Here is a 57,671-nt window from a genome sequence, read left to right on the forward strand (position 1 = left end):
TTAATTTTAAATTCTTTTGTGTATTTTGGCATACAAAAACCCCTCCATCCGTATTCCGGATTTTGGGGTTCAGGTCAATTAAAGGCTGTTTTCTTTTTAAATAATAATAAGAAGAATATTCACTTTAAGTGAAATGTTAGATTTTATAAAAATTTACAATAATCGCTTCTGATATCGTTCATTTCTTCAGCGATTTCATCAACGTCAAGAACCATTTCCATCATACCAACTTGTTCATCATAAACGTCAGCATCAAATTGTTCTTTACATTCTTCTTCAACAACATGGTAAACTAACAATCCAAGTTCAACGCCTGCTAATGGGCCTGCGAATGTTGGGTCACCTGCTGTTACTGTTTCAGCTGCAAGACCTGCAGCTTCAGCTTCTGCGGCACCTAGAAGAACCACTACGTTTTCAGCTCCGTATTGTTCAGCGAAGTCTTTAACTCTCTTTTGGTTTTCTAAGTCCATAGCTCCTGCGCTAGTTCAGACAAAGCATTCAGTACTTGAGAAAATTACTTCTGTATTTTCTACTGTGTTTACACATGTTTCAATTGCAAGACCAGGAATTCCGTCACGGTCTCCAATGATTATAACTTTTTTATTTTCTAAAAAACCCATAATACATCCTTTCTTTATTTTAAAATATACTTTTCATTCTAATAAGAAGAATGAAATTACCACAATCGAACGCCTATCGTTCGTTGACATCATTATAATATCATAATAAAAAAAAATTGCAAATTTCACAGCGGAAATCTGCAATTCTTTTATAGAAAATCTCAATAAATGAAAATTAGAATTTATCTACGTATTTTTCAGCTTGAGTAGCAGCGATAGCGCCGTCTGCAGCAGCTGTAACTACTTGACGTAGAGTTTTTTGTCTAACATCACCAGCTACATAAACGCCTTCAACGTTAGTGTGCATTTCTTCGTCAGCTAAAACATATCCGTATTCATCTAATTCGATTTTACCTTTGAATACATCAGAGTAAGGAATTGTACCTACGAATACGAATACACCCATTGTTCCGTCATCTTCGTCACAGTGGTATTCTTCTTCGTTACCTGATTCTTTGTCAACCATAACGATTGATTCCAAGATTCCTTCACCTTTGATTTCTTTAATAGAAGTGTTGAATCTCATAGATAAGTTATCGCAAGCTTTTGCTTCGTCTTCAGCAGTTTTATCACATTTTAAGTGATCGCCTCTAACTAATAGAGTAACTTTTCTAGCAAATTTTGTTAAGTAAGTAGCTTCTTCAACTGCAGAGTTACCACTACCAACAACGAATACTTCTAAATCAGTAAAGAAATCTGCATCACAAGTTGCACAGTAAGATACACCTTTACCAGTGAATTCTTTTTCACCAGGGCATCCTAATTTTCTTGGAGCAGCACCAGTAGCTATAATAACTGCTTTAGCTTCTAATACATCTCCGTTTTTTAATGTAAGTTTTTTTACTTTGTCAGAAAAATCAACGTCAACAACATCTGCTCTTCTAATTTCAAGACCGAAGTTGTCGATTTGGTCAGCCATTTTTTTGATTAAGCTTGGACCAGATTCTCCAACAATTCCACCTGGATAGTTTTCAATAGAATCAGTAGTAGTGATTTGACCACCAGTTTTTTCTTTTTCAACTATCAATGTGTTCATTTTAGCACGTGCAGCGTATAAACCAGCTGATAAACCAGCAGGACCGGCACCAATAATAATTAAATCATACATGTAAATTCACTCCTTAAATTCTTTTAGAGTAAGAACTCTATAAATAATAATATCACAAAAGGTCAAAAAAATCACTATTAAGCGTTTAGTTAGAATTAAAAAAACAATTATAACAAAAATGTAACAATTAAGGTATTAGCGTAATATAGCATTTAGTTTACAATAAAACAATAAATATCTGTAAAATAATAAAAATTTTAGTAAAGTTATTGCATTTTACTAAAAACATAGTATAATAATAGTAAGAGATATGAAAAGATTTTCATAAGTGATTTGGTTAGAATTACTTAGTCAAGCATAAGCATTAATTTATTTTTTAATCCAGGGTATAAGAGGTTAAATGCTTGACAAAGGCAAATTTGAGAGAAGATTTGTTGTATCATAGTATAATCACAATAAAGGTTTTCAAGTATCTCAAAAAATTTAAGGAGGAAATTTTATGGATCAAAAAGCATTAAACGATACCATAGTGGCCATCAACAGTTTTCTAAGTAACAACATTTTATTGATTGCACTTTTAGGTTGCGGTATATTCTACACAATCTATTCAAAAGGCGTGCAATTTAGAAAATTAGGCGCAGCATTTAAACAAACTTTTGGAGGAGTTTTCTCAAAAGAAAAGAAATCTGAAGATGAAGGAGTATCTTCTTTCCAAGCTTTAGCAGTAGCAATTGCAGCTCAAGTAGGTACTGGAAACGTTGCAGGGGTTGCAACAGCTATCATGGCAGGTGGTCCAGGAGCAATATTCTGGATGTGGTTAGCAGCAATACTAGGTATGGCTACAATCTACGCCGAAGCAGTTTTAGCACAAAAATTTAGAGAAAAAGACGATGAAGGCAACTTCGTCGGAGGTCCTGCATACTATATTAAAAATGGTATTGGACCAAAACATCCTGGATTAGCAAAAGTAATGTCAACAGCATTTGCGATTTTAATCGTAATTGCATTAGGATTCGTAGGTAACATAGTTCAATCAAACTCAATTGCAACAAGTGTTGTAGCAGCTACTGGTGGTAAACTTAATCCTATTATTGTAGGTATTGTAGTTGCAGTATTAGCTGGTGGAGTATTCATTGGTGGTATTAAGAGAATTGCAAACTTTGCTCAATTAGTAGTTCCTTTCATGGCATTAGTTTATATAATAGCTGCAATTATAATGATGGTTAAATTCCATGACCAAATTGTACCAGCATTCAAACTTATATTTGAAGCAGCTTTCAATCCAGAAGCAGCTCTAGGTGGTGCATTAGGTATTACAATTAAAATGGCAGCATCTAAGGGTGTTGGTAGAGGATTGTTCTCTAATGAAGCTGGTATGGGTTCTACACCACACGCTCACGCTACAGCCCAAGTAGCTCACCCTGTATTGCAAGGTTATACAGCTATGGTTGGTGTATTTATCGATACTATAGTTATTTGTACAGTAACAGCTCTTATGATTTTAGTAACAGGCGCTTGGACTGACAAATCATTAAACGGACCATTAGTTACTCAAAAAGCATTTACATTAGCATTTGGTACAAAAGGAACTATTCTACTTGCTGTTGCATTAGGATTCTTCGCATTTACAACAATAGTTGGATGGTATTACTTCGGTGAAACAAACATCAGATTCTTATTCGGTCAAAAAGGTTTGTGGCCATACAGAATTTTAGTATTGTTATGTATCATTGCAGGTTCTTTACAAGAAGTAGACTTAGTATGGAATACAGCAGACTTAACAAACTCACTAATGGTTATACCAAACATTATTGCTATCATTATGCTTCATAAACACGTTAAGAATATGACTTTACATTATGAAACAAATGGTAAAGAAGGTTCATTATAAAATAAGTCAAGATTTATTTATAAGAGATAAAAAGCATCACGAAAGTGGTGCTTTTTATTTTCCTAAAATTCTATTGAAGAATAAATGTAGTTTGTTTTGTGTAAAATGATAAGAATTTGATCTGGAATATGAGAAAATAAATGGGAATTTAAAAGTAAGTAATAAAAACTTGAAAGTTAAACAAGAAAATTTAAAAGTGAATTATATTAAAAAAATGCAAAAAAAATTACCAGATAAATCTGGTAAATATGTAAGCACACCCGAGTCTGTTAGAAAAAGCGGAGGCGATTCTTAATAGTTAGCTCAAAATAGGCACCCTCACATCACACAGAAATAACTGCTTATGGCTGCTACCTTCCGATCCTGACCAGGTTCACAGGTTCCTGTTGCGTGAGACCCACTTCTCAACACCACTTTTTAAGTTCATACCAACACTTTTAATCCCGCGCTCGGGAATTCGATCCTGCTGTAGCGATTGCAGGTTACAGGGCATCGCTAATTCCCCATCTAGTGCATGGCGGAGAGTAAGGGATTTGAACCCTTGAAACACGTTAATGTTTACATGATTTCCAATCATGCTCCTTCGGCCAACTCGGACAACTCTCCAGATATCGTATTGTTAAATTATAATATGATAATTAACATTTGTCAAATTTTTACATAGTTAACAATAATACAAGAATTTTCAAATATCAAGCAGATAATTATAATAATTACCGTATTAAAGGAAACAAAAAAAGTAGTATGCCTTAGTTGACATACTACATAAAATTCAATTTATTTTCTCTTTTTAATAGCATTAATAATAGATAATAATATTACTGAACCTAAAATTGCAACTAGGATGCTGTAAATATTAAATCCATTTACTCCGCTTTTTCCGATAATACTCATTATCCAGCCACCAATTGTAGCTCCGACAATACCGCAAAGAATGTTAGCACCTGCTCCCATGCTTGCATCGTTACCAGTTATTTTAGATCCTATCCATCCTGCTAATGCTCCTACTATAATCCATGATAAAATTCCCATATATAATACCTCCTTATTGGTCATAATCTCTTACAGTTTAATTTATACCCTCGGTTTTGCAATTCTAAACATAGATTGTAAAAATAATTGGGAAAATTGTAAAATTAACGTAAACAATTTGATAATTTATTGTAAAACACTTAGAAAAACAGATAATATATAGTAAAATTAAATAAAGAGGTGTTATTAATGATTTATGCAGTCATAGATATAGGTTCAAATACAATAAGATTATCAGTATATAAGGTGATTAAAGATTCTGTCAAAAATCTTTTTAATGAAAAGTCCACAGCATCTTTAGCATCGTTCATTGAAAAAGGAGTCATGAATGAGCACGGCATTCAAAAACTAATCAATACATTAAATGAATTCAAGAATTTAATATCAAATTTCGAAGATATTTCAAAAACCTTTGCAATTGCTACGGCGTCAATTAGAAATTCTTCTAACAGACGTGAAATAATTGAAAGGGTAAGGACAGAGGTTGGAATTGATATTGAGTTGATTAGCGGAGAAGAAGAAGCAAAGTTGTCTTTTTTAGGTGCGGGAATTGATTCAAAAAGTGGAATTCTTACTGATATAGGAGGAGGAAGTAGCGAAATAGTAGTTTTCGAACAAGGAAAAGTTGTTAGAACTTCAAGTTTAAATATCGGATCGCTTGTAGCTTTCGATAATTTTTCAAAAAATTTGTTCATGACAAATGATGAGAAGAAACTGTTAGAAGATGATATCAAATTAATGCTTGCTTCTAATAATCTCAACAGAGTACAACACGATATCTTGTGTGCGGTCGGAGGAACTGCTCGTGCTTGTCTCAAATTATACAATGAAATTTATGACAAAGAGTCTGGTAATGTGATTATTACTATGGATGGACTAAAAAAATTGATTAATACACTCATGAGTATGCCTGATAGAGAAAAAATGAAACTTATTTTAAAGGTAAAGGCGGATAGGGTTCACACATTAATTCCAGGAATGATTATTTTGTATAGAATTTCTAAATATTTTTATGCCGATATTATTAGAATTAGCATGACTGGAGTTAGGGAAGGTTTTGTTTATAATAAAATTTTAGGAAGGGGATAAAATGTACGATATTTCGTTTACGCAAAATAGGGAACTATCGTGGTTGAAATTTAACGAAAGAGTTCTTGAAGAAGCATCAGAAAAGAACGTGGAATTATTTGAAAGATTGAAGTTTTTCTCAATATTTGATACTAACTTTGAAGAGTTTTTCATGGTTAGAGTGGGTAGTCTTACTGATATCAATGATATGAAAAAGAAGGTTATAGACAATAAATCATTGATGAATGCACAAGAGCAATTAGATTGTATTATGGATGAATCTAAAAAGTTATATGAGAAAAAAGATTCTGTTTATGAAGATTTAAAACAAGATTTACAAAAAGAAAATGTAAATATTTGTAAAATAGATGAACTCAATGATAGAGAAAAAAGGATATTGTATTATTATTTCAATTCTACGATTGCCCCTATTCTTAGCTTTCAAATAGTAGACAGGGTTCATCCATTCCCTCAAATTCCTAATTTGGCAATTGTAGTATTGTTTCAATTGACTTCTCAGTCTAAGAGTAAGAAACAATTTATGGGATTGATTCAAGTTCCAGATAAAATTAAAAGATATGTAAAATTATCTGACACAAGAGTTGTACTTATTGAAGATGTTATCAGAGAGTTTGGTCAAGAAATATTTGATAATTACGAATGTGAGTCAAAATACATTTTGTCTGTAACTAGAAATGCAGACATCGAATACGATGACGAGGATTTGGAATTTGATGATGATTACAGATCATATATGAAAAAGATGATAAAACTCAGAAAAAGATTGAGACCTGTAAGACTTGAAATTAACGAATTTCCAAATGATGAAACTAAAGAATTTTTGTTGAAAAACTTAAATTTGACAGAACATCGTATGTTTGTGACAAAAAGTCCGATGAGATGTGGATTTTTGTTTGATTTGGTATACGATATGCCAAAGGATGTAATTCAAAAATATACGTATGAAGAATTTTCTCCACAAGATTCTTCGATGATATCAAAAGAAAAATCGGTTATCGAGCAAGTTTACGATAAAGATTTGTTCCTTTCGTTTCCTTATGAATCCATCGATCCATTTATAAGACTTTTGAATGAAGCTGCTGAAGATGAGTCAGTAGTTTCAATTAAGATAACAATTTACAGATTGGCAAAAAATTCTGAAATCACTAAAGCTCTTATAAAAGCTGCCGAAAATGGCAAGGAAGTTGTGGTTCTTATGGAATTGAGAGCGAGATTTGATGAAGAAAATAATATTTTGTGGTCATCTAGATTAGAAAATGCTGGTTGTAGAATTATTTACGGATTTGACCATTACAAGTGTCATTCTAAGGTTTGTTTGATTACTAAAATTAAAGATGACAAGATTTCGTATATCACACAAATTGGTACAGGAAATTATAACGAAAAAACAGCGAAACTATACACGGATTTTTCGTATATGACAACTAGACATGAAATTGGTGCAGATGCTAAGGCGCTTTTCGATAATTTTTTGTTAGGGAATTTGAATGGTGAGTACAAACATTTGATGGTTAGCCCTCATTCTATGCAGGTTGGACTTGATAAATTAATCGATGAACAAATTGAAAAGGCTAAGTTTTCAGATGATGGTTATATTAGAATCAAAATGAATTCAATTTCAGACAGAAAATTAATAGACAAACTTTCCAAGGCTTCTTGCAAAGGAGTAAAGATTGATTTGATGGTGAGAGGGATTTGTTGTTTGGTTCCAGGTATAAAAGATAAAACTGAGAACATCAATGTTTATCAAGTAGTAGGAAGGTTTTTGGAACATCATAGAATTTATCAATTTGGTAAGGCTGAAAATTGCAAAGTATACATTTCATCAGCAGATTTTATGACTAGAAATATTAGAAAAAGAGTGGAAGTTGCAGTTCCAATTTACGATGATTTTATTAAGAGCAGAATATTGAATTTCATGGATATTATGTTTGCTGATGATACTAAAATCAGAAAATTAAATCCTGATAAATCATACTCAAAAGTTGAAAATACTGATAATAAAAATGCTCAAGAAGTATTGATAGAAATTGCAAAAGAAAATGCTGTAAAACAACAACCGGAAGTTAACGATGATAACAGAGTTATTAACTCAAAATCCAATAATACTATAAACCAAGATAATAATGATAATAAAAGAATGAATTTGTTCGACAAAATTAAGAATTTCTTCAAAAACTTGACACATTAATAAATTATGTGAGAATATTTAGGTATAATTTTTAATGGGGTGAAATTATGACAGAAAGAAAAGTTCCTAATTTTTTGATCGAATCAAATACAGGAAGTAATATAAAAAACATCGTCGGAATAGTAAGTGGTAAAGGTGGAGTAGGAAAAAGCCTTGTTACTTGTCTATTGGCAAACGAAATGGCAAAAAAAGGATATAAAGTTGGTATCATGGATGGTGATATTACAGGACCATCTATTCCGAAATATTTTGGATTAACTGAAAAGGCAACAGCTGACGCTGAGGGTCACATCAACCCAGTTACGACATCTAATGGAATCAAAGTTATCTCAATGAATTTGATGCTTCCAAAAGACGATGATGCAGTAATTTGGAGAGGACCTGTAATCGCGGGCGTTGTTAAACAATTTTATCAAGATGTAAATTGGGGAGATTTAGATTATTTGTTTGTGGATATGCCACCAGGAACTGGTGATGTTCCATTGACAGTATTTCAATCAATTCCGATCAAAGGAATTGTTGTAGCGATGTCTCCATCAGGACTTGTCGAAATAATTGTAAAAAAAGCATTGCACATGGCAAAAATGATGGGCAAAAAAGTCATAGGTGTAGTTGAAAATATGAGCTACTTGGAATGCCCTGATTGTGGAAAACACATCGAAGTTTTCGGAACAAGCACTGTTGATAAAATTGCACAAGAAGAAAATATCGATACAGTTTGCAAACTTCCAATTAATCCAGAGATTTCAAAATTAACAGAAACTGGAAAGATAAGTGAAGTTGAAATAAATTATTTGGAAAATATTACAGAAAAAATAGAAACTTTATAAAACTTATTAAACTAGCTCGTTTGGGGCTAGTTTTTTTTTCATAAATGAGAGAAATATCAAAAATGCAACCGGTGGTTGCGTAATTTCAAATCAAAGTTTGTAGCAATCAACTGCAAGATTTCATAAAATTAAATTAACAAAAATTCAAGGAGGTTTGAAATGATATTAAGTGACAAGATAATTCTTCTTAGAAAAAAGAATAATTTGACTCAAGAAGAGTTGGCAGAAAAGTTAGGCGTTAGCAGGCAATCTGTATCGAAATGGGAAATGGGAAACTCAATTCCAGATATCAATAAGATTATTCAATTGAGTGATGTTTTTGGAGTAAAAACAGACTACTTATTAAAGGATGAAATTGATGATATTGAATATTCGGATGATACTGTCGAAGAGTTGGAGGCTAAGAAGACAATTACTGTAGAAGATGCTAATGATTTTATGAGTGCATATGAAGAATATTCAAATAACGTTGCTGAGAGCATAAGCTTATTCATAATATCTCCTGTTGCAGTTTTGGTATCTCAAATCATAGCGTTAACAACAAATGTTAAGAGCGAAGATTTTTTCGTCATAGGAGGAATTGTTGTATTATTTCTTACAATTGCTTTTGGTGTATATAAATTGATCGTGAAGGCTAATTTGATTGAAAAATATGACTTTATTTCAATAGAATCATTTAATTTATCATATGGCGTAAAAGGAGTAGTTGAAAAGAAAAAGGAAGAAAGAGAACAAAAAGATAATAAAGCAATAGCCGCTTCTATAATAATGTATATATTATGTGTGATTCCTGTCATACTTGTATCTATATCAGAAAGCGAAGTATTGCAATTATCGTCTGTAATATTGTTGTTAATTATTGTATCAGTAGCTACTAATATTTTAATCAAAAAGCTTTCTGTGATATCAAGTTATAACATGTTACTTCAAGTAGAAGATTACACTATGAAAAATAAAAAATTGAGAGAAAAGATGAGCGGATATATTACAGCCTTCTGGTTAATAATCACAGCAGTATATCTTGCAGTTAGTTTGTATACGAACAGATGGGAAATCACTTGGGTGATTTTTGCAGCGGGAGCGGTTTTATTTGCGGCATTTTATTTCATCTTAAAATCTCATTTCAACAATAAAATGAAATAATAAATCAAAAAAACATTCTCTAATGTTGAGTAAACTCAAAATAGAGAATGTTTTTGTTTTTATAAATCGCTAACTGTAGTATCATCGACTTCTTCTTTTTTCACTGTGTTTTCATCTATTTCAGGTTTCTTTTCATCTTCAAGATTAAGAATTTCCATGAATTCTTCGCCTGTGATAGTTTCTTTTTCTAGCAAGAATTTTGAAATTTCGTGAAGTTTATCGATGTTTTCAGTTAAAATATTTCTAGCTTTTTCGTGAGCAGCTTTGATTATAGATTCTACTTTATTATCAATTTGACCTGCTTTATGATCGCTTGCAGCTAAAGTATTGCCACCGCCAAGATATTTTGAGTTTGTAGTTTCCAAACTCATCATGTCGAATTCGTCAGTCATACCGTACTGAGTGACCATCGCACGAGCAATTTTTGTAGCTTTTTCTATATCATTTGAAGCTCCAGTAGTTCTTGTGTTAAACACAACTTCTTCTGCACTTCTTCCTCCTGTTAATGTAACTATCATGTTAAATAGTTCTTCTTTGTTCATGAGGAATTTTTCTTCTTGATCTACTTGCATTGTGTAGCCCAACGCACCGCTTGTTCTAGGAATAATTGTAATCTTAGTAACTGGAGCGGAATGTGATTGCATTGCAGCAACTAATGCGTGTCCAACTTCGTGATAAGCTATAAGTTCTTTTTCTTTTGGAGTTATAACTGTGCCTTTTCTTTGTTGACCGGCTATTACAACTTCAACAGATTCTATCAAATCTTCTTGCGTTACGATATTTCTTCCCAGTCTAACAGCTCTTAGTGCAGCTTCATTTACTATATTTGCCAATTGAGCACCACTTGTACCTGCTGTCATCAAAGCGACTGCCTTGTAATCCAAATCTTTTTCGATTTTGATTTTACGTGCGTGAACTTTAAGAATATCGATACGTCCTTGTAAATCTGGAAGTTCAACAGGAATTTGTCTGTCAAATCTACCAGGTCTAGTAAGTGCTGGATCTAAAATTTCAGGTCTATTAGTAGCAGCTAGTATAACAACTCCTGAATTCCCACTGAAACCGTCCATTTCATTTAATAATTGGTTAAGAGTTTGTTCTCTTTCGTCGTTACCAGAAATTCCAGCAGTATCACGTCTCTTACCGATAGCATCTATTTCGTCGATGAATACAATACAAGGAGCTTTTTCTGCTGCTTGCTTGAACAAATCACGAACTTTACTAGCTCCTAATCCGACAAACATTTCAACGAATTCTGAACCACTCATTGAAAAGAATGGAACTTTTGCCTCACCAGCAACAGCTTGCGCAAGCAAAGTCTTACCGGTTCCAGGAGGGCCAACTAATAAAACACCCTTTGGCAACACTGCACCAATTTCGTTGTATCTTTTTGGATCGTGCAAGAAGTCGACAACTTCCAACAAAGCATCTTTAGCTTCTTCTTGACCAGCAACATCTGTAAATTTCTTGCCAGTTTGACTTTCAACGTAAATTTTTGCATTGCTCTTACCAAATTGTAATGCATTGCCTCCCATTTTTTTAGTAGCTTGGCTCATTGCTAATTGCAAGAAACCAAATATTATTATAAATGGCAAGACAAATTGTAAGAAAATTGATAAAAGTGGTGCATATTTACTAGGAATGTCGCTTGAAAATTGGACTTTGCTTTCCAATAAACGATCGACTAATTTTTCGTCTCTAATCAAACCCGCTTTGTAAATGACGTTGTTTTTATCTTTTGCTTTGAAATTGATATGAGTGTCTAATATTTTTACCTCTTTAACTTCTCCTTTATCGAGCATTTCGATAAATTTATTGTAAGGTACTTCTTCTTCTTTTGTTTTTGAAAAAGTAGGGAAAAGCAAGCCGGCAACCACAGCATAAAGAACTATAGCTATAAGATAATAAATTATTATCTTCTTCTTATTTTGCTTGTTTTCTTTCATATTGTGCCACTACATTAATTCAACATTTAATTTTTCGTTTAATAAATTCAAACTTTTGATAATACTATTGTATTCTTCGTTAGTTAATTTAATTTGTTTTTTGTATTTTTCAGAAATTTCTTCAACGATATTGTTGATGATTTTCTTACCTTTTTCTGTCAAGCGAACAGTAACAATTCTTTCATCTTTTTCAGATCTTTTTCTTGAAACATATCCTTCTTTTTCTAATGCTTTACACAAGTTAGAGATGTTTCCACCAGCCATACCAACTAAAACTCCGATATCACCGATAGTCAAATCATCATTTTTGCCTAATTCAAATAAAGTTTTAACTTTCATAATAGTTAATCCGTATTTATCTGAAATTGGTGCCAATAAAGCGTCTGTTTTACGATAAGTTTCTCTCAACAATTGAGACAATTCTGTGTTAATTAAATTGTAATCCATATTTTCCTCCATTTAATTTTTAAAATATTATGTGTTTTGATATAATAAAATACACATAAGTGGTTATCCACTAACTACAGTATATATGTTAATTATATAGAAATTATGGAGATAAATGTAAAATATGGAAAATTTTAATAAAAAAGACTATAAAAAATTGTGGGTGAATTTTGAATCTAGTACACAAGCTATGGATTTACTCGTAATTTTATATAATATAGAAATTTTTGAAATATCTTTAATCACAATAGAATCTGATGTAAACAATAACGTTCTGGATTTGATGGATAATCTGGATTGGGATGTAGAAGTTGTATTTCTTAAAGATTTTATGAGTGAAAATGATGTAGTGTTGTCTAGATTTTTGGGCGATTTTAAAAATATCGATTTGCTCAATTTCTCTGACATGAAATATTTGTCAGAATTTTTTGGAGAAAACAATGAAACTCTTGAATCATTAGATGATATTTTCATGTACGACAAATACATAAAATCAAACGAGGTCGATATGAATGTATTAAATGGTAAAAGTGTGTTCATGATTACGAACGATACATTTAATAAAAATGATTATACAGATATTTTGGAAGAAATGTTTGATGAATCCTCAGAAAAGCTAATCGAAGATTTGTTCTTGTTGTACGCATATTCCAAGAAAGATCATTTTATCTACGCACAAACAAATGTAAAATTTGATGAAGAAAATAATTTGATTGAGGGAGAGGGAATCGATACGTATATTTCAGTTACATATAATATCGATAGATTTAGAGAATTTTTAGAAAGCGTGATTATTTGATGAAAAAAAAGTTTAAAATAGGCTCTTCTATGTCGCTTTTCTTAGCAAGTTTATCCATTGGAGTATTTTCAGGTGGACTGGCTGTTTTTTACAGATTTTTGCTAAGTAAATTAGAAGTGGTTAGAAACGCTATTTATTCTAATAACAGTTTATCAAGAGCTATTTTAATTATAGCAGTATCATTTGCACTTGGAATTGTGGTTAGTAAATTACTTAAATGGGCTCCGCTATCAGGTGGAAGTGGTATTCCTCAAGTTCAAGGGGAACTTATTGGAGCTTTTAATCAAAATAGTTTCAGAGTTACTGTTTCCAAAATTGTAGGAGGAGCAATTGCCTCATTAGTGGGACTTTCTTTGGGAAGAGAAGGCCCTTCAATTCAATTGGGAGCTAGTAGTGCCAAGTGGCTATCGGAAAAATTCGGAAAGAGCAAAACAGAAGAGAAATTGTATTTAACTGCAGGAGCTGCTGCAGGTCTTTCAGCTGCTTTTTCAGCACCGATTTCAGGGCTTGTTTTCATATTGGAAGAGCTTCACAAATCTTTTTCAAAAAAAGTGGTTGCAATAAGTTTTGCTGCAGCAGTGGTAGCCGATGTTATCGCTGTTGGAATATTCAAAATCAAACCAGTGTTTTCTTTTGGAATGACTTATGTACTGCCAACAAAATATTATTTGTTGATTTTTCCAATGATTATACTTTGCTGTGCCGTTGGGAAATTATTTAATTATTCAATCACGTTTTTCCAAGATGCATTTGCGAAGATTAAGCTTGAACAAGATTTGAAAATAGCGATATTTTTTGCATTTGTATCAGTAGTTGGATTATTCTACAAAGATATTTTAGGTGGAGGCCATTCATTTATAGAAAACATGGCAGCACACAATTACAATTCATTTTTATTGCTGATAATACTTTTGTTATTCAAAATGTTTATGACATCGACATCTTATGCGACTGGAACTCAAGGTGGTATTTTCTTGCCAGTTTTGGTTCTAGGTGGAATTACTGGATTATTTTATTTTAATTTGATGAGTGCCTTCGGCTTTGTGCAAGATGTTTATTTGTCAAATTTTGTAGTGCTTTCTATGGTTTGCGTTCTAACGGCTGTTGTTAGAAGTCCTCTTTTGAGCGTTGTGTTGGTACTGGAATTAAATGGAAATATGACGCATCTATTGGGGTTGGCATTTTGTTCAATCATGGCATATTTTATATGCATGGCTTTAAATTTCGAACCAATTTACGATATTTTATTGAAGAGAATGTTGAACAAAAGAGTTGTTGGAAAAGGTGTTAATGATAAATTTACAATGTTTGATATAAAACTTGGATATGAAAATTGTGTTTCCAATAAAAAAATCAAAGATATTGATTTTCCAAAAGATGCTTTAATTGCAGAAGTGGATTCTAATGGCGAAAAATACGTTCCAAATGGAGAGAGCGTATTAAAAACAGGAGATATTGTCACTGTTTTAGTAAAAGATGAACAATTATACGATACCAGAATGAAAGTTCTTGAAGTTTTTGGAGAAAATAATGGATAAAATAAAAGAAAACTTGAACTATATATTACTTGCAGTTGTCGCTATTCTTGTATGTATCTTGGCAGTGATGATGTTTTCTAAGAAAAATGTGTACAATATTAACACTGGAAATAGCACTGTACTGAAGAAAAATTACGTAGTTACGCACTACGATAACAAAATTTTCATGTACAAAAATGATAACTTAATTTTAAAACAGGATTACGACGACAAAAAGCCTTATTATTTTGATGGCAAATTTCTTTATTTGATTGATAAAAAGGATTTGTTGCAATATAATACAAAAGGAAAGGTGAGTTCGAAGCTATCTTTTAAATCTGATATTTCTTATATTTTTGCAAACAAAGACCATATTATTGTCGATACACAAAATGAATTTTCAATTGTTAATAATATGAAAATTTTAGAAAGCTTTGAGATGAAAGACGAAGTATCCAGCTTGATAGCGTCGGATAAATCAAATTATGCTTTTAGCACGATAGGAAAGCGTGACGGAAGAGTTTTTTCTAAGATTTACATGTACGATGAAAAGGGACTTTTCTACAAAAATGTATTCATCGATAAGCCGATCTTTAGAATGAAATATGTTGAGGGCAAATTAATCGTAGTGTTTGATGGATACATCAAAGTTTTTGACAAAGCAAAAATTACAAAATCGAAATCATTTGACGGGACAAAAGATGTTGGGATTTCAGATAAAAATGTATATGTAATTACAAAAACTGGAGAACTTTTAATTTACGATAAGGATTTGAATTTAGTGAGCCAATCTAAAATAGATGATTCACTTAAAATATATTCTAATGACAAAAACTGCATATTATATAACCAAAATGGGTATTTTATGTTTGAGGATTCCAAACTAGTGGAATATAAAGCATCGGATCTTAAATCAATAACAGGAGAAGATGATTTTTATTTAGTATTTAATAACAGAATAGAAAGGATTAGGTAATTATGGAAATTGTAGATGCAAGAGGACAAGTGTGTCCAAGACCAATTATTATGACAAAAAATGTATTTGATGAATTAGAAGAAGGTACAGTTAAGACACAAGTTGACGACATGTACTGCGTTGAAAATTTACAAAAATACGCAAATGGTCAAGGTTTCGAATTCAGTTATGTAGAAACAGATTATGGTTTTGAAACTACTATCGTAAAAGAAAAGGGAGCAGAAAAGAAGGTTGAAGAAACTAACGGTAATTTAGTTTTAGCATTCTCAAGCGATAAAATGGGTGATGGAGATGAAAAATTAGGCAAATCACTTATTAAATCATACATTTATTCTGTAGCAGAAGCTGACGAAGTACCAAGTACATTATTATTCTTCAACTACGGAATTCATTTGACAACTGAAGGCTCAGAAGTTATCGACGATTTGAAGAGAATCGAAGAAAAGGGTGCAAAGATTATGACTTGTGGCGCTTGTTTGGACTTCTACGATAGAAAAGAAAAACTTTTGATAGGCGAAGTTACTAACATGTATGTAATTTACGATACTTTATCAAAAGCAGACAGAAATGTAATTATAAGATAATGGAAAAAATATTACTAACTTTTACATCAGTTAATTTTACAATGATGACAGAAAGTAAACTTGTGAGTATGGGATACGATATTAAAACTATCCCTACTCCAAGGGAAATTTCTGAAAGTTGTGGATTAGCTATTATGTTGGATCCTGATAAAAAAGATGAAATGATTGCGTTGAAAAAAGAACTTCCAATCGCTAAGATATGGTCGTATCTTAAAGTAGATGGAGTAATTTTTGTAAATGAGGTAAAAGAATAATTCATGTTATTTAATATTGAAAAGTTCAACCAAATATTTTATAATTCTGCTGGTCAACTAAATTTGTTGGCCAAGATTTTATTATCCCTGCTAATTATCGTGCTTACGCAAATCGTCGTAAGCATTTTAACTAAAAGCTTCGATAAGTTATTAATGAAAAAGGAAAAATCTGTTGAAGGCAGACAAATCACAGTTACTAAATTGTTGAACAATACCATCAAATATATAATTTATTTTTTCTGTGTAGTCCATGTACTAGATTTGTTTGGAGTAAAAACAGATAAGATATTGGCTACTGCTGGTATTGGTGGGGTTGCCATTGGTTTTGGTGCACAATTTATAATAAGAGATGTAATCAGTGGACTTGCATTGATTCTTGAAAATCAATTCAAAGTCACAGACCATGTGATTATAAATGGAATTGAGGGTAACGTTCAAGAATTGGGACTTAGAGTTACAAAAATAAGAGGATTTGACGGAGCTATTCATTTGATTAGTAACGGTCAAATCAACACTGTGACTAATTTATCCAAAGAAAACCAAAGAATTGAAGTTAAAATGGAAGTTCCAATCAAGTACAGTTTGGATCAATATACTGAAATCATAGATGAAATTTCTAATGAATTGGTAGATGAGTATTCAGATATTGTAAAAAAACCAGAACTAATAGGCGTTACAAAAATGGACAAAAACTCCATGACTATTACGATTTGGGGTAGTTGTAAACCGGAATCTCAATACTTGTATCAAAGAGAAATTATCAAAAAATTCATAGAAAAAGCCAAATCAAAATCAATGGATTTGAATTGTTATTTTGTAGCAGGTGATGAAAATGAAATATAAAGTAGATGATATTATAACATTAAAAAAAGGCCATCCTTGTGGAGAAAATAAATGGAAAATTCTGAGAACTGGAGCTGATATTAAATTACAATGCTTGGGTTGCGACAAAATAGTGTGGCTTACCAGATTGGAATTCAACAAGAGAATCAGAAAAATTCAAGATAAAAATGGAAAATTTGTATCCATAGTCCATTATGAACCAGAAGATGGCGAATAAAAAACGATAGGAGAATTATGAATTACGTTGTAATACCAGCGTACAAACCAGATGAAAAACTAACAAAATTGGTGGAAAATTTAAACAAAAACCACCTCAATATAATTGTGGTTAAAGACGGTCCGTGCGAATATGATTTTTCAAAACTTAATAATATAGTTCTTCTTGAGCATCAAACAAATATGGGAAAAGGGGCTGCACTTAAAACTGCATTCAAATATTTGAAAGCACAACAAGCGTCAGGGACTGTGGTTACAAGTGATGCAGATGGACAACACTTGGTTGAAGATATTCTGAAATTAATAGATTACTCAGAAAAAAACAAGGATAAGTTGATACTGGGAGTGAGAGATTTGAAAAGAGGAATCCCCCTTAAATCTCTGCTTGGCAATACAATCACAAGATTTGTATTTTATTCTAGTTCATCCAAATACATCAAGGACACGCAAACGGGACTCAGAGCTTTTAATACATCTCAACTTGATAAAATGATAAGAATCGAAGGAGAAAGATACGAATACGAAATGAATATGCTTTACGAATTCGATTCTGAAAGCATAATGCAAGTTCCTATCGAAACTATTTATATAGAAAATAATGAAACAAGTCATTTTAATGCACTAAAAGATTCAGTCAAAATCTACAAAAGCATACTGAAATTTTCTGCGTCAAGTTATTTGAGTTTTTTGGTGGATTATTTTACTTTTTTATTGTTAGTTTACAAATTAGACATACAAAGTTTGGTGCTGTCCAATATAATAGCAAGGGCAGTGTCAAGCACGTTTAACTTTTATGTGAATAACAAATACGTATTCAAAAATAAAGATAAAATCCTAAAAAAATACATCAAATATGTGACGTTAGTAGCGTTCATACTAGCTTTGAATACTATTGTGTTGAAAATTTTGTCAGGGTTAGGAATTAAAGTTTTTGTGGCAAAAATCATAACTGAAGCTTTGATGTTCATAGTAAGCTACAACATTCAAAAAAGAATAATATTCAAATAGCACTTTTAATAGAAAAAATTATAGAATTTTTAATAGAAGTGCTTTTTTAGTGCAAATCTTTAAAATTTTGTAGATTTTTGTGCATTAGGTTTGTTGTATAATAATTTTGAAAGGAGATTATTATGAAAAAAATTGGATATTTGTTATTTGCGATTATCATTTCATTATTAATGGTAAGTTGTGCGCAAAGTGACAAATCAAGAGTGTCTGATGAACTTAACTTAAAATTAGTTAAAGCAAATCAAATCATGAAATACGATGATCATGGAGCGATGGGAGATGGAACAAGATTTATAACATTTGAATTTGATAGCAACGATACATTGAATCAGATAAAATCGGATAGTAACTGGAAGAAATTTCCATTGGATAAAACAACGAAAACTTTGATGTACGGAGATGAAAAAACATCATCTTATGTGACGGATAATAATTCCAGATCGCTTTTTCCAGAAATTTCTGAAGGTTATTATATGTTAATCGACAGACAAGAAGACAAGAGTCAAAATATATTAAATCGTCCATCTTTAAATTTTACACTTGCGGTCTACGATACAAAAACTAATACTTTGTATTTTGCAGAAATTGATACTTAAAATTGAACATATAATAAAAATAGCAAACCTACTTAGGGCTACTATAAGAGAGTGATAAAATTGATTGTACAAATAGGAATTGACAGGATTGATGAGATAGTGGAATTTGAAAATTTGTGTTTTTCACATGATGCTTGGTCAAGAGAACAAATAATTGATGCTTTAAATGACAAAAGAACTATTTACCTTTGTTATGAAGAAAATGGAAAAATAATTGGATTAATATGCCTTTACAATTGGTGTTCTGAGAAAGATTTTCTTAAAATATTTAGCATTGCAACTCATCCTGAACACAGGAATCAAGGAATAGCACATGAATTGTTAAAAGAATCAATTAAAATAGCTTCAAGCAATGAGCTCAAAAGAATAAAAGCTGAGACTAGAAAATCTAATTTTAAAATGCAAAAAGTTTTTGAAGATATGAACTTTAAAAAAACGGATATGGTTGAAAATTATTACGAAGAACCTGACGAAGATGCTTTAATTTATGAATGTCATTTATAAAGAATAAAAGATTTACATCTTTACGTGTAACTAAAAAATAGCAAACCAACTTTGGACAATCCTAACTCAAATGGTTTGCTATTTTTTTTATTTCAGTAGTTTTTCGAATGCTATTCTCTCGTCTGTTTTTCTTATATAAACTATCCCACATTTTTGAAATCCGTTTTTCTCAATAAATCTTAGCATGGATTGGTTGTCTTTGTGAGTGTCCACTCTAATTGAATCGTAGTTTAGTTCTTTTAATTTATTTTCAAAAAAATCCAACAGATTTTTGGCTACATTTTGCGATTTGTAGTCTGGATTTACTGCGATTCTATGAATTACTCCGTATTTTCCATCAGATAGCCATTTTCCATCAATGTTTTTATAATCTGCATCTCCATCCAAGACCAACACAGCCATTCCTATAACTTTTCCATCTATGTCTGCTACGTATAATCTATTTTCTTTCAAATCAGCCAAGAACACATCTTCATTGGGATAATTTTCGCTCCATTGATTTATTTTGTTTTCTTTCATATATATTTTGGCATTTTCAACAATTTCCATTATTTCTGCTATATCATTTTCTTTTGCAATTCTTTTTATCATTTGTCACCTCATTTTATATAAAATTTTAACATATTTCAAAAAGTATTTTAATATTAAAAAAATTTCGATATTTTTGTGTTAATTTTTATTGTAAATGTGTTATAATTTTATGTGGAAATCAGTTAAGGAGGCAACATATTGAAACCAAATATTTACTCTGAGATTGATAAGTTAAAATCTGTAATAGTTCACAGACCGGGAGAAGAACTAAACAATTTGACTCCTGATTTTATGGAAGAGTTATTGTTTGACGAACTTCCTTACTTGGAAAATGCTATCAAAGAACATGATTTTTTCTGTGAAACTATGCGTAATGAAGGTATTGAAGTATTATACCTAGAAGATTTGGCTGCAGAATCCATTAAACAAGATGACGTTAGAAAACAATTTATCGAAGATTTCCTTGAAGAATCGGGAAATAAATCCGCAGATGAAATCAATTTACTAAGAGATTTACTTACAAATATTTCAGATGAGAAAGAATTGATACTTAAAACTATGGCAGGAGTTAGATTAGATGAAATCGGTATTAACGACGAAAGCGGAAGACTTTTAGCTGTTAATCCAATGCCTAACTTGTATTTCACAAGAGATCCATTTTCTTTTGTAGGAAATTGTGTAAGTATCAACAGAATGTGGTCGGAAACTAGAAATAGGGAAACGCTTTATGCAAAATACATTTTCACTTATAATTCTAGATTCAATGATATTGAAAAGATCTACGATAGAACAGAAGACACTTCTATCGAAGGTGGAGATATTTTAATTTTGAACAGCGAATGTGTAGCTGTTGGTATTTCTCAAAGAACACAAAAAGAAAGTGTGGACAAATTCGCTAAGAATTTATTAGAAAAATCAGATTTTAAATTTGTTTTGTCTTTCAAAATTCCTAACAAAAGAGAATTTATGCACTTGGACACTGTGTTTACAATGATTGATAAGGGAATTTTTACGGTTCACCCACTAATCGAAGGACCTTTGTATGTTGAAAAGTTGTATCTTGAAGATAATACTTTACAAAGAGAAGTTCAAAAAGGTTCATTAGAAGAAATTTTATCTACAAATTTACACGTTGATAATGTAAAAATTATAAGATGTGGTGGAACAAACCCAATCGATCAAATGCGTGAACAATGGAATGACGGTTCAAATACTTTGGCGATTGCACCAAATACTGTTATTGTTTACGACAGAAACAATGTTACAAACAGCTTGCTACAAGAAGCTGATGTAAATATAAGAACTATTAAATCAGGCGAATTATCTAGAGGACGTGGGGGTCCAAGATGTATGAGTATGCCGTTTGAAAGGGAGATGTAATTATGTTAAAAGGAAGAGATTTTTTAACTTTAAAAGATTTCACTAAAGAAGAAATCGAACATTTACTAAATGTAAGTGCTGCATTAAAAGAAAAGAAAAGAATGGGTATTGTAGGAGAAACTTTAAAGGGCAAAAACATTGTTTTGTTATTTGAAAAAACTTCTACTAGAACAAGATGTTCATTTGAAACTGCTTGTTATGATGAAGGCGGTAATGTAACATTCTTAGGAATGAATGATAGCCAATTCGGTAAGAAAGAATCTGTAAGAGACTCTGCTTTAGTATTATCAAGATTCTACGATGGTATCGAATTTAGAGGATTTGACCATGCAACTGTAGAAGAATTAGCAAAATATTCTTCAGTTCCAGTTTGGAATGGTTTAACTGATATTTATCATCCAACACAAATCTTAGCAGACTTTTTAACTGTAAAAGAAAACATCCACAAAAACTTAGACCAAGTTAAATTCGTTTATGTTGGTGATGGTAGAAACAACATGGCAAACTCTTTAATGATTGGAGCTGCTAAATTAGGTATGGAATTTGTAAATCTTGCACCAAAAGAATTACATCCATCAAACGAAATGATGAACTCTATCCAAGAAATTGCCAAAGAATCTGGTGCTAAAATCACAGTTACAGATGATTTCAATAGCCTAAAAGGTGCAGATGTAATCTACACTGACGTTTGGGTATCAATGGGTGAAGAAGATCAATTCGAAGAAAGAATCAACTTACTTAAAGATTACCAAGTAGATATGAAGAAAATCGAAATGACTGAAAATCCTAACGTAATCTTCTTACACTGCTTACCATCTTTCCACAACTTAGAAACTAAAGTTGGTCGTGAAATCCACGAAAAATTTGGCTTGTCAGAAATGGAAGTAACTGATGAAGTATTCTACAGCAAATATTCAAAAGTATTTGATGAAGCTGAAAACAGAATGCACACTATCAAAGCAGTTATGGTAGAAACAATCGGCAATAAATAAATTTTAGATTTTTGAGAGATAGCTTTTGGGTTATCTCTCATTTTTTATTGCAAAATATTGCAAAATTCTAAAATCTTTGATAAAATATCTTGTCATCGTCAATAGTTACGATTTGTCAAAAAACGTATATTATAACGAATTTTTGATATTATATAAGTAATGATACGAATGAGAGGTGAAATATGAAAAGTTTTTACAATAGAATATTGGATTACACTACAGATCAAAAATTTATTCTGTTGACCGCTATTGCAATGTTTATGCCGTTTTATATCGGAATCGGCGTTTTGATAGTGGATATGTTTTATTTTGTGTATCAAAATAAATTCAAGGAAATTTTTGACAAGACTAATCTGTCTGTGTTTGGATTGATCTTCGCTGTTTATTCATTAGTAGTTAGCATTGTGTTCAACAATACTTATGGAATACTTGCGACAGTCGGAATGTTTGTGCTTTTCGTATTTGTGCTCTTTATCAGGAAAAATATGACAGAACAATTTATGGAAGACTGTATGATAATTATAATGTTGTTTGCATCGTTTTGTTTTTTGATAACATTGACTCAGTATTCGATAATTTTGAAGAACAATTCATTCAACTACGCTCAATTTATGAAATACATCAGTGAGAATAGAACTACTGTTGGAACATTCTTTTTCAATGCAAATTATTATGCTATGGTTTGTTCTTTGGTTGGGATAATCAGTGCGTACAAATATTTTTCGACAGAATCATTTGAAAGATTATTTTCTCTTGTGGTTGGGGTTTTAAGCGTTTTAACTTTATTAATCACAGATTCAAGAGGAGCGATGTTTGCTAGTTTCATATCGGTGTTTGCTCTTACGATTATGATGAAAAAAAGAAAGTATACTATTGCGATTATTTCTTTATTTGTACTTGCTTTTGTTGGAATTGTTGCAGCTGGAAGAATGGATTTGATTCCAAGAATAGACAAAATTGGTTTTGATATGGGACTTAGAAAATCTATTTGGATTAGTGCTATTGAAGCTTTCAAGAAGAATTTTGTAATAGGAGTTGGCCCACTAGGAATACACAATATTTACGCTACAATAAGAAATCGTGCAATTCTTCATTCGCACAATTTGTATTTGGATATTTTGGTTAATTTTGGATTGATAGGAGCAGGATTGTTGGTTCCAATTATCTGTCAATTGTTCAAAGAAATCAAAAGCTTGTATTCAAAAAAATACACTAAAATGATTGTTGCAATGATAATTATGGTTATGATTCACAGTATGGTGGATGTTACAATATTTTGGACACAAACTTCGTTCATATTTTTAACATTTGTGGTAGGAGTTGGTGAATTATCAACTGTTCCAGTTACAGAATTAAGTTTGTTTAAGAATAAGAAATCTTTTAATACAAAAATATTTACGAAAAATAAAACAAAAACTTCAAGATAGTTGGTAAAATTTGCCAACTATCTTTTTTACTTTAAAAAAAACTCAATATCAATTATAATAGTAAATAAGGAGGATTTTGAATGAGTTTTAAATTCTGTTCGTTATCTAGTGGTTCAAGTGGAAATAGCGAATATATAGAGACAGAACACTCCAAAATATTAATCGACGCAGGTTTTAGTGGTAAAACTATTGAAAACCTACTTAAATATATAAATGTAGACCCAAGTAAATTAGATGCAATCTTTGTGACTCATGAACATGCAGACCACATTAAAGGAATTGGCGTGTTGAGTAGAAGATACGATTTGCCAATTATCGCAAATACTGAAACTTGGTATGCAATGGATAACAAAATTGGAAAAATAAATGATAAAAATATTTACGTCTTCGAAAATAATAGACATATTAATTTCAAAGATTTGGATATTTTGCCTATAAAAACTAGCCATGATAGCGCAAATAGTTGTGGTTATGTGATTAGCAAGGACGACAAGAAAATTTCTTTAGTTACTGATACTGGAATTATCGAAGATAGCGTGTATGAAGAAATTAAAGATTCGAATCTTTTTTTTATTGAAGCAAATCACGATGTCGATATGCTAAAGTACGGAAGCTATCCTCCAGCGTTAAAACAAAGAATATTGTCAGATCACGGACATTTGTCCAATGATTCCTGCGCGTATTTATTGGGAGATATTTTAAGAGGTAATCATGAAGTGGTTCAATTGGCACATTTGAGTAAGGAGAACAATACCCCAAGAAAAGCGCTAAGTACTGTTGAAGATTATTTGAGGAGTTTAGGACTTGATGTTGGAGAGGCTGCGACAGTAGAAGTAGCTGAAAGATATAGCCCTAGTAACATAGTAGATTTAGAAAAAATGGAGATATATGCAAAGAACTGTACAAGAAGTTGAAAGAGCAATTATAAAAAAATATAGAAAACACATTTGGTCGAAGTTTATAAAGGCCATAAAAGAATATGATTTGATTCAAGATGGAGACAAAATAGCCGTGTGTATGAGTGGTGGCAAGGATAGTCTGCTTCTTGCAAAATTATTTCAAGAACTTCAAAAGCATGGAATGAATAATTTTGACCTTGAATTTATAGCGATGAATCCGGGATATAGCGAAGAAAACACTAGACTCGAAAAAGAAAATTTTGAGAAACTTAACATTCCTTATCACATGTATGATACTGATGTATTTAGTGTTAGCGAGAAGATTTCATCTAACAATCCATGTTATATGTGTGCGAGAATGAGAAGAGGTGCGCTTTACTCCAAAGCAAAAGAGCTTGGTTGCAATAAAATGGCGTTGGGACATCACTTTGATGATGTGATTGAAACTATTTTATTGAATGTTTTGTGTTCTGGAAATTATAAAACTATGATGCCAAAGCTTCACTCTAATAACTTTGAAGGGATTGAACTTATCAGACCAATGTATTTAATTAGAGAAGAATCTGTAAAAAGTTGGTTAAATTATTCGGGATTAAAAGCTTTAGACTGCGCTTGTTCTGTAACTAAGAAAACAGAAGGATCAATGAGGAAACAAATCAAACTTTTGATTGCAGAATTGTCGGATAGAGGATTTACTAATGTAGAAAATTCTATATTTAAATCCAGTGAAAATGTTGATGTATCCAGAATTCTTGGGTATGAATATAATGGAGAAAAGTATAACTTTTTGGATACTTACGGTGAAAATGATTTATAATTGTTAATTTATAGGAGGAAATATGGGAACAGAACCAATTAAAATTCAAGAAAATTTATATTACTTGGGTGTAAATGACAGACAAACAGAATATTTTGAAAACATGTGGCCATTGCCTTATGGAGTAGCTTACAATTCTTACTTACTTACAGGCGAAAAAACTTGCTTGATGGACACTGTAAAAGTCAGCAAAAGTGATGAATTTGTAGATAGCGTTAAAGCTATTTTAAAAGATAGAAAATTAGATTATTTGGTAATTCATCACATAGAACCAGATCATTCAGGTTCAATTCCACAAATTTTAGACCTTTATCCAGATTTAAAAATCGTAGGAAACAAGAAAACAAGATCAATGTTAAATGATTATTTTGAAATAGATTCTGATCATTTTATTGAAGTTGGAGAAGGCGACGAATTAGATTTAGGAGATAGAAAACTAACATTCTATTTAACAGCAATGGTTCACTGGCCAGAATCAATGGTTAGTTACGATGCTGAAAATAAAATTTTATTCTCACAAGATATTTTCGGTGGATTTGGAACTAATGACGGAGCAATATTTGATGACGAATTAGATTACGAAGTTAGAAGAACAGAATTCAGAAGATATTACACAAATATCGTTGGAAAGTATTCACAAATGGCTGTACGTGCTATTAATAAACTATCTTCACTTGAAATCAAAACAATTTGTCCTGTTCATGGTTGTATTTGGAGAAAACAACCTTCAAGAATTGTAGAAGATTACACTAAATGGGCAACTTATGAAGTAAATGAAGGAGTTGTAATAGCTTATGCATCAATGTATGGAAATACAGAATTGATGGCAGATCAATTAGCTAGATACTTAGCTGCTGAAGGTGTTAGAAACATCGAAGTATTTGATGTAAGTAAAACTCACGAATCATATATACTTTCTAATTGCTGGGAAAAGAAATCATTAGTATTAGGTTCTTGCACATATAACAACACTGTATATCCAGTGATGAGTAATTTGTTGAATGTATTGAAAATGCAAAAATTAAAAAATCATGTGGTTTCTGTATTTGGATCTTATGGATGGAGCGGTGGCGCTGTCAAAAATCTAAAAGAATTTGTTGAAGAAGGAAATTTTGAAACAACAGAAACAGTTGTAGAAGCTAAGGGTCGTATGAAAGATGAAGACGATCAAGGTCTAAAACAAATGGCAAAAGAAATTGCAGCGAAAATTAAATAATAAACTTTAGATCCAGTCATTAATTTGATTGGTTCTATTTTTTTAGCTTACAAAATGTGTTAAATTAATAATAATTATCAAAAAAAACCAAAAAAATGATTTTTGGTGTTATTATTGAACAAATATGGGTATAAATAGCTTAGTGGTTATTAGGATAATAGCTAATAAATAAATTTGGAGGTAATGATTATGGCTACAGATGTAGAAATTGCTCAAAAAGCGAAATTAGAAAAAATCAGTGTTATCGCTGAAAAAATGGGATTAACAGAAGAAGATTACGAACAATATGGTAGATATAAGGCAAAATTAGATTTAAATCTTTTTGAAAAAAACAAAGACAAAAAAGATGGTAAATTAATTTTGATGACAAGTATTAACCCAACTCCAACAGGAGAAGGTAAAACAACTATGAATGTTGGTTTGGCAATGGGACTTAATAAAATTGGCAAAAATGCTATCTCAGTTTTAAGAGAACCATCTTTAGGACCAAACTTTGGTATGAAAGGTGGAGCAGCTGGTGGTGGATATGCACAAGTAGTTCCGATGGATGAAATCAACATGCACTTCACAGGTGACTTCCACGCAATCACTACTGCAAACAACTTAATTTGCGCAATGATGGATAACCACATTCACCAAGGTAATGCGTTAAACATCGATCCAAAACAAATCTTAATTAAGAGATGTATGGATATGAACGAACGTGAATTGAGAGATATAGTTATTGGCGTTGGCTCAAAAGGTAACGGAGTTATGCGTCAAGATGGTTTCGAAATAACTGTTGCAAGTGAAATCATGGCTATTTTATGTCTTGCAAAAGATTTAAAAGACTTAAAAGAAAGAGTTGGAAACATTCTTATAGCTTTTGATAAAGAAGGTAAACCAGTTTACGCAAAAGACGTTAAAGCTGATGGTGCTGTAGCATTAATCATGAAAGAAGCTATCAAGCCAAACTTAGTTCAAACATTAGAACATACTCCAGCAATTATTCATGGTGGACCATTTGCCAACATTGCACACGGATGTAACTCTGTAATAGCTACAAAATTAGGATTAAAGCTTGGAGATTATGTTGTTACAGAAGCAGGTTTCGGTGCTGACTTAGGAGCCGAAAAATTCTTCGATATCAAATGTAGAAACGACTTACATCCAAATATGGTATGTATCGTAGCTACAATCAAAGCATTAAAACATCACGGGGAAGCAGAAGATTACAAAGTTGAAAATGTAGAAGCTTTAGAAAAAGGATATGCTAACCTTAAACGTCATATCGAAAACATGAAGAAATACAAAGTTCCAGTAGTAGTAGCAATCAATAGATTCGCAAATGATACTGATGCTGAAATTAAGAAATTAACTGAATTGGTTGAAGCAGACGGAACAAGAGCTATTTTCTGTGATGTATGGGCTAAAGGTGGCGAAGGTGCAAAAGAATTAGCAGAATACGTTGTTGAAAATACAAAAGAAGAAAACGAATTTGAATTCTTATATGACCTTGAATTACCAATCAAAGAAAAAATCGAAAAGATTGCAAAAGAAATCTACAGAGCTGACGGCGTAGAATTTAGTGCAAAAGCTAAGAAGAAATTAAAACAAATCAAAGAATTAGGATTAGACAATTATCCAGTATGTATGGCTAAGACTCAATACTCATTCTCTGATAATAAAAAATTAATCGGAGCTCCAACTGGATTTACAATCACAGTAAGTGATTTCAAAATCTCAAGAGGCGCTGGATTTGTTGTTGCACTATTAGGTTCTGTAATGACAATGCCAGGTTTACCAAAAGTACCTTCAGCAGAAAACTGCGATGTTTTAGATGATGGTACAGTTGTAGGATTATTCTAGAAAAAAATTAAAGCCTGAATTTGTGTAAATTTATTATGATTTATAAAAATTTTCTATAAATTCAGGCTTATTTATTATCAGAATTAATAAATTTTGTTACAAATACTAATAACTTTTATGGTACAATAGTTATGAAAAGGATTATAAGTAAAAGGAGATGCTTATGAGTACAAAAAAAACTCCTCTATATGAGGAACACAAAAAATTAGGTGGAAAAGTTGTTGACTTCGCTGGTTTTTACTTACCAGTTGATTATGAAGGATTGCAACAAGAACACGAAGCAGTAAGAAACAACGTTGGTTTATTTGATGTAAGCCACATGGGTGAATTTACTGTAAAAGGCAAAGACGCTTTAAAATTCATCAACTATGTTTGCACTAATGATTACACTAAATGTGCAGATGGACAAATCCAATATTCTTTATTATTACATGAAGATGGCGGAATGGTTGATGACTTATTAGTTTACAAAAACAACGATGAAGACTTTTTAATGGTTCCTAACGCAGCCAACACTGAAAAGGACTTTAAACATATCTCTAAATATGTAGATAAGTTCGATGTTGAACTTAAAAACATCAGCGACTCTGTTGCAGAAATCGCTATTCAAGGTCCTAAGGCTGAAGAATTATTACAAAGATTAGTTGAATTTGATCTTTCAAAAATTGAATACTATCATTTTGTAAAAGACATTAAATACAAAGAATATGATGTATTAATTTCTAGAACTGGTTATACTGGTGAAGATGGATTCGAAGTTTATGCAACTGCAGAAGCAGTTGTAGACTTATGGAATGAATTATTAGAAAAAGGAAAAGACTTAGGTGTTAAACCATGTGGTCTTGGATGTAGAGATACATTGAGATTTGAAGCAGCAATGCCTTTATATGGAAATGAACTTGCAGATGAAGTATCTCCATTAGAAGTTGGCTTGAAATTTGCAGTTAAAATGGACAAAGACGACTTCGTTGGTAAAGCTAAAACTCAAGAAAAAGTTGATGCCGGAATCGACAAGAAACTTATTGGTATCGAAATGCAAAGCAAACGTATTGCAAGACAAGGTGCTGAAGTTCAAAAAGATGGTAAAACTATCGGTAAAGTAACTACAGGATACCTTTCACCAACATTGGGCGTATGTTTAGCAAATGCATTTGTAGATAAATCAGCTGTAGCATTAGGTGATGAAGTTGATATTGTTATCAGAAATAAACCAGCTAAAGCAACAGTTGTTAAAAGAAAATTTTTGGATAGAAAATAGGGGGAAAAGAAAATGGCAGAAGTAGCAAAAGATTTATTTTACACAAAAGATCATGAATGGATTAAAGTAGACGGAGACGTTTATGAAATTGGTCTTGCAGATTATGCACAAGACAGTTTAGGAGACATCGTATACGTTGAATTACCAGATGTTGATGATGAAATTGATGCAGAAGAATCTGTAGCAAGTGTTGAATCTGTAAAAGCAGCATCAGAAGTTTACACTCCATTTGCTTGTACAATTGTAGAAGCTAATGAAGAATTAGATGATGAACCAGGTAACATCAATAAAGCTCCATACGAAAGCTGGATTGCTAAGGTTAAATTCGAAGACTTCGATGAATCTAAATTAATGACTGCTGATGAATACGAAAAATTCTTAGGAGAATTATAATGTATCCATACATCTCAATTACTGATCAAGAAATTGAGGAAATGCTAAAAACAATTGGCATTTCCTCTACTGATGAACTATATTCAGATATTCCTGAAAATGTTCAATTCAAAGGAGAACTTAACATACCAAAAGCAAAAAGTGAAGTTGAAGTTAGAAGATATTTCGACGAAATTTTTGCTAAGAACACATCTACTGATGATAAGGTTTGTTTCTTAGGTGGTGGAGCTTATGATAGATACGTTCCTTCTGTTATTCCAGCAATGGCAAGCAGAAGTGAATTCTACACTTCATATACACCATACCAACCAGAAATAAGCCAAGGTACTCTTTCCTATATTTTTGAATATCAAACAATGATGGCAAACCTTACTGGTATGCCAATATCAAACGCTTCTTTATACGATGGCGGAACAGCTATCACAGAAGCAGCTTTGATGACTATCCAAAAGTCCAAAAAATCAAAAATTCTATGCGCTGATACTGTTAGCCCTTCAGCAAAAGAAATATTGTTGACATATTGTCACGATAGAAAAGTTGAAGTAGAATTTATCCCAATGAAAGATTTACTAACAGATATGGACGAATTGGAAAAAATGATGACTGACGAAGTAGGTACAGTTATCGTTCAATCTCCAAACTATTACGGATATATCGAAGATGTTAAAAAATATGAAGAGTTAACTCACTCTATCAAGAAAAACTACTTGATAATGTCAGCAGATCCTATGAGTTTAGGTTTGTTGAAGAAACCATCTGAATATAATGTTGACGTTGTTGTAGGTGAAGCTCAACAATTCGGAGTTAACTTACAATATGGTGGACCTTATTTAGGATATATGTGTTTTACTGATGAATTTGTTAGAAAATTCCCTGGCCGTGTAGTAGGAGAAACTACTGACGAAGACGGTAAGAGATCATTCGTTTTAACACTTTCAGCAAGAGAACAACACATTAAACGTGATAGAGCAACTTCAAATATCTGTTCAAACCAAGGTGTTAACTTACTTGCAGCAAGTATTTATTTATCACTTTTAGGTAAAGCTGGTATTAAAGAAGTAGCAACTCAATCATTACAAAAAGCTCACTATCTATTTGAAGAATTGAAGAAAATAGACAAAGTTAAAGTTCTTAGTGAAAAACCATTCTTTGATGAATTCACTATCGGTTTTGACAAAGACACTGAAGAAGTTAAGAAAGCATTATTTGATAAAGGATTCTTAGCTGGAATTAGCATTAAAGAAGCTACAGATGGATGTGGCAATGGTTTAATTATTGCTGTAACAGAAAAGAGAACAAAAGAAGAAATGGACAATTTTGTAGCAGCAGTTAAGGAGGTATTATAATATGGCTTATAACAAGTTAATATTTGAATTATCACAACCAGGTAGAACTGGATATAAACTTCCTGAATTAGACGTAGAAGAAAAAGATAACTTAATTCCTGAAGAATTATTATCAAATGAAGAATTAGATTTACCAGAAGTTAGTGAAGTTGACGTAGTTCGTCACTATACTAATCTTTCAACTCTAAACTTCGGCGTAGATACAGGTATGTATCCATTAGGATCTTGTACAATGAAGTACAACCCTAAAATAAATGAAGAAATCATAGCAAACCCAAAACTTGCTCGTCTTCACCCAAAACAAGATGACTATCAAGTTCAAGGTGCATTGGAAGCAATGTATACTTTACAAAAATCACTATGCGAAATCTCTGCAATGGATTATATGACATTACAACCAGCAGCAGGTGCTCATGGTGAAATCACTGCTATTACAATCTTCAAAAAATACCACGAAGTTAATGGTAATTCTGAAAAGAATGAAATCATAGTTCCAGACTCAGCTCACGGTACTAACCCTGCAACAGCTGCAATGGCAGGCTACAAAGTAGTAGAAGTTAAATCAAACGCAAATGGTGTAGTTGACGTTGAAGACTTAAGAAAAGTTGTAAACGAAAAAACAGCTGGTTTGATGTTAACTAACCCTAACACTTTAGGTTTATTTGAAACTAAAATCAAAGAAATCGCTGAAATAGTTCACGAAGCTGGCGGATTACTATACTACGATGGAGCAAATGCTAACGCTATTTTAGGACATGCTAGACCAGGGGACATGGGATTCGATGCAATCCACTTCAATGTTCACAAAACATTCTCTACACCACACGGTGGTGGAGGTCCAGGTGCAGGTCCTGTAGGTGTTAAGAAATTCTTAAGAGATTATTTACCAAAACCAATCGTTGAAAAAGATGGAGATAAATATTTCTTAGATTACAGTATGGAACATTCTATTGGTAGAATGAAAGATTTCCAAGGTCACTTCGGAATTTTAATGAGAGCATTGACTTATATCCTAACTATGGGTAGTGACGGATTGAAATGTGCATCTACTACAGCAGTATTAAATGCAAACTATCTACAAGCTCAATTAAAAGACGATTACAACTTACCACATGACTTTATCTGTAAACATGAATTCGTATTAGGCGGATTAAAGGATGATTGCGATGGTCAAGTTAAGACATTGGATGTAGCTAAGAGACTGTTAGATATGGGATTCCATCCACCAACAGTATACTTCCCATTAATCGTTCATGAAGCATTAATGGTAGAACCTACTGAAACTGAACCAAAACAAACTCTTGACGAATTCGTAGCTGCAATGAAACAAATTGCACAAGAAGCAAGAGAAAACAAAGATATATTATTAGAAGCACCTATTTCAACTGTTGTTAGAAGACCGGATGAAACAGAAGCTGCTAAGAAGTTAATATTGACTTACAAAAAAGGAGAATAATGACTAAAGATATCATTATTATCGGCGCTGGACCTGGTGGCTATGAAACAGCCATCAGGGCATGCCAGCTCGGTTTAAATGTAACTTTAATCGAAAAAGCTGAAGTAGGTGGTACATGCTTGAACAGAGGATGTATACCTACTAAAACTTTATGGAAAATTGCTGATTTGTACAAAGAAATTAAAGAATCAGAAACTTTTGGAATTGAAGTTAATGACCATAAATTATTAGCCGATAAAATTAAACAAAGGAAAACGGAAATTATCGAAAGACTTAGAAGTGGTGTTGAATACCTTTTCAAAACTTACGATAATTTAACTTTTATTAGAGGAGAAGCTAGCTTTAAGGATAATAAAACAGTTATTGTGAAGACTTTGGAAGGAGAAACCAAAGAACTTACAGCTGATAAAATTATCATAGCTACTGGATCCAAAGACTATAAGCCAACAAATATTGAAGGTATCGACCATCCTAAAGTTTTGACATCAACTGGACTTTTGGAATTAGAAGAAATTCCAAAATCAATGGTTGTTATTGGAACTGGCGTAATAGGAATGGAATTTGCATCAATCTATTCACAATTTGGAACAGAAGTTACTGTAGTTGGTAACAAATTGTTGAAAACTGAAGATGGCGAAATCCAAAAACGTCTAAAATCAATTTTGAAAAGCGATACTTTGAAGTTTGTAACAGGAGTATATGCTAAAAAAATTGTTGAAGAAGACGGAAGACTTAAAATCATTAGTCAAAAAGTTGGCAAAGATAAATTCGAAGAAACTTATGCGGATTACGTTCTTGTAGCAAGTGGAAGAAGCAGCAATATAGATAATCTAGGAATTGAAAACACAGATATTAAAACTGAAAAAAATGCTATTGTTGTCGATGAAAATCTTCAAACAAATGTCGAAGGTATTTATTCCATTGGCGATTGTGTGTACAAGAACACTCAATTAGCTCACGTTGCAAGTAATCAAGGTAAAAATCTTGTGAGAGAATTTTCAGGAAAAGAAAAAAATATCAACATGGATATAGTTCCAGCAGTTGTATTTACTGTTCCTGAAATTGCATCTGTAGGTTTAACTGAAGAAAAAGCAAAAGAACAAAACATCGATTATGTAACAAGCAAATTTATGTATCAAGCTAACGGTAAGGCATTAAGTTTGAATGCTACAGAAGGTTTTGTAAAGATAGTTGCTACAAAGGATTTATCTAAGATTTTAGGTTGCCACATAATTGGCCACGATGCATCCACATTAATTCACTTCGCAGCAATTGCGATGAACAATAACGTTGGAGTTGAAGGTTTATCAGCAATGATTTACGCTCACCCAACTATTAGTGAAGTGTTTATGGATTCTGTCGAACAATTAGAAGGTTTATCTATCAATACGCCAAACCCTAACAAATAAATTGAATCCTCGTATTTAATTTCCGAGAGAAATTAATACGGGGATTTTTTAATGTTTACAGAAAGTCAAATATAAAGTTTGATTTTTCGTAAACTTTTACGCTGTTTTACTCACAGTTAAAACACATTTGCTTGATAAAGTATAAGTATCAAATATGGAGGTGTAGATATGGACAGAGACCCATACTCTGAATACAACGATTATATTAAAAAAAGAAGGGACGGCTTGAGCGAAAGAAAAGTCGAAAATATGATAAAAGAAGAAATAGCTAAGAATAAACCTAAAATCGGTTGGTTAAAAGCTCTCACAATATTTTTACTAATATATTCTTTGGTTATGAGCTATTTCGTAGCAAAAAATATGACTGGTATTACTGAGACTATTAACCAAAATGGTCAAGTTGAAAGTAGTACTATTTCTATAAAAAACAATAGTGTGTCTACCGAAAATGCCGTAGCCAAGAAATCTTTGGATTCTGTAGTTGGTATAACAACTGTAGGTGTTCAAGAAAATATGTTTTTCCAAGGCAGAGTTGTAGAAGGTGTTGGAAGCGGTGTTGTTGTTAGCAAAGATGGATATATTTTAACTAACGCACACGTTGTACAAGATGGTAAAGCAGAAAAAATCGAAGTCTTACTTACAAATGGCAAGAAATCATCTGCGAAATTATTGTGGTATGACACAACTTTGGATCTTGCGGTAATTAAAACTGATATGACTGGATTAAAACCAGTTGAAATGGGAGATAGCGACAAGGTTCAAATTGGAGACAAGGCGATTGCTATTGGTAATCCATTGGGATTGGATTTGCAATCAACATTGACTAGTGGATATATTTCAGGCAAAGACAGAACAATCACTTTACAAAATGGTCTACAAATGGATGGTTTGATGCAAACAGACGCTGCCATAAACTCAGGAAATAGTGGTGGTGGACTTTTCGACCAAGAAGGAAAACTAATTGGTATAAATACTGCAAAAGCTTCTGCAGAAGGAATCGGATTTACTATTCCTATTAACGTAGCCAAAACTATTGTAGACAATATAGTTTCTGGTGGTTCTTTTGAAGGAGTTAAGCTTGGAATTAGTGGAGTTGATGTAAAAACATTTCAACAAGCTACTGGTCAAAAATTATCCATAGACAAGGGAATTTATGTAGTGGAAGTTGTCAGAGGATCTTCTGCACAAAAAGCTGGAGTAACTAGAGGAGATATAATTACAAAAGTTAACGGTAAAGAAATCAATACGATGAGTTCTTTGAAGAAGGCATTGCTTGAAGTTAGACCACAACAAAAAGGCAAGATAACTGTCTATAGAGATGGCAATACGAAAGATTTGGATATTGAGTTTAGTACTTTACAACAAAAATAAGGTATCACGTTTTTTCCTTCCTTAATTTGCGTGAGATTTGAAATATATAAATTTGAAAGCGGTAGTGAGAACTATCGCTTTTAAATTAGGAAAAATAAATAAATTCTTAAAAAACGCCTAAAAAATCTAAATTTTTCGGTTTTACTATTTACACAATGAATTAATTAGTATAAAATATGGGAGTGTTGAGGAGGAGAAAGATTTGAAGCAAATTTATTCTGTAAAAATGATTTTGAAATACAAGACAGATGTGTCTATATATGAAGAAGATATTGTTCTTATAGAAATGGAAAGCATTGATGAATTAAAAGACAAATGTTTGGAATATGTAGATTTAATTCAAGAGGATTTGAACGATCATGAATTCGTAGAATTACATGAGATTGTGAATTGGAATTTGTCTAGCGAAAAATTCGACAGTTCGATGAATTTCAAGGAAGTTTATTCGGAGTTTATAGACGAAGACGAAATTGCGTAGTAAAATAGTAGGTTTTTGTTTAAAGGCTTAACTATTTTGCTTTTTTCGTGTATAATATAGTAGGACATAAGGATCTCTTATATATATATATTTATTACATAACTGTAAGGAGGTTATTATGTCAAAAAATTTATTAACTATTAAAGACTTATCCGCAAGGGTAGGAGATAAAGAAATATTAAAAAACATAAATTTAAATATAAACTATGGTGAAGTTCACGTTATTATGGGACCAAATGGTTCTGGTAAATCAACTTTAGCCAATGTTATTTTGAACAATCCACAATATGAAACTACTTCAGGTGATATTTTACTTGATGGTGAAAGTATTATGGATTTATCAACAGATAAAAGAGCCAAAAAAGGTATTTTTATGTCTTTCCAAAATCCAATGGAAGTTTCAGGCATTAGTGTAGAAAACTTCATCAGATCTGCAAAAATAGCAACAACTGATGAAAATATAGGATTCTTAGAATTCAGAGAAGAACTGGAAGATAATATGGATATACTTGAGTTTAATCATGGATATTCTTCCAGATATTTGAATGTCGGTTTTTCTGGTGGTGAAAAAAAGAAGAACGAAATCCTACAAATGTTAATGCTACAACCAAAACTAGCAATCCTTGATGAAACAGATTCTGGTCTTGATGTTGATGCTGTTAGAACTGTATCAAAAGGTGTAAAGGAATTCTTACATGACAATAATTCAGTTATTGTAATCACACATCACAAGGAAATCTTAAAAGAAATTAAGCCAGATTTCGTTCATGTAATCATGGATGGCACGATTGTAAAAGAAGGTTCTAGCGAACTTTTAGATCAAATTGAAGAAAAAGGATTCAATTGGATTAGAGAAGAGGTGAAATAATGGCACCTAAAAAGAAGACTCAAGTCGATGAAATGGATAGAGGTATCTATGACATCAAGAATAAATTTACTTTTAGAAGAAAAACTGAAGAGGGCTTGACTCCTGAAATTGTAAGACAGATTTCAGAAGAAAAAAATGAACCTCAATGGATGCTCGAAAAAAGATTGGAAGCTCTTGAAATATTCTACAATTCAGAAGATCCTGAATGGGGACCTGATTTGAGTGTAGTTGATATGAATAAGGTCACAACATACATCAGACCTGATGCTGATAGATCAAGCGACTGGAATACAGTTCCTGATGAAATCAGAGATACTTTCGATAAGTTAGGTATTCAAGAAGCTGAAAAAGAAATGATGCTTAGCGGTGTTGGTGCACAATACGATAGTGAGGTTGTGTATCACAACATTCAACAATCTTTGGTAGACCAAGGGGTTATTTATACAGATTTTGATACAGCTCTTAAAGAACACGAAGATATTGTAAAACAATACTTTGCAAAATCAATCACACCAAGATTACACAAATACGCAGCTCTTCACTATGCAGTGTGGTCAGGTGGATCATTTGTGTATGTTCCAAAAGGAGTAGATGTTAAAATCCCGCTTCAAAGTTATTTCAGATTGAATGCTCCAGGAGCGGGTCAATTCGAACATACAATGATTATCGTAGAAGATGACAGTTATTGTCACTTCATTGAAGGTTGCTCAGCTCCAAAATATAACGCACTAAATGTACATGCTGGTGCAGTTGAAATTTTTGTTGGAGAAAATGCTACTCTTAGATTTTCAACAATCGAAAACTGGTCACGAAATATGTACAACTTAAACTCAAAAAGAGCAATCATTGAAAAAAATGGTAAGGTTGAATGGGTTTCTGGTTCATTTGGATCAGCGGTTTCCATGCTTTATCCTTCAAGTGTCTTAAAGGGAGAAGGTGCAAGCAGTGAGTACACTGGTATTTCATTTGCAGGACGTGACCAAAACTTAGACACAGGTGCTGTTATGATTCACGCAGCCCCTCACACAACAAGCTATGTAAACAGCAAGTCTATCTCTAAATCAGGTGGAATCAGTGTTTACAGAGGTTTAGTAGACATAAAAGAAAATGCTTACGATTCAAAATCATCAGTAAGTTGTGAATCGTTAATGTTAGATAATGAAAGTAGATCAGATACAATTCCAGTTGTAAAAATAGGAAATAAACATGTCGATTTGGGACATGAAGCATCTATCGGTAGGATAGATGATCAAGTTATTTTCTACTTGATGACAAGAGGTATTCCAGAAGAAGAAGCAAAATCAATGGTAGTTCGTGGATTTGCGGAACCAATAGCTAAGGAATTACCTATGGAATATGCGGTTGAGATGAATAATTTAATTAATCTTGAATTAGAAGGAAGCATAGGATAGGAGTTGTATATGGAACAAATTAAAGGCAATAAACTGGGATTTAAAACTTTCAAATATTTGAAAGTTAACGATACAGAAATCAATCTTCCAGATATAGATATAAAAGAATACAGAATAGACTCTGATCCAGTAGAATCATTAGACAACAAAGATTTTGGCGTGTGTCAAGAAGCTTTGGATATGAACGAAAAATCGGGAAATCTATTCAAAAAATATAGAACAGAAGAAAATCAAGTAAAAGATTTCGGAGTTATCGATTTGGTAACTGACAGAGAATATGATATTTTGTTGGATACTCACAAAATTGTAGCCGAAAAGAACTCAAGCTTAAGAGTTGTACTTGATTATAGAGACAATGACGAAAATAAGAAATTCAGAAGTTCAGTAATAGAAATCAATGCCAAAGAAAATAGCAATGTGGAAGTTTTTGTTATTCAAACAGAAAAAAACACCACAGCATTGGAATCAGTTATATTAAACTTAGATGAAGAAAGTAACGTCATCCTAAGCCAATACGAATTAGGAAGCAAGGACAATTATGTCAATACTAAAGCTAATTTGAATGGCAAACATTCTAACTTGGATATCAACAGTATTTACTTCACACATGGAGATAATTCATTGAATATGCTTTATGAAATCAATCATTTCGGCAAAGAATCCAAATCTTCATGTATCGTAAATGGTGCATTAAAAGAAACATCTTATAAAAACTTCAAGTCAACTCTTGATTTCAAAAAAGGATCCATGGGATCTACAGGAACAGAAGAAGAATACGCAGTATTGTTATCAGATGATGCAAAAAGCTTGTCAGTTCCAATACTTTTAGCAGGAGAAGACGACGTTATAGGTAATCACGCAGCAAGTGCAGGTAAGATAGATGCCGATATGCTATTTTATATAATGAACCGTGCTATATCCAGAGATGTAGCAGAAAGTATGATAGTTGAATCCAAATTTAGCGAATCATTAAGCAGATTAGATGACGAAAACTTGGAAAACAAACTACTTTCATTCATCAGAGAAAAAATGGCAAAGAGGGAATTGGATGTTAGATAAAAAACAAGTAGAAGATATAAGAAAGGACTTTTTGTATTTGGATAAAGAATACAAAAATCCGATAGTTTATTTGGACAATGCAGCTACCAGCCAAAAACCGATTCAAGTCATAGATAGCGTAAGTGAATTTTACAAATACGAAAATGCAAATCCTCACAGAGGAGCACACACATTGAGCGTTTTATCTACAGATGTATACGAATCTGGAAGAGAAAAAATCGCCAAATTCATCAATGCAGCAGATTCTTCAGAAGTAGTGTTCACAAGAAACACCACAGAATCTTTAAATTTATTAGCTTATTCGTACGGCTATGAATATTTAAAAGAAGACGATGAAATAGTCATATCAATAATGGAACACCACAGTAATTTAGTAACTTGGCAGGAAGTGTGCAAAAAAACACATGCAAAATTAAAATACATGTATGTTGACAAAGAAAATATGCAATTGGATTTTGAAGAATTCAAGAAAACAATCACTGAAAAAACGAAAATTTTCTCAATAACACAAGCATCAAACGTAGTGGGAACTATGCCAGATGTCGAAAAAATGATAAAATACGTTAAATCAATTAACAAAGATTGTATATGCATCGTGGATTCTGCACAATATATTCCACATAACAAAGTTGATGTACAACAATTAGGTTGTGATTTCTTAGTATTTTCAGGTCACAAAATGCTTAGCATAATGGGAGTTGGAATACTTTATGGAAAGAAAGAATTATTGAACAACTTAAAGCCTTTCTTGTACGGTGGAGATATGATTGAATATGTGTTTGAAGATAAATCATCATACTTGGATGCTCCAGGAAGGTTTGAAGCAGGAACACAAGATGTAGGAGCGGTAAAATCATTAATAACAGCGATAGATTACATCGAAAAAATCGGAATAGAAAATATTAGAGATTATGAAAAAGCATTAATGGATTATGCTTATGACAAAATCAAACAAAAATCCGACATCATCGATGTATACACAACAAGTGACACTCATAGATCACCAGTTTTAGATTTTAACTTCAAAGAAGCTCACCCACATGATGTTGCAAGTATTATGGATAGTTACGGAATTGCAATTAGAAGTGGACACCATTGTGCACAACCACTTCACAGATATTTGAAGACAAATTTCTCATGCAGAGCAAGCTTTGCATTCTATAATACATTTGAAGAAGTTGACTTTTTCATTGAACATCTTGAAGACGTAAGGAGATTGATGAGAATTGGAACTAGGTAGTTTATATACAGAATTAATATTGGAAAAAAGCAGGGATAAATCAAACAGACGTGAATTGGAACATCCAACTCATTGTGAGTTGGGACACAATCCAAGCTGTGGAGATGAAATCACATTGCAACTAAAAGTTCAAGATGATACAATCGAAGACATTGCATACACTGGAATGGGATGTGCCATATCACAAGCATCCACATCCATAATGTGCGATGTAATCAAAGGAAAATCAGTAAGTGATGCAATAGACTTGTGCAACAAATTCATATCCATGATAAAAGGAGAAATCACTGACAGAAAAGAACTAAAAGTTCTGAAAGATGCAGTTTGCTTCCAAAGCATATCCACATTACCAGCAAGAGTAAAATGTGCAGTTCTTTCATGGTATACATTAAAAGATATGCTTGAAAACGACAAATCAGAAGGTTCATTTATTCCTGATTAATAGACAATAAAATAGATAATAAATTTTTAACTGGTGAAACGTGTGTTTCATCAGTTTTTTTATTAAACAAAAAAAGAGATAACTCACAACGAGTTATCTCTTAATTTAATTAATCAATTATTAGAAAGCTTTGAATCTTTCTACTTTATCCTTGTCGATTCCATGTTTTTCATTATAAGTCATTTTTGTTGTACTAATCATGAATGGAACGCCATCGATTTTACGAGCTTCTAGGAAGTTTACAACTTTTGTGTAATCTCCTGAATTTTTTCCACCTTTTTTCATTATTTTCATAATTGAGTATGGGTGTTCTGGTTCTTTAATTGTGATTAGTGAAGAATTTGGTTTATCGAATGCTTTTTGAACGATATCTTCGAATTCTTCTGTGTCGATACCATGAATTAAATAGTATTCAGCATCTTCGTCCATGCTTTCTAATCCTTTAACTTGTACTGATTTGAATTGTTTCTTAGCAATTCCCATCATAATAGCTAATAATTGTCTGATTCCTGTTGATCTATGTCCTGAAATAATAATATTTTCGTGGTTTTCAATTGCTTTTTCGATGAATTCTGCTTGTTGTTCATCTAAAAATTCTGAATCCACAAATCTTTTTATCATTGGGTGCATAAAATTCCTCCTTATGTTTGATTTAATAACAATAATATTCTACCACATATTCAATAAAATATCATACTATTTTATTGAATAATTCTATTGTTCTAGTTCCATAATGTCTTTTAAGCCGTCAGTGTATTTGATGTCGTTGTTTTCTAATACCCAAAATGCTTCAACTCCATCGATAGAGTCCACCAATTTTCTTCCTTCTTCGTAATTCATGACAAATACTGTTGTAGATAGGAAATCTGCAAGTCCAGAATCTTTTGTGACGATTGTCACTGATTTAAAATGATCCGCTGGATTAAGTGTATCTGGATCAATTATGTGGTGGTATTTTTTGTTGTTGTAAACGTAAAATCTTTGGTAATCACCACTTGTAACCATAGATGTTGTTTCTGGTATTTTCAAGATTGCGACGTATTGTTTCTCTGGTTCTTCATTCAAATTAGGATTTTGGATTGCAACTACCCAGCTGTCTTTTCCTTTTATAATTGGTTTTCCAATTGTTCTGACGTTTCCACCTGCTGAAATAATTCCTGATTTTAGTCCACGTTTTTCTACTTCTTGGGCTATTTTTTCTGTGGCGTATCCTTTTGCAGTAGCTCCCAAGTCAAGTCTTGAATCTTTATCTTTCAAGAAAACTGTGCTATTTTGTTCATCCAAAACGATGTTGTCGATACTTGTGTGAAGATTTTTTTCTTTCAAAACATCTGCTGATGGTATTTCAATTTTTTTCTTTTCAAGAGCATTGTCTCTGTATTTTTTCCACAAATCAGTTACAGAACCAAATGCGATGTTTGTTTTCTTATTGTATTTGGAATAATCTTCTACTGACCATTTGATTAAATCAAACAAATCCTTGTCGACTTTTACAGGTTTAATTCCTGCGTTATCGTTGATTGTCTTTGCGTTATCCACGCCATCAAAATTTTCGTAAGTGCTGTATAGTTTGTGAAGTCTGTCAAATTCATCGTTGATAAACTTGGAATACTCATTGAATTCTTTTTCAGATTTTGTATACAAACTATATCTTATTACTGTGTCAAATTTGTCATAAAGTGTGGCTTCGTGTTTCTCAAAATCTTTAGACGAAGATTCAGCATTTTCATTTACCTGTGGTGCTGGATCTTTTGGAACTGGTTTATTTTCAGTTTTGTTTTGAGAACAGCCAACTAACATTGTTAATGTTAAAAATACTAATATAAATTTTTTCATATAATCACCACATACATTATATCAAATTTTGGGAAATAATTTGACATCTTTGACTTATTTTAACATTATATGCTTCAAAAATTCCTGTTTTATAGTATAATGGTAGTGATAATTTTTTAGGAGATGAATAATGAAGAAAGCTATTATACTTTCTGCCGGAGAAGGCACTAGAATGAAATCTCACAACTCAAAAGTTTTACACAAACTTTTGAACAAGACTATGATTGATTATGTCATGGATGCTTGTGATTTTGTGGATCAAAAAATAGTAGTCGGCGGAAATAATTACGATATTTTAAGAGAAAACTTAGATGAAAGTATTCATCTAGTAAAACAAAATATAGGAGAGCAATATCCTTATGGAACAGGATATGCCGTTAAATTATGTTTGGATGAAATAAATGACGACGATAAAGTTATTATTTTAACGGGAGATACTCCATTAATAAAGCAAGAAACGTTGAAGAAGTTTTTTGATTTCCATGAACAACAAAATTCCGTTGCAACAGTTCTTACAAGTGAAATCGACGATCCATTTGGATATGGAAGAATTGTAAAGGACGAAAATGGTAATTTGCTCAAAATCGTTGAGCAAAAAGACTGCAATGATGAGCAATTATTAATAAAAGAATTCAACAGCGGCATGATGATTGTAAACGGCGATGTGTTGAAGATGTCGATTGAAAAAATCGGTACAGATAATTCAAAAGGCGAGATGTATTTGACAGATATTTTCGAAATCATCAGAAATGACGGCAAAATTATCAAAACATTTAAACATTCTGATGTAAACGAAACTTATGGAATAAATACAAAAGCCCAATTGTATTTCTGTGAAGAAATTTTGAAACAAAGAGTTAATGAAAAATACATGGAAGATGGCGTTGTAATTTCAAATGCAGATTCTGTAATCATAGAACCATCCGTAAAAATAGGAAGGGACACTGTGATTATTGGACCTTGCAGGATTTACGGAAACACTGAAATAGGCAGCGATTGTTTAATTAAAGGCGATTGTGAAATTGTGGATTCTAAAATCGATGACAACGTGGTTATTAAATCATCATACATCGAAAATTCTGTCGTAGGAAAAAATACGGACATCGGACCTTTTGCTCATTTGAGACCAAACAGCGTTTTGAAAGAAAATGTTCATATTGGAAACTTTGTTGAAATCAAAAACTCAACTGTTGGCAATAAAACAAAAGCAGGTCACTTGGCTTATGTTGGAGATAGTGATTTGAAGGAAAATATCAACATAGGTTGTGGAGTAATTTTCGTGAATTACGATGGCAAGAACAAGCACAGATCTGTGGTTGAAGACAATGTGTTTGTCGGTTCTAATTCAAATGTGATTGCTCCTGTGACTTTGAAAAAGGACAGCTTCATTGCTTGTGGTACTACAATTACTGAGGATGTTGAAGAAGGTGCACTTTCAATTGGAAGAAGCCGCCAAGAAAACAAAAAAGATTGGGTTTATAAGAAAAAAAGATAGAAATGGAATGATTATATGTATTTAATCGCAGGACTGGGTAATCCAGGAAGTAAGTACGAATACACAAGACACAACGCCGGATTTATGGTTATAGATGATTTGGCAAAAAAATTGAATATTAAGGTGAACAAATTAAAATTCAAATCGTTGATTGGTGAGGGATTTATCGGAAACGAAAAAGTGATTTTGATGAAACCTTCAACGTATATGAATGATTCTGGAAAAGCTATCTTGGATTGTTTTAATTATTATAATTTATCAGCAGAAAATCTCATTGTTATTTGCGATGACATTGATATTCCTTTCGGAACTATTAGGATAAAAAAGAAAGGCTCCGCAGGAACTCACAATGGGTTAAAATCCATTATATATCTTATTCAATCTCAAGATTTTGCAAGAATAAAGGTATCTGTCGGTCAAAATGACAACAATTACGATTTGAAGGATTTTGTGTTGTCGCAATTTAGCAAGAAGGAATTCGAAGTTTTAGAAAAAGAAATTGACATGTCAAGTGATGCGGCTATCAAAATAGTAGAAGAAAATGTCGATTATGCTATGAACAACTTCAATGGGAAAAGCTTGATATGAATTTTCTAACTAAAATTTACGAGGATAACACAGAATTTCAGGGATATTTAAATTCTTTATCATCTGATAATTCGTCTATTTACATTCACGGTGTCATTAAGGAAGCTTTTGCAAGTTTCGTGTATGCAACATCCAAAAACATAGATAAACCTCTTGTCGTAGTTGTAGAAGACAATATGAGAGCAAGAAATTTGACAGAATATCTCAATGATATTGAAGATAATATTTGCGAATTTTTTCCAAGCAGAGAACTTAACTTGTACAACGCAAGATCACTGGACGATAATGCAGAAGATCAAAGAGTAAATGTGTTGTTCAAATTATTAAACAACGAAAAATTCATCATAGTTACTACATTTGATGCTTTAACGAAGAAAATCACAAAAAAATCCGTTGCAAAAAAATACGCATTTACAATCAAAGATACTGATTTGATAAATTTGGAAGAACTTCAAGAAAAGTTGAAGGTGTTGAAGTACGAAAGAGTAGACACCATAGAATCCAAGGGACAATTTGCCATAAGAGGTGGAATTGTAGATATTTTTCCAGTACACAGCAGATTTCCTGTGAGAATTGAATTGTTCGATGACGAGATAGATTCTATGAGGTTTTTTGAAGTATCAACTCAAAGATCAATTGAAGATTGCAAGTTCATCGACATCATTAGTTGCAGCGAACTTATTATTGAAGAATCAAAGAAAGAATCCATAATCAATTCTATTCAGAAAAATCTGGATAAAAGGGTTAATCATCCAATTTTTGGAGAAAATGTAGACAATGTCAAGGACAAATTCGAAAAGTTGATGGAATACATCAGGAGTGATTTGGAATACGAAATCGACTTGGTATCATGTTTTCTTACAAAAAAAGATTATGATACTGTGTTTGATTATTTTTTAGATGACAGCATAATGCTGATTGAAGATTTGTCCAGATGTTATGATATTTACAAGGAAAAAGAAAAAAGATTTTTGGAAGATTTCGTGTATTTGGTTGAAAAAGGAGAAGTTTTATCCAAACACGAACAATCACTTATTCCAATTTCCGATATTTTGAAATTGATAAAATCAAAAAAATCTGTCAACATTACAAGTTTGGTCAAAAGAACTAGACTTATCGAATCAAATGCGATGTATCAGCTTAAAACATTGGAAGCGCCAAACTTTAACAAGAATATCGATAGTTTGGTTGAAAACATCAAATCCAACAGTTTAAGGGGATTCAAGCAAATCGTGTTTGCGGCAAATGTTGAACGAAAAAACATGCTCAAGGATTTGTTCTTAACTAATGGAATTCCAACTCTTGAAGCTGAAGATTATAATGCAAATATCAAATCGTCGCAGGTTTTGATTACTCAGAAGAATTTGCCAAATGGTTTTGAAATAAAAGATCCTAAGTATTTGATAATTACTTATAAGGAAATTTTCGGACGCGAAAAACAAATTCGAAAACGTAAGAAGAAAAAAAGTACCGGTCAGGATATTGTCAATTATTCTGATTTGAATATCGATGATTATGTGGTACACGAAAATCACGGGATTGGTCAGTACAAGGGAATTGAAAAAATAGATGTAAATGGAATACAAAAAGATTACATTGTAATTCAATATAAAGCAAATGACAGGCTGATGATTCCAACGGATCAGATGAATTTGGTCCAAAAATACATCGGCGGTGGCAACATCAAAAAACCTTCATTAAATAAATTAAGTGGAAATGATTGGGCAAAGGCAAAGCAAAAAGCTAAGAAATCAGTCGATGAAATGGCAGATGATTTGGTTGAATTATATTCAAAAAGAGCCAAGTTAAAAGGATATCAGTTTTCTCAAGATACTGAATGGCAAAGAGAGTTTGAAGATTCATTCCCTTATGAAGAAACAGATTCTCAAGTAAGATCCATTGAAGAAATCAAAACTGATATGGAATCTGACAGACCAATGGATAGGTTATTGTGTGGTGATGTTGGTTACGGAAAAACAGAAGTTGCAATCAGAGCTTGTTTTAAAGCTATAATGGACGGTAAACAAGTTGCATTCTTAGTTCCGACGACAATTCTTGCACAACAACATTTCAATACAATTAAAGAACGATTCAGAGATTATCCTATAAGAGTTGAAATGATGAGTAGATTCGTCTCTCCAGCACGTCAAAAACAAATAATGAAGGATGTGCAAAGAGGTCTTGTAGATTTATTGGTGGGTACTCATAGAATTCTGTCTAAGAATTTGAAATTCAAAGATTTGGGATTATTAGTAATTGATGAAGAGCAAAGATTTGGTGTGAGACACAAAGAAAAATTAAAATCTATGAGAGAAAATGTAGATGTGCTTACACTGTCAGCAACTCCAATTCCTAGAACTTTACAGATGGGTTTGACGGGAATTAGGGATATGAGTTTATTGGAAGAACCACCAGAAGACAGAACTCCGATATCAACTTATGTTACAGAGTACAATCCTAGTTTGATAAGAGATGCAATAATCAGAGAACTTGACCGCGGTGGACAGATATATTTTGTGTATAATAGAATAGAAGATATTGATCAGATGGAATTTAAATTGAAAGAATTGGTTCCTGAATTAAACATAGCGATAGCTCATGGTAGAATGAATGAAAAAGAGCTAGAAAATGTAATGCTAGACTTCCAAGATGGAATTTATGATTTACTATTGTGCACAACTATTATAGAAACAGGTCTTGACATACAAAATGTCAACACAATGATAATTTATAATGCAGATAAGATGGGCTTGTCGCAATTGTATCAATTAAAGGGACGTATTGGACGATCTGATAGAACTTCGTTTGCTTATTTCACATATGAAGGGCAAAAATCATTGACCGAAATTTCCGAAAAACGACTTATGGCAATAAAAGACTTTACAGAATTTGGATCTGGTTTTAAAATCGCAATGAGGGATTTGGAACTCAGAGGAGCTGGAAATCTTTTGGGAGAAAGCCAACATGGTCACATCGCAAAAATCGGTTATGATTTGTATGTGAAGCTTTTGGAACAAGCAGTCAGAGAAGCCAAGGGAGAGACTATTTCTGAAAATAAGAATACAGTCACAATCGAAATCAAAGTCAATGGATACATTCCTGAAGATTATATTTCTGAGAATGAAACAAAGATTGATATCTACAAAAAAATCGCATCTATTCAAGATGAAGATGATTATTCTGAAATAATTGATGAATTAATCGACAGGTTTGGAGATGTTCCTAAGCCTATCGTTAATATAATGGATGTATCTATAATCAAAGCGTTCTGTGCTAAATTATCCATTGAAAGTATAAAAGAAATAAAGGGAGAACTTTTCTTGCAATTTTCTTCTCCTGACAAAATTTCATTAGAAACATTAAAATACTTGACAGAAAATTACAAAAAAGAAATGAGATTTGATTTGTCAGAAAAACCTAAAATCATTTTGGGATTTGAGGACAAAAATTTAAGAGATCCTATCGAAGTATTATCGATACTTTTGAAGGATAATGAGAAATAATTGGAGGAAAAATGAAGAAATTTTTAGCAATTGTATTAGCTGTGATGATGGTAATGGTAACAGGATGTTCTAAAAAACCAGACGGAGCAGTGGCAAAGATTGGCAAAGAATACATCTACCAAAAAGATGTGGACAAGGTAATGGAAGATTACAAACAGTATTATGGACAAGATATTTTCAACCCTAATACAGAACAAGGTAAGGAAGCTTTGAAGCAAATCCAACCTAAAATCATTGATATGCTAATTAACGAAAAAATCGCAAACAAATTAATGAAAGATAAAAAAATTGAAGTGTCTGATAAGGAAGTTCAAGCAGAAGTTGACAAGCTTCAAAAACAATTAGGTGGAGCAGACAAGTTCAAAGAACAACTAAAAAAAGAAAATATGACAGAACAAGCTTTGAAAGAACAAATCGAAAAACAATTGAAAAACAAAAAACTTTCTCAACAATTTGAAAAAGACTTCAAACCATCTGACAAAGAAATCAAAGACGAATTTGACAAAAACTTAGACACTTATACTCAATATAATGCAGATCACATTCTTTTCTCTGGTAAGGATGACAAGGGTAAAAACTTGGACGACACTAAGCTTAAAGCAAAATCAGAATTGGCAAACAAAACTTACGAAGAAGTAAAAGATGGTAAGAACTTCAATGAAGTTGCCAAAGCAAAATCAGAAGATCCATCAGCTAAGCAAAATTCTGGTAAATTAGGTGATTTCTTATCATCTACAATGGTAAAAGAATTTTCTGATGCATTGAAGAAAATGAAACCAGGTGAAGTTTCAAAACCTGTTAAGACAGAATTTGGATATCACATCATCAAACTTAACAGCAAAGTTACTGAATTAGATAAGATGACTGATGCAAATAAACAAAATGTTAAGACAGCAATTTCCAACAAAATTATCCAAGAAAAAGTTCAAAAAGAATTTGAAAAACAAAAAAAGGATATGGGCGTAAAAATTTACTAATTTTTAATAAAAAAACGCTGTTTTTTCAGTCAAAACACTTGAAATAAAAAAAATATTACTGTATACTGTATTTAAAATAGGTTTTAACTATTTTGAAAATTTAAGGAGGAAAAGATGAATAAATCTGAATTATTAACTAGTATAGCTAAAAAAAGTGAGCTATCAAAAGTAGAAAGCGAAAGAGCTTTAAACGCATTCATTAAAACTGTTGAAGAAACATTAGCAAAAGGTGAAAAAGTACAATTAGTAGGATTTGGTACATTTGAATCAAGAGAAAGAAAAGCTCGTGAAGGAAGAAACCCAAGAAATCCTGAAGAAAAAATTCAAATTCCTGCATCAAATGCGCCTGTATTTAAAGCTGGTAAATCTTTAAAAGAAGCAGTTAACAAGAAAAAGAGTAAATAGTTTATAAATCAGGCCTATGGCCTGATTTTTTATTATTAAACTTTTAATTATCAAAGAAAGATTGATTATGATTTACGATTTTTATATTAACAAAGACATAAAGGATAGATTTAGAATTTTATCGGATGATAAGCTTATTTATTCTGGATACAAGGAAGGAAATAGTACTTCGTTTTTTGATGCATTCATTGGGTCAAGCTTTGACAAAGGCTCAAACTTTGTGTTTTACGATGAAAACGAAGATGTCGTGATGAAGGTTGAGCGTATTTTTTATGATAATAACAAAAAATACGTAATAAATTCCAAGAATGTCAATTTTACATTAGAGTCTGACATGTCTAACACTATTAAATACGACAACGACAAAGTAATTGATATTTCTGATTTTAAACATATCAATGTACTAGATTTTGGCAATATAGAATTAAACAAGAAAGGTTTCAGCATCTACGAAAAGTTTACATTGGATATAAAGGATGAAAAATACACATTCGTTGTCATTGCTGTGGCTTTGTTTATATGGGATGTATATATTAAAGAAAGATTAGGATTTATAAAATAATGAGTAAAACGGATTTTTTTGTAAAAAATTTTGGTAATAGACATGAAGCCAAGAAGAAAATCATTTCAATTTTGTTGGCTAACTTATTGGCTGCCGTTGCGATTGACTTTTTCTTCAGTCAAAAGAACTTCTTGAGTGGTGGTTCTACTGGTATTGGATTGTTGGTTCAATATATGACTGGAATTCCTACAGGAGTTACAGTGTTCTTACTTAATATTCCAATTATGATTATTGGATACAAATACTTAACTAGACAATTTGTAAATTACGCAGCGATTTCTACCATTGTGTTGTCAATTTATTTGACATTGTTCCACTATCTTCCAAATCCATTTATCTTAAAAGATGATATGCTTGTAGCTGTGGTTGGTGGAGCGATAAATGGCACGTCGATGGGTACGCTTTTTAGATTTGGTACATGCAGTGGTGGTTTGGATATCATAGCTGCTATTATGAAAAACGAAAAAGATATTTCAATAGGAAATGTACTTATGGCTTGTAATGCAGTAATCATAGCTATAGGTAGTGCATTGTATGGTATTGATAAAGGATTTTATACTATTATTTCGATGTTTGTAGCTTACAGAGTTTTGGATAAAATCGAATTGGGAATAGGTGAAACTAAACAAGTTTTTGTGATAACTTCTAAGAACGAAGAAGTTGCTTCAATTATTATGCAAGATATGAACCGCGGTGTTACTTTCTTACACGGAGAAGGTGCTTATTTGAATAACGAACAAGAAGTTATTTTCTGTGTATTAAAAAGAGCACAAGTTGCGTATTTGAAGAAGAAATTGAAAAAGATTGACCCTCGTGCATTTATTACGGTAAATGACGCATACGAAGTATTGGGTAAAGGATTCGAAAGAGAAGAATATTAAGGAGTGGTATTATCAAAAACTTATTAATAGCACAATCAGGTGGACCGACATGTGCCATCAATGCAACATTGGCTGGTTGTTATAAAAAAGCAATTGAGCTAGGATTTGACAATGTGTACGGAGCCTTATACGGTGTGCAAGGATTGCTAGATTCTAAAATCATAGATATGAAAGCACAAATCAAAACAGATGAAGATTTGAACAGATTAAAAATCACTCCAGCAAGTGCATTGGGATCTTGCAGATACAAAGTAGACAGCGAAGAAAAACTTGCAAAAATCGTGGAAATTTTGAAATCATTTAACATTAATTATTTTATCTACATTGGTGGTAATGACTCAATGGACACGGTGTATCAATTATCCAAATACATCGAAAAAATTGGAGAAGATATTAATGTAATGGGCTCTCCGAAAACAATCGACAATGACTTATTCGGAACTGACCATACACCAGGATTTGGTTCTGCAGCGAAGTTTGTAGCAAATTCTGTCTATGAAATAGCAAAAGATGTAGAAATCTACGACTACAGAACTATAACTATTGTTGAAATCATGGGACGATACGCTGGATGGTTAACAGCAGCAGGAGCAATCTCCAAGAAACTTTGTAACCTTGGAGCAGATCTTGTGTATATAAGTGAAGATACATTTGAATTTGATAACCTAGTCAAGGAAATCAATGAAAACTTCAAAAGAACGGACAACATTTTGATTTTAGTAAGTGAAGGTATTAAAGATTCTTCCAATAACTTCATATCTAAAACATCTGGCAAGAAAGACAAGTTCGGCCATGCACAATTACAAGGACCATCTCACATAATCAGAGATAAATTAAAAGAAATTTATGATATGCCAATTAGAAGTATTGAACTGAACATACTTCAACGATGTGATATGTCATTTGCATCCAAGACTGACATTGAAGAATCATTTGAAGTTGGGGAATTTTCTGTAGAATGTGTAGAAAATCATTCAGGTAAAATGGTCGGAATCAAAAGAATTTCCAACAAACCTTACAAGACAGAATTCGAACTTGTCGATATAGAAAAAGTTGCCAACAAAACCAAAATGATAATTCCAAAATACACAGACAGCCATTTTCAAATCGACGACGAATTTATGGACTACATTCTTCCTTTAATTGAAGGAGAAATCGACGTAGAATACAAAAATGGAATAGCACAATACTTTGCATTCGACAAAGAAGATATTGTGAAATTGTAAAATCAAGAGCAGAGTTGGTAATAATTCTGCTCTTTTTTAAAAAATTGTAAAAAACACTTTACAAACCAAGCTGATTGTGCTATCATAGAAAGGTAGTCGTGGTTCATTAGCTCAGATGGTAGAGCACCTGACTTTTAATCAGGGTGTCCCGGGTTCGAGTCCCGGATGAGCCACCAATAGCCGAGCTTTTTGTAGCTCGGTTTTTTTAATTTGAGGTGAAAAATGTATTTAATTGTATCCGCATTGATATTATTATTTTTATTAATATCAATATCGTACAAAATCAACATAGTACAATACGAAATAAAATCTGAAAAGATTGACCGTGATATGGACATATTATTCTTATCGGATCTTCATTCATGCGATTATGGAATAAATCAAAAGAAATTAATGGATAAAATAAAATCGGTCGATTGTGATGTGATTTTGTTGGGTGGAGATATTGTAGATGACAAATTAAAACCCAAAAAAGCATTTGAATTACTGGAACAATTGCAACAACTGGATAAAAAGATATACTACGTTCACGGAAATCATGAAAAAAGAATAGAAAACCTGGTAGAAATAGATGAGACAATCAAAAATTATAATGTGCAAATTCTCGGTAATGAAGAAGTGTTCTTATCAAATAACATTAAACTTATCGGAGTGGACGATTCATCTGGAGAAATATTGGAAAACTATGAAAACAAATTAGATGATTTAGATGAAAAATTAAATTCAGAAAATTTTAATATATGTTTGATTCACAAACCAGATTATTATTTCAAGAAAAATCTGAAAAATTTTGATTTGATGATATCAGGTCACACTCACGGTGGACAATGGAGGATTCCTTATATCTTAAATGGATTCATATCTCCGGGTCAAGGTTTGTTTCCAAAATATGCAGGGGGAAGGTATAGCGACGATTATACACTTATAGTGTCACGCGGACTAGCCAAGGAAAAGACGGTCGTTCCAAGGATATTTAATCGACCAGAAATTAATTTAATAAAATTAACAAAAATCAACAATAGTTAAGAAAAGTATACAATGCTTGGAAAACTATTGTTTTTTTATTTTAGTGTACTAAAATATAATTAAAGGTAAATAAATTATTACTTGACAACGAAAGGAGACAATATGAAATACACAATGAAAAAGCTATTTGCAACTATGGCTGTAGTATTTGTTGTAATAGCTGGACTTAATGCTAGTCTTGTAAACAAATCAGAAACGATTTCGAGTTCAGGGATAGAAGTCGATGACGATTTTAAGTACATTTCAGTATCACATGAAAATGTAGGTGGAGAAATGGAATATGAAAAATCTGGCTACAAGGGAGTACTGAAAAAATCAATACGTCCAGACTATGAAGAAGAGGGTAGGTTGTATTACAGATACTCTGGGAATTTAAAGAAACAATAAGGAGACAAAAATGTTTACTTACAAACTAAAAAAATTATACAGATACAGGCTGATTCCATTTTTGATTTTGTTTTCTATTACCATGGGTATTGTCGCTTTTTTTCTACATTTTAATACAACCAACCATGCGTTTGATTTTCTCATTTCAAGTGATATCTCCATTTCTAATAATATTAGTTGGGATGAGCTGATCATCAAAAAAACTGATTGGAAGAAAGTAACTCCAGAAGAACCAGACAAAAAAAGCTACGAAGACCACAAAGCGTACCTTAATCAAGGGAAAAATATACTACAAAACTTGATGAAAGCTCATGGACTTGACGAAAACTACAAGTATAATAAGTATAATTATAATGAAAAGGATATCATAAAGTACACTAATGAATTAGATGCTCTGGATAATAAGTACCATACAGACGAGAACATGGATAATCCTAAGGAGCTCAGGAGAGCTGTACTGAATGGAGAAGGCTACATAAATTTCTTGAAAGAGAGAAACTCCGTAGAAGATAGATTGATTGACGAGAATGATAATCACAGTTTCAGCAAAGTGATATTTGATGAAGCTGGTGTGATTTTTGGAGCTATGCCGATAATTCTACTAGGATTTGTGATGATTTTTGCAATGAGAGAAGATGATATAACCAGCGTAACATCGAATTCCAAAATCAAGGATGTGGCAAATGATTTTGGTATTATTATGTGTATGATTGTGATGTATATTTTCATTTCATTGTTGACAGTATTTGTGTCATCTTTAATAACTGGAAATGGCGTGGGCGATTTAACATATCACTACGACTCTACATTTGTTATTAGGACTGTTAAAGACAGAGTTGGTTCGATAAGAGAATACTCATACGTTATGAGAACGCCTTTGTCTACATTTTTTAAGAGTGTATTCCCTTTTGCGTTAATCACTATGGCGTTTGGATTTGCGTTTTCTTTTGTTGATAAACTTATACAAAATACCAAAGCAAAATATTTTACTTTGGTTTTAATAATGAGTTTGCTATTGGTTGATTTTAATTTCTTCAATCATGCATATAATCCTCTAAGCTTGTTTAAGTCGTTTTCGTTAAAACCGGTGATTGCTACAGTGGTTATGCTTTTGATAACAGCAATAGGTACGATTTTTTTGAACAGGAGAAAAGAATTCACATCACATGATACATACAAAGACAGAAATGTATTCAACTTAAAAGGTTCCATTAAAAACCGTGTAGTATCATTTAATGGATTTTTGATATTGTTTGTTGTGTGTGCTATTTTAGTTGGAAATATCTGCTTGCAAAACAACTGGCATAATTTTAATTCAATTCAAACTAAAAACTATAACCATCTTAATTCTGCATTAGAAAATTTGGTTTATAGGGATATTGATGAGATTAAGGCAAAGTACGGCAATAGCAAAAGGGCAAAGGAAATGATAGATTCCCATTCAGATGCTTTGGAATTTTACGAAAATGAGAACAAATACTTCGAAGCTTATGAAAATAGATACAAATCTCCCCAAGAGTTCAGCAATTTAAATAAGGTAAGGGTAACTGAATTTAATGGTTTTCATTTTCAAGGAACAGGAAGTGAAACAACTGGAATGGTGGACGTATTCAACGATTTTGCACTTGAAGGAGCATTCTTCAAACAAAAATACATGATAACCAATAACATTATGCCAACTGACAAATATTATATTCCGGAATTAGGAATTGATTATAATCCTTTTGATGTGGATAGTTTCAAGGGAACTTTGCCTAAAATCAATTACTACATTACTCATGGTATATCAGAGAGAAATAATGCTTTTGCGATGTTACATGATTATTTTTATCTCAAATTTAATGTGATTTTAATAATATTTGCGTTACTGCTGTTCACATCTACGATTATCAAATCGAATAAACAGCTTGAACTTAAATCGGTACTTCCTGTAAGTCGAATAAAATCGTACAAATCTAAGATTATAGAAAGCGTAATATATGCGATTGGTATAAACATCATGGCAGCATTGATATTATTCTTAGCTGGTGGTTTTATGGGTGGATTTGCAGATAGTGATTTTCCAATTATTAACTATATTGTGGACGGTGGAATTATTTACTCAAATGTCGGTCCATTTCTGGTGTATATACTAGAATCTTTTACAATAACTGTGTTGTTTACGATATTTATCAGTATGTTTGTAAATGCTATGTACACTGCTACTAACAAGCTATTTACGATATTAATATCAATGATTGCACTGATAATTCCATTTACCGCAATTAAATACATGGGAGTAATCGGATCTTTTATTCCATTTAACTATGTGGATTCGGGATTTGTATCTACGGGATTTTTGTCGGCGTTGATAAGACAGAATTCTTACACGATGGTGATGGCTGTTGTAGTTCTTGTGATTAGTTCAATATTGTTTTATGTATTGGGTAGAGTTTCATTTGGCAGGAGGAAATAATGTTAGAAGTAGTAAATATTGAAAAAAGTTACGGAAAGAAAAAGATACTTCACGATATATCTTTTAGTATTGAAAAAGGACAAATCAAAGCTTTGGTAGGACCGAATGGCTCTGGTAAGACTACTTTGATGAATACTATGACCAATCTTCTCAAAAGAGATGGCGGACAAGTTTTGGTAGACGGCAAAGAGTTTAAGGATGAGAAGATTTTTAATCATATTTCTTTTTTCAAAGATGAGAATATCTTGGATGAAAACTTGTACGGCATGGATTATTTGAATTATATCAAAAATGTCTATAAAAGAACCAAGGATGATGTGGATAGGGTTATCAAAGAAATAGGAATCGAAAGTTTCGTAAAGAGTAAAACTGGGTCGTATTCGTTGGGAATGAAAAAGAAGTTGATGCTTGCGATGGATTTCTTGCCACAAAGAGATATTATATTGCTTGATGAACCACTTTCTGGTCTTGACCCAACTAGCGTTATCAAAATGATGGCTCTTATTAAACAAAAAGCGAATGATGGACAGGGAATTTTAATATCCAGTCACTCTTTAAATGATATCGACGAAATAACTAATAACATTTTGTTCTTAAAAGACGGGAAGATTTTGGAAGAAGTTTTGGAAAATGAAAAATTCATAGAGATTATTTCAAGCGATAACGAAAAATTATCATCTGTTTTGAATTCAAAGGGTTTTAATATGGATAAAAATATGATAAGCTTAAACAACAGTAGTATTAATGATATTTTGTCTGTTATTATAGAAAATAATATTGAGATTTTGGATATCAAAAGACGTTCGAAAACTTCTCAAGAACGATACAAAGAAATTTTTGGAATTTAAAATAAAAATATGCAAAAAACTAAGAATTTGTTTGACATATCATAATGTTAATGATAGAATATACAAGGATAAATAAGAATATCTTGTATATTCTTTTTTTATGCAT

Annotated in this window: 54 protein-coding genes, 2 tRNA genes and 1 other RNA gene; 47 read left to right on the plus strand and 10 right to left on the minus strand. The window is 32.1% G+C overall.

Annotated elements, in window-relative coordinates; translation table 11 throughout:
• Positions 1-143: 143 nt before the first annotated feature.
• Positions 144-620, minus strand: coding sequence for a glycine/sarcosine/betaine reductase complex selenoprotein A (gene grdA, locus GKF99_RS06835; RefSeq protein ID WP_080545250.1), 477 nt, complete (start codon positions 618-620; stop codon positions 144-146).
• Between the two features lie 175 nt (positions 621-795).
• The gene (gene trxB / locus GKF99_RS06840; RefSeq protein ID WP_094209517.1) at positions 796-1,728 is read right to left on the minus strand and encodes a thioredoxin-disulfide reductase; all 933 of its coding nucleotides are present in this window, start codon (positions 1,726-1,728) and stop codon (positions 796-798) included.
• 439 nt (positions 1,729-2,167) lie between these two features.
• Between trxB and GKF99_RS06845 the strand changes: the two genes are divergently transcribed.
• Positions 2,168-3,559, plus strand: a complete 1,392-nt coding sequence (locus GKF99_RS06845; protein WP_154272971.1) for a sodium:alanine symporter family protein — start codon at positions 2,168-2,170, stop codon at positions 3,557-3,559.
• A 252-nt stretch (positions 3,560-3,811) separates the two neighbouring features.
• Here the strand turns inward: GKF99_RS06845 and ffs are convergent.
• The 3 genes from ffs to GKF99_RS06860 all read right to left on the minus strand — a co-directional run bounded on the left by ffs (position 3,812) and on the right by GKF99_RS06860 (position 4,591).
• Positions 3,812-4,075, minus strand: an RNA gene (ffs, locus tag GKF99_RS06850) — signal recognition particle sRNA large type.
• Positions 4,075-4,165: transfer RNA gene (locus GKF99_RS06855), tRNA-Ser, on the minus strand. Before GKF99_RS06855 ends, ffs begins: the two co-directional genes overlap by 1 nt.
• Before the next feature lie 171 nt (positions 4,166-4,336).
• The gene (locus GKF99_RS06860) at positions 4,337-4,591 is read right to left on the minus strand and encodes a GlsB/YeaQ/YmgE family stress response membrane protein (protein ID WP_094206893.1); all 255 of its coding nucleotides are present in this window, start codon (positions 4,589-4,591) and stop codon (positions 4,337-4,339) included.
• Between the two features lie 189 nt (positions 4,592-4,780).
• On the opposite strand from GKF99_RS06860, the gene GKF99_RS06865 reads away from it, so the two are divergent.
• The 4 genes from GKF99_RS06865 to GKF99_RS06880 all read left to right on the plus strand — a co-directional run bounded on the left by GKF99_RS06865 (position 4,781) and on the right by GKF99_RS06880 (position 9,844).
• Entirely contained in the window at positions 4,781-5,680 is a 900-nt protein-coding gene (locus tag GKF99_RS06865; protein WP_154272972.1) for an ethanolamine ammonia-lyase reactivating factor EutA, read from the plus strand.
• Position 5,681: 1 nt separating this feature from the next.
• Positions 5,682-7,871, plus strand: a complete 2,190-nt coding sequence (locus tag GKF99_RS06870; protein ID WP_154272973.1) for an RNA degradosome polyphosphate kinase — start codon at positions 5,682-5,684, stop codon at positions 7,869-7,871.
• 47 nt (positions 7,872-7,918) lie between these two features.
• Positions 7,919-8,701 (plus strand): Mrp/NBP35 family ATP-binding protein, encoded by a 783-nt coding sequence (locus tag GKF99_RS06875; RefSeq protein WP_154272974.1) that lies wholly within the window; start codon positions 7,919-7,921, stop codon positions 8,699-8,701.
• A 159-nt stretch (positions 8,702-8,860) separates the two neighbouring features.
• Positions 8,861-9,844 (plus strand): helix-turn-helix transcriptional regulator, encoded by a 984-nt coding sequence (locus GKF99_RS06880; RefSeq protein ID WP_154272975.1) that lies wholly within the window; start codon positions 8,861-8,863, stop codon positions 9,842-9,844.
• 59 nt (positions 9,845-9,903) lie between these two features.
• Here GKF99_RS06880 and ftsH read toward each other — a convergent pair whose 3' ends face one another.
• Complete coding sequence (ftsH, locus tag GKF99_RS06885; RefSeq protein WP_154272976.1) at positions 9,904-11,790, minus strand: ATP-dependent zinc metalloprotease FtsH; 1,887 nt, start codon at positions 11,788-11,790, stop codon at positions 9,904-9,906.
• A gap of 9 nt (positions 11,791-11,799) precedes the next feature.
• The gene (locus GKF99_RS06890) at positions 11,800-12,237 is read right to left on the minus strand and encodes a MarR family transcriptional regulator (RefSeq protein WP_035109253.1); all 438 of its coding nucleotides are present in this window, start codon (positions 12,235-12,237) and stop codon (positions 11,800-11,802) included.
• Positions 12,238-12,361: 124 nt separating this feature from the next.
• On the opposite strand from GKF99_RS06890, the gene GKF99_RS06895 reads away from it, so the two are divergent.
• The 10 genes from GKF99_RS06895 to rimI all read left to right on the plus strand — a co-directional run bounded on the left by GKF99_RS06895 (position 12,362) and on the right by rimI (position 19,534).
• Complete coding sequence (locus GKF99_RS06895) at positions 12,362-13,036, plus strand: hypothetical protein (RefSeq protein WP_154272977.1); 675 nt, start codon at positions 12,362-12,364, stop codon at positions 13,034-13,036.
• The gene (locus GKF99_RS06900) at positions 13,036-14,574 is read left to right on the plus strand and encodes a chloride channel protein (protein WP_241673584.1); all 1,539 of its coding nucleotides are present in this window, start codon (positions 13,036-13,038) and stop codon (positions 14,572-14,574) included. The genes GKF99_RS06895 and GKF99_RS06900 overlap by 1 nt, the downstream gene beginning before the upstream one ends.
• A complete protein-coding gene (locus GKF99_RS06905) occupies positions 14,567-15,529 on the plus strand; it encodes a hypothetical protein (RefSeq protein WP_154272978.1) in 963 nt (320 codons plus the stop codon). Before GKF99_RS06900 ends, GKF99_RS06905 begins: the two co-directional genes overlap by 8 nt.
• 2 nt (positions 15,530-15,531) lie before the next feature.
• On the plus strand, positions 15,532-16,113 hold the full coding sequence (gene yedF / locus GKF99_RS06910; protein WP_094205400.1) for a sulfurtransferase-like selenium metabolism protein YedF: 582 nt from the start codon (positions 15,532-15,534) through the stop codon (positions 16,111-16,113).
• The gene (locus tag GKF99_RS06915; RefSeq protein WP_002835422.1) at positions 16,113-16,367 is read left to right on the plus strand and encodes a DUF3343 domain-containing protein; all 255 of its coding nucleotides are present in this window, start codon (positions 16,113-16,115) and stop codon (positions 16,365-16,367) included. Before yedF ends, GKF99_RS06915 begins: the two co-directional genes overlap by 1 nt.
• A 3-nt stretch (positions 16,368-16,370) precedes the next feature.
• Positions 16,371-17,210, plus strand: coding sequence for a mechanosensitive ion channel domain-containing protein (locus tag GKF99_RS06920; protein WP_154272979.1), 840 nt, complete (start codon positions 16,371-16,373; stop codon positions 17,208-17,210).
• Entirely contained in the window at positions 17,194-17,427 is a 234-nt protein-coding gene (locus tag GKF99_RS06925; protein WP_154272980.1) for a DUF951 domain-containing protein, read from the plus strand. Before GKF99_RS06920 ends, GKF99_RS06925 begins: the two co-directional genes overlap by 17 nt.
• Before the next feature lie 17 nt (positions 17,428-17,444).
• Complete coding sequence (locus GKF99_RS06930) at positions 17,445-18,434, plus strand: bifunctional glycosyltransferase family 2/GtrA family protein (protein WP_154272981.1); 990 nt, start codon at positions 17,445-17,447, stop codon at positions 18,432-18,434.
• A 122-nt stretch (positions 18,435-18,556) separates the two neighbouring features.
• Positions 18,557-19,030 carry a hypothetical protein gene (locus GKF99_RS06935; protein ID WP_154272982.1) on the plus strand — a complete coding sequence of 158 codons (474 nt, stop codon included), beginning with the start codon at positions 18,557-18,559 and terminating at the stop codon, positions 19,028-19,030.
• A gap of 60 nt (positions 19,031-19,090) precedes the next feature.
• Positions 19,091-19,534 carry a ribosomal protein S18-alanine N-acetyltransferase gene (gene rimI, locus GKF99_RS06940; protein WP_154272983.1) on the plus strand — a complete coding sequence of 148 codons (444 nt, stop codon included), beginning with the start codon at positions 19,091-19,093 and terminating at the stop codon, positions 19,532-19,534.
• A gap of 87 nt (positions 19,535-19,621) precedes the next feature.
• On the opposite strand, the gene GKF99_RS06945 is transcribed toward rimI, so the two are convergent.
• Positions 19,622-20,125, minus strand: coding sequence for a GNAT family N-acetyltransferase (locus GKF99_RS06945; protein WP_154272984.1), 504 nt, complete (start codon positions 20,123-20,125; stop codon positions 19,622-19,624).
• 138 nt (positions 20,126-20,263) lie between these two features.
• On the opposite strand from GKF99_RS06945, the gene GKF99_RS06950 reads away from it, so the two are divergent.
• The 19 genes from GKF99_RS06950 (at position 20,264) to sufU (ending at position 41,376) form a co-directional block, all read left to right on the plus strand.
• Complete coding sequence (locus GKF99_RS06950; protein WP_154272985.1) at positions 20,264-21,445, plus strand: arginine deiminase; 1,182 nt, start codon at positions 20,264-20,266, stop codon at positions 21,443-21,445.
• A 2-nt stretch (positions 21,446-21,447) separates the two neighbouring features.
• Positions 21,448-22,437 carry an ornithine carbamoyltransferase gene (gene argF / locus GKF99_RS06955; protein WP_094223285.1) on the plus strand — a complete coding sequence of 330 codons (990 nt, stop codon included), beginning with the start codon at positions 21,448-21,450 and terminating at the stop codon, positions 22,435-22,437.
• A 182-nt stretch (positions 22,438-22,619) separates the two neighbouring features.
• Positions 22,620-23,864, plus strand: coding sequence for an O-antigen ligase family protein (locus GKF99_RS06960; RefSeq protein WP_154272986.1), 1,245 nt, complete (start codon positions 22,620-22,622; stop codon positions 23,862-23,864).
• An 80-nt stretch (positions 23,865-23,944) separates the two neighbouring features.
• Positions 23,945-24,778 (plus strand): MBL fold metallo-hydrolase, encoded by an 834-nt coding sequence (locus GKF99_RS06965; RefSeq protein ID WP_154272987.1) that lies wholly within the window; start codon positions 23,945-23,947, stop codon positions 24,776-24,778.
• Positions 24,753-25,580, plus strand: a complete 828-nt coding sequence (locus tag GKF99_RS06970) for an ATP-binding protein (RefSeq protein ID WP_094203397.1) — start codon at positions 24,753-24,755, stop codon at positions 25,578-25,580. The genes GKF99_RS06965 and GKF99_RS06970 overlap by 26 nt, the downstream gene beginning before the upstream one ends.
• Before the next feature lie 22 nt (positions 25,581-25,602).
• Positions 25,603-26,796, plus strand: coding sequence for an FprA family A-type flavoprotein (locus GKF99_RS06975; protein WP_154272988.1), 1,194 nt, complete (start codon positions 25,603-25,605; stop codon positions 26,794-26,796).
• A gap of 183 nt (positions 26,797-26,979) precedes the next feature.
• Positions 26,980-28,644, plus strand: a complete 1,665-nt coding sequence (locus GKF99_RS06980; RefSeq protein ID WP_277752387.1) for a formate--tetrahydrofolate ligase — start codon at positions 26,980-26,982, stop codon at positions 28,642-28,644.
• Positions 28,645-28,801: 157 nt separating this feature from the next.
• On the plus strand, positions 28,802-29,902 hold the full coding sequence (gene gcvT / locus GKF99_RS06985) for a glycine cleavage system aminomethyltransferase GcvT (RefSeq protein ID WP_154272990.1): 1,101 nt from the start codon (positions 28,802-28,804) through the stop codon (positions 29,900-29,902).
• 12 nt (positions 29,903-29,914) lie between these two features.
• Complete coding sequence (gene gcvH / locus GKF99_RS06990; protein ID WP_094224483.1) at positions 29,915-30,295, plus strand: glycine cleavage system protein GcvH; 381 nt, start codon at positions 29,915-29,917, stop codon at positions 30,293-30,295.
• Positions 30,295-31,641, plus strand: a complete 1,347-nt coding sequence (gcvPA, locus tag GKF99_RS06995; RefSeq protein ID WP_154272991.1) for an aminomethyl-transferring glycine dehydrogenase subunit GcvPA — start codon at positions 30,295-30,297, stop codon at positions 31,639-31,641. Before gcvH ends, gcvPA begins: the two co-directional genes overlap by 1 nt.
• 1 nt (position 31,642) lies before the next feature.
• Positions 31,643-33,097, plus strand: coding sequence for an aminomethyl-transferring glycine dehydrogenase subunit GcvPB (gcvPB, locus tag GKF99_RS07000; protein WP_154272992.1), 1,455 nt, complete (start codon positions 31,643-31,645; stop codon positions 33,095-33,097).
• A complete protein-coding gene (gene lpdA / locus GKF99_RS07005) occupies positions 33,097-34,506 on the plus strand; it encodes a dihydrolipoyl dehydrogenase (RefSeq protein ID WP_154272993.1) in 1,410 nt (469 codons plus the stop codon). The genes gcvPB and lpdA overlap by 1 nt, the downstream gene beginning before the upstream one ends.
• Positions 34,507-34,674: 168 nt before the next feature.
• Complete coding sequence (locus GKF99_RS07010; RefSeq protein ID WP_094208398.1) at positions 34,675-35,877, plus strand: trypsin-like peptidase domain-containing protein; 1,203 nt, start codon at positions 34,675-34,677, stop codon at positions 35,875-35,877.
• Between the two features lie 202 nt (positions 35,878-36,079).
• Entirely contained in the window at positions 36,080-36,355 is a 276-nt protein-coding gene (locus GKF99_RS07015; protein ID WP_154272994.1) for a hypothetical protein, read from the plus strand.
• 118 nt (positions 36,356-36,473) lie between these two features.
• Positions 36,474-37,223 carry a Fe-S cluster assembly ATPase SufC gene (sufC, locus tag GKF99_RS07020; RefSeq protein WP_154272995.1) on the plus strand — a complete coding sequence of 250 codons (750 nt, stop codon included), beginning with the start codon at positions 36,474-36,476 and terminating at the stop codon, positions 37,221-37,223.
• Positions 37,223-38,635 carry a Fe-S cluster assembly protein SufB gene (sufB, locus tag GKF99_RS07025; protein ID WP_094206918.1) on the plus strand — a complete coding sequence of 471 codons (1,413 nt, stop codon included), beginning with the start codon at positions 37,223-37,225 and terminating at the stop codon, positions 38,633-38,635. Before sufC ends, sufB begins: the two co-directional genes overlap by 1 nt.
• 9 nt (positions 38,636-38,644) lie before the next feature.
• Positions 38,645-39,694: a SufD family Fe-S cluster assembly protein gene (locus GKF99_RS07030; RefSeq protein ID WP_154272996.1), complete on the plus strand. Its 1,050-nt coding sequence runs from the start codon at positions 38,645-38,647 to the stop codon at positions 39,692-39,694.
• A complete protein-coding gene (locus GKF99_RS07035) occupies positions 39,684-40,934 on the plus strand; it encodes a SufS family cysteine desulfurase (RefSeq protein ID WP_154272997.1) in 1,251 nt (416 codons plus the stop codon). The genes GKF99_RS07030 and GKF99_RS07035 overlap by 11 nt, the downstream gene beginning before the upstream one ends.
• Positions 40,921-41,376 carry a Fe-S cluster assembly sulfur transfer protein SufU gene (gene sufU, locus GKF99_RS07040; RefSeq protein WP_094205424.1) on the plus strand — a complete coding sequence of 152 codons (456 nt, stop codon included), beginning with the start codon at positions 40,921-40,923 and terminating at the stop codon, positions 41,374-41,376. The genes GKF99_RS07035 and sufU overlap by 14 nt, the downstream gene beginning before the upstream one ends.
• A gap of 120 nt (positions 41,377-41,496) precedes the next feature.
• Here the strand turns inward: sufU and GKF99_RS07045 are convergent, their stop codons facing one another.
• Together GKF99_RS07045 and GKF99_RS07050 are read right to left on the minus strand one after the other, a co-directional pair.
• On the minus strand, positions 41,497-41,997 hold the full coding sequence (locus GKF99_RS07045; RefSeq protein ID WP_241673586.1) for a hypothetical protein: 501 nt from the start codon (positions 41,995-41,997) through the stop codon (positions 41,497-41,499).
• 93 nt (positions 41,998-42,090) lie between these two features.
• Positions 42,091-43,212 carry an FAD:protein FMN transferase gene (locus GKF99_RS07050; RefSeq protein WP_154272999.1) on the minus strand — a complete coding sequence of 374 codons (1,122 nt, stop codon included), beginning with the start codon at positions 43,210-43,212 and terminating at the stop codon, positions 42,091-42,093.
• A gap of 130 nt (positions 43,213-43,342) precedes the next feature.
• Between GKF99_RS07050 and glmU the strand changes: the two genes are divergently transcribed.
• The 13 genes from glmU to GKF99_RS07115 all read left to right on the plus strand — a co-directional run bounded on the left by glmU (position 43,343) and on the right by GKF99_RS07115 (position 57,565).
• Positions 43,343-44,707 (plus strand): bifunctional UDP-N-acetylglucosamine diphosphorylase/glucosamine-1-phosphate N-acetyltransferase GlmU, encoded by a 1,365-nt coding sequence (gene glmU, locus GKF99_RS07055; protein WP_154273000.1) that lies wholly within the window; start codon positions 43,343-43,345, stop codon positions 44,705-44,707.
• A 15-nt stretch (positions 44,708-44,722) separates the two neighbouring features.
• A complete protein-coding gene (gene pth / locus GKF99_RS07060) occupies positions 44,723-45,295 on the plus strand; it encodes an aminoacyl-tRNA hydrolase (protein WP_154271958.1) in 573 nt (190 codons plus the stop codon).
• The gene (gene mfd, locus GKF99_RS07065) at positions 45,292-48,798 is read left to right on the plus strand and encodes a transcription-repair coupling factor (RefSeq protein WP_154273001.1); all 3,507 of its coding nucleotides are present in this window, start codon (positions 45,292-45,294) and stop codon (positions 48,796-48,798) included. The genes pth and mfd overlap by 4 nt, the downstream gene beginning before the upstream one ends.
• Before the next feature lie 11 nt (positions 48,799-48,809).
• Positions 48,810-49,775 carry a peptidylprolyl isomerase gene (locus GKF99_RS07070; RefSeq protein WP_094206926.1) on the plus strand — a complete coding sequence of 322 codons (966 nt, stop codon included), beginning with the start codon at positions 48,810-48,812 and terminating at the stop codon, positions 49,773-49,775.
• Between the two features lie 114 nt (positions 49,776-49,889).
• Positions 49,890-50,180, plus strand: a complete 291-nt coding sequence (locus tag GKF99_RS07075) for an HU family DNA-binding protein (protein WP_002835383.1) — start codon at positions 49,890-49,892, stop codon at positions 50,178-50,180.
• Positions 50,181-50,247: 67 nt separating this feature from the next.
• Positions 50,248-50,742 carry a hypothetical protein gene (locus tag GKF99_RS07080; protein ID WP_094206927.1) on the plus strand — a complete coding sequence of 165 codons (495 nt, stop codon included), beginning with the start codon at positions 50,248-50,250 and terminating at the stop codon, positions 50,740-50,742.
• Positions 50,742-51,623, plus strand: coding sequence for a YitT family protein (locus GKF99_RS07085; protein ID WP_094206928.1), 882 nt, complete (start codon positions 50,742-50,744; stop codon positions 51,621-51,623). The genes GKF99_RS07080 and GKF99_RS07085 overlap by 1 nt, the downstream gene beginning before the upstream one ends.
• Positions 51,624-51,649: 26 nt before the next feature.
• On the plus strand, positions 51,650-52,849 hold the full coding sequence (locus tag GKF99_RS07090; protein WP_172976425.1) for a diphosphate--fructose-6-phosphate 1-phosphotransferase: 1,200 nt from the start codon (positions 51,650-51,652) through the stop codon (positions 52,847-52,849).
• Between the two features lie 100 nt (positions 52,850-52,949).
• A tRNA-Lys gene (locus tag GKF99_RS07095) sits at positions 52,950-53,025 on the plus strand.
• Between the two features lie 46 nt (positions 53,026-53,071).
• Complete coding sequence (locus GKF99_RS07100) at positions 53,072-53,875, plus strand: metallophosphoesterase (RefSeq protein WP_154273003.1); 804 nt, start codon at positions 53,072-53,074, stop codon at positions 53,873-53,875.
• 102 nt (positions 53,876-53,977) lie between these two features.
• Positions 53,978-54,262, plus strand: coding sequence for an isoleucyl-tRNA synthetase (locus GKF99_RS07105; protein WP_154273004.1), 285 nt, complete (start codon positions 53,978-53,980; stop codon positions 54,260-54,262).
• A gap of 10 nt (positions 54,263-54,272) precedes the next feature.
• Complete coding sequence (locus tag GKF99_RS07110; protein ID WP_154273005.1) at positions 54,273-56,717, plus strand: hypothetical protein; 2,445 nt, start codon at positions 54,273-54,275, stop codon at positions 56,715-56,717.
• The gene (locus tag GKF99_RS07115; protein WP_154273006.1) at positions 56,717-57,565 is read left to right on the plus strand and encodes an ABC transporter ATP-binding protein; all 849 of its coding nucleotides are present in this window, start codon (positions 56,717-56,719) and stop codon (positions 57,563-57,565) included. The genes GKF99_RS07110 and GKF99_RS07115 overlap by 1 nt, the downstream gene beginning before the upstream one ends.
• Positions 57,566-57,671: the final 106 nt, after the last annotated feature.

The organism is Finegoldia sp. BIOML-A2 (genome assembly GCF_009678315.1).
In the GTDB taxonomy this organism is placed as follows: domain Bacteria; phylum Bacillota; class Clostridia; order Tissierellales; family Peptoniphilaceae; genus Finegoldia; species Finegoldia magna.

Bases quoted from the DNA above. Each gene is read 5' to 3' on its own strand.
- trxB (WP_094209517.1), bottom strand. From the start codon at position 1,728: ATGTATGATTTAATTATTATTGGTGCCGGTCCTGCTGGTTTATCAGCT.
- GKF99_RS06845 (WP_154272971.1), top strand. From the start codon at position 2,168: ATGGATCAAAAAGCATTAAACGATACCATAGTGGCCATCAACAGTTTT.
- GKF99_RS06860 (WP_094206893.1), bottom strand. From the start codon at position 4,591: ATGGGAATTTTATCATGGATTATAGTAGGAGCATTAGCAGGATGGATA.
- GKF99_RS06865 (WP_154272972.1), top strand. From the start codon at position 4,781: ATGATTTATGCAGTCATAGATATAGGTTCAAATACAATAAGATTATCA.
- GKF99_RS06870 (WP_154272973.1), top strand. From the start codon at position 5,682: ATGTACGATATTTCGTTTACGCAAAATAGGGAACTATCGTGGTTGAAA.
- GKF99_RS06875 (WP_154272974.1), top strand. From the start codon at position 7,919: ATGACAGAAAGAAAAGTTCCTAATTTTTTGATCGAATCAAATACAGGA.
- GKF99_RS06880 (WP_154272975.1), top strand. From the start codon at position 8,861: ATGATATTAAGTGACAAGATAATTCTTCTTAGAAAAAAGAATAATTTG.
- ftsH (WP_154272976.1), bottom strand. From the start codon at position 11,790: ATGAAAGAAAACAAGCAAAATAAGAAGAAGATAATAATTTATTATCTT.
- GKF99_RS06890 (WP_035109253.1), bottom strand. From the start codon at position 12,237: ATGGATTACAATTTAATTAACACAGAATTGTCTCAATTGTTGAGAGAA.
- GKF99_RS06895 (WP_154272977.1), top strand. From the start codon at position 12,362: ATGGAAAATTTTAATAAAAAAGACTATAAAAAATTGTGGGTGAATTTT.
- GKF99_RS06900 (WP_241673584.1), top strand. From the start codon at position 13,036: ATGAAAAAAAAGTTTAAAATAGGCTCTTCTATGTCGCTTTTCTTAGCA.
- GKF99_RS06905 (WP_154272978.1), top strand. From the start codon at position 14,567: ATGGATAAAATAAAAGAAAACTTGAACTATATATTACTTGCAGTTGTC.
- yedF (WP_094205400.1), top strand. From the start codon at position 15,532: ATGGAAATTGTAGATGCAAGAGGACAAGTGTGTCCAAGACCAATTATT.
- GKF99_RS06915 (WP_002835422.1), top strand. From the start codon at position 16,113: ATGGAAAAAATATTACTAACTTTTACATCAGTTAATTTTACAATGATG.
- GKF99_RS06920 (WP_154272979.1), top strand. From the start codon at position 16,371: ATGTTATTTAATATTGAAAAGTTCAACCAAATATTTTATAATTCTGCT.
- GKF99_RS06925 (WP_154272980.1), top strand. From the start codon at position 17,194: ATGAAAATGAAATATAAAGTAGATGATATTATAACATTAAAAAAAGGC.
- GKF99_RS06930 (WP_154272981.1), top strand. From the start codon at position 17,445: ATGAATTACGTTGTAATACCAGCGTACAAACCAGATGAAAAACTAACA.
- GKF99_RS06935 (WP_154272982.1), top strand. From the start codon at position 18,557: ATGAAAAAAATTGGATATTTGTTATTTGCGATTATCATTTCATTATTA.
- GKF99_RS06945 (WP_154272984.1), bottom strand. From the start codon at position 20,125: ATGATAAAAAGAATTGCAAAAGAAAATGATATAGCAGAAATAATGGAA.
- argF (WP_094223285.1), top strand. From the start codon at position 21,448: ATGTTAAAAGGAAGAGATTTTTTAACTTTAAAAGATTTCACTAAAGAA.
- GKF99_RS06960 (WP_154272986.1), top strand. From the start codon at position 22,620: ATGAAAAGTTTTTACAATAGAATATTGGATTACACTACAGATCAAAAA.
- GKF99_RS06965 (WP_154272987.1), top strand. From the start codon at position 23,945: ATGAGTTTTAAATTCTGTTCGTTATCTAGTGGTTCAAGTGGAAATAGC.
- GKF99_RS06970 (WP_094203397.1), top strand. From the start codon at position 24,753: ATGCAAAGAACTGTACAAGAAGTTGAAAGAGCAATTATAAAAAAATAT.
- GKF99_RS06975 (WP_154272988.1), top strand. From the start codon at position 25,603: ATGGGAACAGAACCAATTAAAATTCAAGAAAATTTATATTACTTGGGT.
- GKF99_RS06980 (WP_277752387.1), top strand. From the start codon at position 26,980: ATGATTATGGCTACAGATGTAGAAATTGCTCAAAAAGCGAAATTAGAA.
- gcvT (WP_154272990.1), top strand. From the start codon at position 28,802: ATGCTTATGAGTACAAAAAAAACTCCTCTATATGAGGAACACAAAAAA.
- gcvH (WP_094224483.1), top strand. From the start codon at position 29,915: ATGGCAGAAGTAGCAAAAGATTTATTTTACACAAAAGATCATGAATGG.
- gcvPA (WP_154272991.1), top strand. From the start codon at position 30,295: ATGTATCCATACATCTCAATTACTGATCAAGAAATTGAGGAAATGCTA.
- gcvPB (WP_154272992.1), top strand. From the start codon at position 31,643: ATGGCTTATAACAAGTTAATATTTGAATTATCACAACCAGGTAGAACT.
- lpdA (WP_154272993.1), top strand. From the start codon at position 33,097: ATGACTAAAGATATCATTATTATCGGCGCTGGACCTGGTGGCTATGAA.
- GKF99_RS07010 (WP_094208398.1), top strand. From the start codon at position 34,675: ATGGACAGAGACCCATACTCTGAATACAACGATTATATTAAAAAAAGA.
- sufC (WP_154272995.1), top strand. From the start codon at position 36,474: ATGTCAAAAAATTTATTAACTATTAAAGACTTATCCGCAAGGGTAGGA.
- sufB (WP_094206918.1), top strand. From the start codon at position 37,223: ATGGCACCTAAAAAGAAGACTCAAGTCGATGAAATGGATAGAGGTATC.
- GKF99_RS07030 (WP_154272996.1), top strand. From the start codon at position 38,645: ATGGAACAAATTAAAGGCAATAAACTGGGATTTAAAACTTTCAAATAT.
- GKF99_RS07035 (WP_154272997.1), top strand. From the start codon at position 39,684: ATGTTAGATAAAAAACAAGTAGAAGATATAAGAAAGGACTTTTTGTAT.
- GKF99_RS07045 (WP_241673586.1), bottom strand. From the start codon at position 41,997: ATGATAAAAAGATTTGTGGATTCAGAATTTTTAGATGAACAACAAGCA.
- GKF99_RS07050 (WP_154272999.1), bottom strand. From the start codon at position 43,212: ATGAAAAAATTTATATTAGTATTTTTAACATTAACAATGTTAGTTGGC.
- glmU (WP_154273000.1), top strand. From the start codon at position 43,343: ATGAAGAAAGCTATTATACTTTCTGCCGGAGAAGGCACTAGAATGAAA.
- pth (WP_154271958.1), top strand. From the start codon at position 44,723: ATGTATTTAATCGCAGGACTGGGTAATCCAGGAAGTAAGTACGAATAC.
- mfd (WP_154273001.1), top strand. From the start codon at position 45,292: ATGAATTTTCTAACTAAAATTTACGAGGATAACACAGAATTTCAGGGA.
- GKF99_RS07070 (WP_094206926.1), top strand. From the start codon at position 48,810: ATGAAGAAATTTTTAGCAATTGTATTAGCTGTGATGATGGTAATGGTA.
- GKF99_RS07075 (WP_002835383.1), top strand. From the start codon at position 49,890: ATGAATAAATCTGAATTATTAACTAGTATAGCTAAAAAAAGTGAGCTA.
- GKF99_RS07080 (WP_094206927.1), top strand. From the start codon at position 50,248: ATGATTTACGATTTTTATATTAACAAAGACATAAAGGATAGATTTAGA.
- GKF99_RS07085 (WP_094206928.1), top strand. From the start codon at position 50,742: ATGAGTAAAACGGATTTTTTTGTAAAAAATTTTGGTAATAGACATGAA.
- GKF99_RS07100 (WP_154273003.1), top strand. From the start codon at position 53,072: ATGTATTTAATTGTATCCGCATTGATATTATTATTTTTATTAATATCA.
- GKF99_RS07105 (WP_154273004.1), top strand. From the start codon at position 53,978: ATGAAATACACAATGAAAAAGCTATTTGCAACTATGGCTGTAGTATTT.
- GKF99_RS07110 (WP_154273005.1), top strand. From the start codon at position 54,273: ATGTTTACTTACAAACTAAAAAAATTATACAGATACAGGCTGATTCCA.
- GKF99_RS07115 (WP_154273006.1), top strand. From the start codon at position 56,717: ATGTTAGAAGTAGTAAATATTGAAAAAAGTTACGGAAAGAAAAAGATA.